The 54,025-nt window shown below is 69.2% G+C and carries 55 protein-coding genes and 1 tRNA gene (2 of these 56 only partly in view); 32 read left to right on the forward strand and 24 right to left on the reverse strand.

Translation table 11 applies throughout. The annotated features are described in order from the left end of the window. On the forward strand, window positions 1-438 hold the 3' portion of the coding sequence (locus ACFPUZ_RS10275) for a RidA family protein (protein WP_377001813.1). Its footprint begins 24 nt before the window's first position; 438 of the gene's 462 nt are visible here — the last part of the coding sequence; its start codon lies beyond the left edge, outside the window; its stop codon occupies window positions 436-438. Between the two features lie 66 nt (window positions 439-504). Next, entirely contained in the window at window positions 505-1,320 is an 816-nt protein-coding gene (locus ACFPUZ_RS10280) for an MBL fold metallo-hydrolase (protein WP_377001814.1), read from the forward strand. A gap of 63 nt (window positions 1,321-1,383) precedes the next feature. On the opposite strand, the gene glxR is transcribed toward ACFPUZ_RS10280, so the two are convergent. Together glxR and ACFPUZ_RS10290 are read right to left on the reverse strand one after the other, a co-directional pair. After that, window positions 1,384-2,067: a CRP-like cAMP-activated global transcriptional regulator GlxR gene (glxR, locus tag ACFPUZ_RS10285; protein ID WP_377001815.1), complete on the reverse strand. Its 684-nt coding sequence runs from the start codon at window positions 2,065-2,067 to the stop codon at window positions 1,384-1,386. Between the two features lie 155 nt (window positions 2,068-2,222). Beyond that, window positions 2,223-2,369: a hypothetical protein gene (locus ACFPUZ_RS10290; protein ID WP_377001816.1), complete on the reverse strand. Its 147-nt coding sequence runs from the start codon at window positions 2,367-2,369 to the stop codon at window positions 2,223-2,225. A gap of 32 nt (window positions 2,370-2,401) precedes the next feature. Here ACFPUZ_RS10290 and nth point away from each other — a divergent pair, with 32 nt between their 5' ends. The 4 genes from nth to ACFPUZ_RS10310 are packed head-to-tail and all read left to right on the forward strand — an operon-like array spanning window position 2,402 to window position 5,676. Then, entirely contained in the window at window positions 2,402-3,091 is a 690-nt protein-coding gene (gene nth / locus ACFPUZ_RS10295; RefSeq protein ID WP_377001817.1) for an endonuclease III, read from the forward strand. Further along, window positions 3,088-3,672 (forward strand): TlpA family protein disulfide reductase, encoded by a 585-nt coding sequence (locus ACFPUZ_RS10300; RefSeq protein WP_377001818.1) that lies wholly within the window; start codon window positions 3,088-3,090, stop codon window positions 3,670-3,672. The genes nth and ACFPUZ_RS10300 overlap by 4 nt, the downstream gene beginning before the upstream one ends. Beyond that, window positions 3,669-4,451 carry an NUDIX hydrolase gene (locus tag ACFPUZ_RS10305; RefSeq protein ID WP_377001819.1) on the forward strand — a complete coding sequence of 261 codons (783 nt, stop codon included), beginning with the start codon at window positions 3,669-3,671 and terminating at the stop codon, window positions 4,449-4,451. Before ACFPUZ_RS10300 ends, ACFPUZ_RS10305 begins: the two co-directional genes overlap by 4 nt. A 31-nt stretch (window positions 4,452-4,482) precedes the next feature. Then, the gene (locus ACFPUZ_RS10310; protein WP_377001820.1) at window positions 4,483-5,676 is read left to right on the forward strand and encodes a MarP family serine protease; all 1,194 of its coding nucleotides are present in this window, start codon (window positions 4,483-4,485) and stop codon (window positions 5,674-5,676) included. On the opposite strand, the gene ACFPUZ_RS10315 is transcribed toward ACFPUZ_RS10310, so the two are convergent. Both ACFPUZ_RS10315 and ACFPUZ_RS10320 read right to left on the reverse strand, forming a co-directional pair. Further along, entirely contained in the window at window positions 5,673-6,563 is an 891-nt protein-coding gene (locus tag ACFPUZ_RS10315; protein ID WP_377001821.1) for an alpha/beta fold hydrolase, read from the reverse strand. The two genes, ACFPUZ_RS10310 and ACFPUZ_RS10315, sit on opposite strands and share 4 nt — an antisense overlap. A 112-nt stretch (window positions 6,564-6,675) precedes the next feature. After that, a complete protein-coding gene (locus tag ACFPUZ_RS10320) occupies window positions 6,676-7,179 on the reverse strand; it encodes a phage holin family protein (protein ID WP_377001822.1) in 504 nt (167 codons plus the stop codon). 113 nt (window positions 7,180-7,292) lie between these two features. Here ACFPUZ_RS10320 and ACFPUZ_RS10325 point away from each other — a divergent pair, with 113 nt between their 5' ends. Further along, on the forward strand, window positions 7,293-7,985 hold the full coding sequence (locus tag ACFPUZ_RS10325; RefSeq protein WP_377001823.1) for a hypothetical protein: 693 nt from the start codon (window positions 7,293-7,295) through the stop codon (window positions 7,983-7,985). A 13-nt stretch (window positions 7,986-7,998) separates the two neighbouring features. On the opposite strand, the gene ACFPUZ_RS10330 is transcribed toward ACFPUZ_RS10325, so the two are convergent. Beyond that, complete coding sequence (locus ACFPUZ_RS10330; protein WP_377001824.1) at window positions 7,999-8,832, reverse strand: HAD family hydrolase; 834 nt, start codon at window positions 8,830-8,832, stop codon at window positions 7,999-8,001. Between the two features lie 458 nt (window positions 8,833-9,290). On the opposite strand from ACFPUZ_RS10330, the gene ssd reads away from it, so the two are divergent. The 7 genes from ssd to ACFPUZ_RS10365 are packed head-to-tail and all read left to right on the forward strand — an operon-like array spanning window position 9,291 to window position 13,570. Further along, on the forward strand, window positions 9,291-10,364 hold the full coding sequence (gene ssd / locus ACFPUZ_RS10335) for a septum site-determining protein Ssd (RefSeq protein ID WP_377001825.1): 1,074 nt from the start codon (window positions 9,291-9,293) through the stop codon (window positions 10,362-10,364). Further along, window positions 10,361-11,500: a TadA family conjugal transfer-associated ATPase gene (locus tag ACFPUZ_RS10340; protein ID WP_377001826.1), complete on the forward strand. Its 1,140-nt coding sequence runs from the start codon at window positions 10,361-10,363 to the stop codon at window positions 11,498-11,500. The genes ssd and ACFPUZ_RS10340 overlap by 4 nt, the downstream gene beginning before the upstream one ends. Beyond that, window positions 11,497-12,261, forward strand: coding sequence for a type II secretion system F family protein (locus ACFPUZ_RS10345; RefSeq protein ID WP_377001827.1), 765 nt, complete (start codon window positions 11,497-11,499; stop codon window positions 12,259-12,261). The genes ACFPUZ_RS10340 and ACFPUZ_RS10345 overlap by 4 nt, the downstream gene beginning before the upstream one ends. Continuing rightward, window positions 12,258-12,812, forward strand: a complete 555-nt coding sequence (locus tag ACFPUZ_RS10350; RefSeq protein ID WP_377001828.1) for a type II secretion system F family protein — start codon at window positions 12,258-12,260, stop codon at window positions 12,810-12,812. Before ACFPUZ_RS10345 ends, ACFPUZ_RS10350 begins: the two co-directional genes overlap by 4 nt. Before the next feature lie 10 nt (window positions 12,813-12,822). After that, entirely contained in the window at window positions 12,823-13,008 is a 186-nt protein-coding gene (locus tag ACFPUZ_RS10355; protein WP_377001829.1) for a DUF4244 domain-containing protein, read from the forward strand. Further along, the gene (locus ACFPUZ_RS10360) at window positions 13,005-13,277 is read left to right on the forward strand and encodes a hypothetical protein (protein WP_377001830.1); all 273 of its coding nucleotides are present in this window, start codon (window positions 13,005-13,007) and stop codon (window positions 13,275-13,277) included. The genes ACFPUZ_RS10355 and ACFPUZ_RS10360 overlap by 4 nt, the downstream gene beginning before the upstream one ends. Continuing rightward, complete coding sequence (locus ACFPUZ_RS10365; RefSeq protein ID WP_377001831.1) at window positions 13,277-13,570, forward strand: Rv3654c family TadE-like protein; 294 nt, start codon at window positions 13,277-13,279, stop codon at window positions 13,568-13,570. The genes ACFPUZ_RS10360 and ACFPUZ_RS10365 overlap by 1 nt, the downstream gene beginning before the upstream one ends. On the opposite strand, the gene ACFPUZ_RS10370 is transcribed toward ACFPUZ_RS10365, so the two are convergent. Next, a complete protein-coding gene (locus tag ACFPUZ_RS10370; RefSeq protein ID WP_377001832.1) occupies window positions 13,545-15,920 on the reverse strand; it encodes a DEAD/DEAH box helicase in 2,376 nt (791 codons plus the stop codon). The genes ACFPUZ_RS10365 and ACFPUZ_RS10370 overlap by 26 nt on opposite strands. Before the next feature lie 267 nt (window positions 15,921-16,187). On the opposite strand from ACFPUZ_RS10370, the gene ACFPUZ_RS10375 reads away from it, so the two are divergent. Next, window positions 16,188-16,391, forward strand: coding sequence for a cold-shock protein (locus ACFPUZ_RS10375; protein WP_040084711.1), 204 nt, complete (start codon window positions 16,188-16,190; stop codon window positions 16,389-16,391). Between the two features lie 154 nt (window positions 16,392-16,545). On the opposite strand, the gene ACFPUZ_RS10380 is transcribed toward ACFPUZ_RS10375, so the two are convergent. Then, complete coding sequence (locus tag ACFPUZ_RS10380; RefSeq protein ID WP_377001833.1) at window positions 16,546-17,145, reverse strand: DedA family protein; 600 nt, start codon at window positions 17,143-17,145, stop codon at window positions 16,546-16,548. Window positions 17,146-17,351: 206 nt separating this feature from the next. Between ACFPUZ_RS10380 and topA the strand changes: the two genes are divergently transcribed. From topA to ACFPUZ_RS10395, 3 genes are read left to right on the forward strand one after another with little or no spacing between them, the layout of a single operon-like run. Further along, window positions 17,352-20,312, forward strand: coding sequence for a type I DNA topoisomerase (topA, locus tag ACFPUZ_RS10385; RefSeq protein WP_377001834.1), 2,961 nt, complete (start codon window positions 17,352-17,354; stop codon window positions 20,310-20,312). Between the two features lie 9 nt (window positions 20,313-20,321). Beyond that, entirely contained in the window at window positions 20,322-20,945 is a 624-nt protein-coding gene (locus tag ACFPUZ_RS10390; RefSeq protein WP_377002259.1) for a lysoplasmalogenase family protein, read from the forward strand. Next, window positions 20,942-21,655 carry a lysoplasmalogenase family protein gene (locus ACFPUZ_RS10395; RefSeq protein ID WP_377001835.1) on the forward strand — a complete coding sequence of 238 codons (714 nt, stop codon included), beginning with the start codon at window positions 20,942-20,944 and terminating at the stop codon, window positions 21,653-21,655. Before ACFPUZ_RS10390 ends, ACFPUZ_RS10395 begins: the two co-directional genes overlap by 4 nt. 5 nt (window positions 21,656-21,660) lie before the next feature. On the opposite strand, the gene ACFPUZ_RS10400 is transcribed toward ACFPUZ_RS10395, so the two are convergent. The 3 genes from ACFPUZ_RS10400 to ACFPUZ_RS10410 all read right to left on the reverse strand — a co-directional run bounded on the left by ACFPUZ_RS10400 (window position 21,661) and on the right by ACFPUZ_RS10410 (window position 24,543). Next, the gene (locus ACFPUZ_RS10400; protein WP_377001836.1) at window positions 21,661-22,194 is read right to left on the reverse strand and encodes a hypothetical protein; all 534 of its coding nucleotides are present in this window, start codon (window positions 22,192-22,194) and stop codon (window positions 21,661-21,663) included. 155 nt (window positions 22,195-22,349) lie between these two features. Beyond that, window positions 22,350-23,015, reverse strand: a complete 666-nt coding sequence (locus ACFPUZ_RS10405; RefSeq protein WP_377001837.1) for a YczE/YyaS/YitT family protein — start codon at window positions 23,013-23,015, stop codon at window positions 22,350-22,352. A gap of 1 nt (window position 23,016) precedes the next feature. Next, window positions 23,017-24,543, reverse strand: coding sequence for an adenylate/guanylate cyclase domain-containing protein (locus ACFPUZ_RS10410; RefSeq protein WP_377001838.1), 1,527 nt, complete (start codon window positions 24,541-24,543; stop codon window positions 23,017-23,019). A gap of 71 nt (window positions 24,544-24,614) precedes the next feature. Between ACFPUZ_RS10410 and ACFPUZ_RS10415 the strand changes: the two genes are divergently transcribed. The 4 genes from ACFPUZ_RS10415 (at window position 24,615) to ACFPUZ_RS10430 (ending at window position 26,888) form a co-directional block, all read left to right on the forward strand. Continuing rightward, window positions 24,615-25,823: a DNA polymerase III subunit delta' gene (locus ACFPUZ_RS10415; RefSeq protein WP_377001839.1), complete on the forward strand. Its 1,209-nt coding sequence runs from the start codon at window positions 24,615-24,617 to the stop codon at window positions 25,821-25,823. A gap of 67 nt (window positions 25,824-25,890) precedes the next feature. After that, window positions 25,891-25,963, forward strand: a tRNA-Thr gene (locus tag ACFPUZ_RS10420). A gap of 84 nt (window positions 25,964-26,047) precedes the next feature. Further along, window positions 26,048-26,368, forward strand: a complete 321-nt coding sequence (locus tag ACFPUZ_RS10425; protein WP_377001840.1) for a hypothetical protein — start codon at window positions 26,048-26,050, stop codon at window positions 26,366-26,368. Between the two features lie 94 nt (window positions 26,369-26,462). After that, entirely contained in the window at window positions 26,463-26,888 is a 426-nt protein-coding gene (locus ACFPUZ_RS10430; protein ID WP_377001841.1) for a rhodanese-like domain-containing protein, read from the forward strand. Window positions 26,889-27,148: 260 nt separating this feature from the next. Here the strand turns inward: ACFPUZ_RS10430 and ACFPUZ_RS10435 are convergent, their stop codons facing one another. After that, the gene (locus tag ACFPUZ_RS10435) at window positions 27,149-28,798 is read right to left on the reverse strand and encodes an AMP-binding protein (protein ID WP_377001842.1); all 1,650 of its coding nucleotides are present in this window, start codon (window positions 28,796-28,798) and stop codon (window positions 27,149-27,151) included. Between the two features lie 104 nt (window positions 28,799-28,902). On the opposite strand from ACFPUZ_RS10435, the gene ACFPUZ_RS10440 reads away from it, so the two are divergent. Next, window positions 28,903-29,847, forward strand: coding sequence for an NAD-dependent epimerase/dehydratase family protein (locus ACFPUZ_RS10440; protein ID WP_377001843.1), 945 nt, complete (start codon window positions 28,903-28,905; stop codon window positions 29,845-29,847). On the opposite strand, the gene ACFPUZ_RS10445 is transcribed toward ACFPUZ_RS10440, so the two are convergent. The 8 genes from ACFPUZ_RS10445 to rfbB all read right to left on the reverse strand — a co-directional run bounded on the left by ACFPUZ_RS10445 (window position 29,792) and on the right by rfbB (window position 36,700). Beyond that, window positions 29,792-30,622 (reverse strand): cytochrome c biogenesis CcdA family protein, encoded by an 831-nt coding sequence (locus ACFPUZ_RS10445; RefSeq protein WP_377001844.1) that lies wholly within the window; start codon window positions 30,620-30,622, stop codon window positions 29,792-29,794. The two genes, ACFPUZ_RS10440 and ACFPUZ_RS10445, sit on opposite strands and share 56 nt — an antisense overlap. Window positions 30,623-30,721: 99 nt before the next feature. Continuing rightward, window positions 30,722-31,528, reverse strand: a complete 807-nt coding sequence (locus ACFPUZ_RS10450; protein WP_377002260.1) for a DsbA family protein — start codon at window positions 31,526-31,528, stop codon at window positions 30,722-30,724. Between the two features lie 69 nt (window positions 31,529-31,597). Then, on the reverse strand, window positions 31,598-31,948 hold the full coding sequence (locus ACFPUZ_RS10455; protein WP_377001845.1) for a DUF2304 domain-containing protein: 351 nt from the start codon (window positions 31,946-31,948) through the stop codon (window positions 31,598-31,600). Further along, window positions 31,949-32,674: a glycosyltransferase family 2 protein gene (locus ACFPUZ_RS10460; protein ID WP_377001846.1), complete on the reverse strand. Its 726-nt coding sequence runs from the start codon at window positions 32,672-32,674 to the stop codon at window positions 31,949-31,951. Between the two features lie 18 nt (window positions 32,675-32,692). Beyond that, window positions 32,693-33,508 carry a glycosyltransferase gene (locus ACFPUZ_RS10465; RefSeq protein WP_377001847.1) on the reverse strand — a complete coding sequence of 272 codons (816 nt, stop codon included), beginning with the start codon at window positions 33,506-33,508 and terminating at the stop codon, window positions 32,693-32,695. Between the two features lie 11 nt (window positions 33,509-33,519). Further along, window positions 33,520-34,386 (reverse strand): glucose-1-phosphate thymidylyltransferase RfbA, encoded by an 867-nt coding sequence (gene rfbA / locus ACFPUZ_RS10470; protein ID WP_377001848.1) that lies wholly within the window; start codon window positions 34,384-34,386, stop codon window positions 33,520-33,522. Next, the gene (gene rfbD / locus ACFPUZ_RS10475; protein ID WP_377001849.1) at window positions 34,383-35,699 is read right to left on the reverse strand and encodes a dTDP-4-dehydrorhamnose reductase; all 1,317 of its coding nucleotides are present in this window, start codon (window positions 35,697-35,699) and stop codon (window positions 34,383-34,385) included. The genes rfbA and rfbD overlap by 4 nt, the downstream gene beginning before the upstream one ends. Next, window positions 35,699-36,700: a dTDP-glucose 4,6-dehydratase gene (gene rfbB, locus ACFPUZ_RS10480; RefSeq protein ID WP_377001850.1), complete on the reverse strand. Its 1,002-nt coding sequence runs from the start codon at window positions 36,698-36,700 to the stop codon at window positions 35,699-35,701. Before rfbB ends, rfbD begins: the two co-directional genes overlap by 1 nt. A gap of 62 nt (window positions 36,701-36,762) precedes the next feature. On the opposite strand from rfbB, the gene ACFPUZ_RS10485 reads away from it, so the two are divergent. Then, on the forward strand, window positions 36,763-37,821 hold the full coding sequence (locus ACFPUZ_RS10485; protein ID WP_377001851.1) for a hypothetical protein: 1,059 nt from the start codon (window positions 36,763-36,765) through the stop codon (window positions 37,819-37,821). 94 nt (window positions 37,822-37,915) lie between these two features. Here ACFPUZ_RS10485 and ACFPUZ_RS10490 read toward each other — a convergent pair whose 3' ends face one another. The 4 genes from ACFPUZ_RS10490 to ACFPUZ_RS10505 form a co-directional block, all read right to left on the reverse strand. After that, entirely contained in the window at window positions 37,916-39,148 is a 1,233-nt protein-coding gene (locus ACFPUZ_RS10490; RefSeq protein WP_377001852.1) for a polysaccharide biosynthesis protein, read from the reverse strand. Continuing rightward, window positions 39,136-40,515: a M1 family metallopeptidase gene (locus ACFPUZ_RS10495; protein ID WP_377001853.1), complete on the reverse strand. Its 1,380-nt coding sequence runs from the start codon at window positions 40,513-40,515 to the stop codon at window positions 39,136-39,138. The genes ACFPUZ_RS10490 and ACFPUZ_RS10495 overlap by 13 nt, the downstream gene beginning before the upstream one ends. Further along, a complete protein-coding gene (locus tag ACFPUZ_RS10500; RefSeq protein WP_377001854.1) occupies window positions 40,512-42,509 on the reverse strand; it encodes a prolyl oligopeptidase family serine peptidase in 1,998 nt (665 codons plus the stop codon). The genes ACFPUZ_RS10495 and ACFPUZ_RS10500 overlap by 4 nt, the downstream gene beginning before the upstream one ends. Before the next feature lie 80 nt (window positions 42,510-42,589). Further along, window positions 42,590-43,690: an alpha/beta hydrolase gene (locus tag ACFPUZ_RS10505; protein ID WP_377001855.1), complete on the reverse strand. Its 1,101-nt coding sequence runs from the start codon at window positions 43,688-43,690 to the stop codon at window positions 42,590-42,592. Between the two features lie 538 nt (window positions 43,691-44,228). Between ACFPUZ_RS10505 and lpdA the strand changes: the two genes are divergently transcribed. Then, window positions 44,229-45,638 carry a dihydrolipoyl dehydrogenase gene (lpdA, locus tag ACFPUZ_RS10510; RefSeq protein ID WP_377001856.1) on the forward strand — a complete coding sequence of 470 codons (1,410 nt, stop codon included), beginning with the start codon at window positions 44,229-44,231 and terminating at the stop codon, window positions 45,636-45,638. A 61-nt stretch (window positions 45,639-45,699) separates the two neighbouring features. Next, on the forward strand, window positions 45,700-46,695 hold the full coding sequence (locus tag ACFPUZ_RS10515; protein WP_377001857.1) for a hypothetical protein: 996 nt from the start codon (window positions 45,700-45,702) through the stop codon (window positions 46,693-46,695). Here the strand turns inward: ACFPUZ_RS10515 and ramB are convergent. Beyond that, window positions 46,686-48,113, reverse strand: a complete 1,428-nt coding sequence (gene ramB / locus ACFPUZ_RS10520) for an acetate metabolism transcriptional regulator RamB (protein WP_377001858.1) — start codon at window positions 48,111-48,113, stop codon at window positions 46,686-46,688. The two genes, ACFPUZ_RS10515 and ramB, sit on opposite strands and share 10 nt — an antisense overlap. A gap of 410 nt (window positions 48,114-48,523) precedes the next feature. On the opposite strand from ramB, the gene ACFPUZ_RS10525 reads away from it, so the two are divergent. The 6 genes from ACFPUZ_RS10525 to ACFPUZ_RS10550 form a co-directional block, all read left to right on the forward strand. Further along, the gene (locus ACFPUZ_RS10525) at window positions 48,524-49,279 is read left to right on the forward strand and encodes a succinate dehydrogenase cytochrome b subunit (RefSeq protein ID WP_377001859.1); all 756 of its coding nucleotides are present in this window, start codon (window positions 48,524-48,526) and stop codon (window positions 49,277-49,279) included. Between the two features lie 25 nt (window positions 49,280-49,304). After that, window positions 49,305-51,314 (forward strand): fumarate reductase/succinate dehydrogenase flavoprotein subunit, encoded by a 2,010-nt coding sequence (locus tag ACFPUZ_RS10530; protein WP_377001860.1) that lies wholly within the window; start codon window positions 49,305-49,307, stop codon window positions 51,312-51,314. Then, window positions 51,314-52,063, forward strand: a complete 750-nt coding sequence (locus tag ACFPUZ_RS10535) for a succinate dehydrogenase/fumarate reductase iron-sulfur subunit (protein ID WP_377001861.1) — start codon at window positions 51,314-51,316, stop codon at window positions 52,061-52,063. The genes ACFPUZ_RS10530 and ACFPUZ_RS10535 overlap by 1 nt, the downstream gene beginning before the upstream one ends. A gap of 43 nt (window positions 52,064-52,106) precedes the next feature. Beyond that, window positions 52,107-52,484 carry a hypothetical protein gene (locus tag ACFPUZ_RS10540; protein ID WP_377001862.1) on the forward strand — a complete coding sequence of 126 codons (378 nt, stop codon included), beginning with the start codon at window positions 52,107-52,109 and terminating at the stop codon, window positions 52,482-52,484. A gap of 192 nt (window positions 52,485-52,676) precedes the next feature. After that, window positions 52,677-53,993, forward strand: coding sequence for a DUF445 domain-containing protein (locus tag ACFPUZ_RS10545; protein WP_377001863.1), 1,317 nt, complete (start codon window positions 52,677-52,679; stop codon window positions 53,991-53,993). A 24-nt stretch (window positions 53,994-54,017) separates the two neighbouring features. Then, on the forward strand, window positions 54,018-54,025 hold the 5' end (the start) of the coding sequence (locus ACFPUZ_RS10550) for a CGLAU_01105 family protein (protein WP_377001864.1). 655 nt of this gene lie beyond the right edge of the window; only the first 8 of its 663 coding nucleotides appear in the window; its start codon is at window positions 54,018-54,020; its stop codon lies beyond the right edge, outside the window.

A 54,025-nucleotide genomic window follows, 5' to 3' on the forward strand; every position in this document is an offset into this window, starting at 1 on the left:
TCCGAGCTGGGCATCGAGCTGCCCGCCGTCGCCGCGCCCGTCGCCGCCTACGTGCCCGCCATCCGCACCGGTAACCAGGTGTGGACCTCCGGCCAGCTGCCTTTCGTCGACGGCCAGCTCGCCGCCACCGGCAAGGTCGGCGCGGATGTCACGTCCGAGGAGGCCGCCCGTCTGGCCCGCTCCGCCGCCCTCAACGCCCTCGCCGCGGTGGATGCGCTCGTCGGCATCGACAAGGTGACCCGCGTGCTGCGCATCGTCGGCTTCGTCGCCTCCGCCGAGGGTTTCACCGCCCAGCCGGTCGTGGTCAACGGCGCCTCCGACCTCATGGGGGAGATCTTCGGGGAGGCCGGAGAGCACGCACGGTCCGCCGTGGGCGTCGCGGAACTGCCGCTGGGTTCCCCCGTGGAGATCGAGCTCATCGTCGAGGTCGCGGACTGATCCACCCCGGGTCTTTCTCCGGCATTCGGTTCGGCAGGCCGGGGCAAGCGGGCTAAGCTGGTGCGCATGGAGCATCCTGCCTACAGCCAGCTTCGACCGGTCTCTGAGTCCGTGTCCGTCGTCCTGTGCCCGAACCCGGGTTACGCCTCACTGGAGGGTACGAATTCCTGGGTCATCCGTGCTGAGGGGGACACCCACAGCATCGTCATCGATCCCGGCCCGGAGGACGAAGGCCACCTCAACGTCCTCGGCGCGAAGGCGGACAAGGTCGGCCTCGTCCTGCTCACCCACCACCATCCGGATCATGCGGACGGCGCCCACCGCTTCCGTCAGCTCACCGGCGCCCCCATCCGGGCCTTCGACCCGACCATGTGCGCCGGCGAGGGCACCCCGCTTGCCGACGGCGACATCATCTCCGTCGACGGCGTCACCCCGCAGGTCGAGGTCGTGCACACCCCCGGCCACACCGCGGATTCGCTGTGCTTCTTCATCTGGTCCGGCAGGCCGGGAGAGTCCACCCTCGAGGGCATCATCACCGGCGACACCATCGCCGGCCGCCACACGACGATGATCTCCGAGACCGACGGTGACCTGGGCCAGTACCTGGACACCCTGCGCCTGCTCGAGGAGCGCGGCCAGGGCGTCACCCTGCTCCCCGGCCACGGCCCCGAGGGGGAGGACGTGTCCGCCTTCGCCCGCAAGTACCTCGACCGCCGTGAGCACCGCCTGGAGCAGATCCGCGAGGTGCACGAGCGCCTGGGCGCGGACGTCGACCTCAAGACCCTCATCGACGAGATGTACGACGACGTCGACCCGGTCCTGCGCCACGCCGCCGAGCAGTCCACCCGCGTGGCCCTGCGCTACCTGGCTGCCCAGCAGTAACCCCCTCAACGACAGAACCCGCCGCACCCCCTGGGAGGGGCTGCGGCGGGTTCTGTGGATTCTCTAGCGGGCGCGCTTGGCCAGCGACTCGGTGTCCACGATGAGGACGGACTTGCCCTCGAGCCGGATCCAGCCGCGGTGGGCGAAGGTGGCCAGGGCCTTGTTCACGGTCTCACGGGAGGCGCCGACGAGCTGGGCGATCTCCTCCTGGGTGAGGTCGTGGTTGACGCGCAGCGCGCCGCCCTCCTGGGAACCGAAACGGTTCGCCAGCTGCAGGAGCGTCTTGGCCACGCGACCGGGGACATCGGTGAAGATGAGGTCGGCGAGGGAGGCGTTGGTGCGGCGCAGGCGGCGGGCCAGCACGCGGAGCAGCTGCTGGGCGATCTCCGGGTGGTCGGAGACCCACTGCTTGAGCATGTCCGAGTTCATCGTCGCGGCCTGCACCTCGGTGACGCACACGGCGGAGGAGGTGCGCGGGCCCGGGTCGAAGATGGACAGCTCGCCGAACATGTCGGAGGGGCCCATGACGGTGAGCAGATTCTCGCGGCCGTCGGAGGCGTGGCGGGCGAGCTTCACCTTGCCGGCGGTGATGATGTACAGGCGGTCGCCCGGCTCACCTTCCTCGAAGATGGTTGTTCCACGGGGGAAACGGACGGTCTCCATGTCCTTGATCAGGTTGTTCACGGCAACCGGATCAACCCCCTGAAAGATTCCGGCGCGGGACAGGATCTCCTGTACACCTTCCACTTGACGCTCCTCGGTCCTCTCGACGGCACGCCGGGAGGCCCCACGAAAACTGTGGCGGGGCCCTGTTGAGGGCACGGGTGTGTCTCTCGGCGCGGTGTGTTCCTCACCACCCTACCGTGGAATTGGTCACGTGCGAGGAGCCTCAGGGAAATTTGTCACATTTCTTCTGCCGCGGCGTCGGCGGCGGCGCTCCCCGCAGCAGCCGCAGGCGCCGACGGCAGGATCCACGACTCCAGCTTCTCCATCTGCATGGCGAAGAGGGCGAGGATGATCGGTGCTGCGACGACGAGAACGACGGTCATGAGTGTTCATCGTAGTGGCTAAGCTGTCCGGTATGCCGGTCAGATCCCCACGTTCCCACCCCGCCGCCCGCGGCACCGAGACTGACCTGGGCCGTACCCGCCGCGCCCGCCGCATCAACCGGCAACTGGCGGCGGAGTACCCGGACGCCCACTGCGAGCTCGACTTCGCCGACGCCTTCCAGCTCACGGTGGCCACGGTGCTCTCCGCCCAGACCACCGACGTCCGCGTCAACCAGGTCACCCCGGAGCTCTTCGAGCGTTTCCCCACCCCCGCGGCGCTGGCCGCCGCCGGCACCGCCGAGCTGGAGGAGATCCTCCGCCCGCTCGGCTTCTTCCGCGCCAAGGCGAAGAGCCTGCTGGGCCTGGGGGAGTCCCTGGTGGCCCGTTTCGGGGGACAGGTGCCCGAGGTTCTCGACGATCTGGTGTCACTGCCCGGGGTGGGCCGCAAGACCGCCCTCGTCGTGCGCGGCAACGCCTTCGGGCTGCCCGGGCTGGCGGTGGACACCCACGTCGCCCGGCTGGCGCAGCGGCTCCGGCTCAGCGAGTCAGCAGATGTGCGGCGGATCGAGGAGGATCTCACCGCGCTCATCGAGAAGAAGGAATGGACCATGTTCTCCCACCGGATGATCTTCCACGGGCGCCGCGTGTGCCATGCGCGCCGCCCCGCCTGCGCGGAGTGCGTCATCGCGCGGGACTGCCCCTCCCGGGAGGTGGCCGCATGAGTCGCCCGGCGCTGTGGAGCGTGCTCGTCGCGGTCCTGCTCACCCTCGCGGTGGGCGCAGGGGCCTTCGCCATGCTCCGCACCATCAACAACCCCGGCGAGCCGACGCCGACGGCGGGCCCGGAGGAGACGGTGACGGAGGGGGCGTCGATAAGCGGGCGACCGGACTGCCCCGCGAGCGGGGCCGGCGGAGTGGACCTCGACTGCCTCGGCGGCGCCGGCAGCGACGCCGCGCCGACGGGGATCACCGTGGTCAACGTGTGGGCCTGGTGGTGCGGGCCGTGCCGCGATGAGCTGCCCTTCTTCGATGAGCTGGCCGCCGCGCACCCGGAATACACCGTGGTGGGCGTGCACGCCGACCGCAATCCGGGCAACGGGGCGGCGCTGCTCGCTGAGCTGGGGATCTCCCTGCCCAGCTACCAGGATCTGGACAACCGTTTCGCCGGCACCCTCGGGCTGCCCGGGGTCATCCCGCTCACGGTGGTCTTCGACGGCGAGGAGCAGATCGCCCTGTTCCCGCGCACCTTCGCCTCGCTCGCGGAGCTGCAGGACGCCGTGGCGGGGGCGGTGGCCAGCCGATGAGGATGGATTTCGGTACCGACCGCCCCGGAGAGAACACGCGGCTTGCGCCGGAGCGCGCGCCGGGCTGGATGCGCCACCTGGTGAGCCGGGTGGAGGGCGCCAGCGAGCACCCGGACGTGCGCCGGGTGGACGCCCGCGGAAGGACGGGCCCGGTCCAACCGGGTCGCTCCGCGGCGGTGCTCATGCTTTTTTCCGGGGCCGACCACCTCCGCTCCGACCCGCCGCGCGACGCTGCCGTCCTGCTCACGCACCGCTCGCCGACGATGCGTTCGCACTCCGGGCAGATCGCCTTCCCCGGCGGGCGCATCGACACCACCGACCTCAACCCCGTCGACGCCGCGCTCCGCGAGGCCTGGGAGGAGACGGGACTCGACCGCAGCAGTGTCACCCCCGTCGCGGAGTTGGAACCGGTGCACATCCAGGCGTCCGGCTACCCCGTGCACCCAGTGCTCGGGCACTGGCACACCCCCGGCGAGGTCGGGGTGGCCAGCCCCGCGGAGGCCGACGACGTTTTCCCGGCCTACCTCGCGGACCTGGTGGACCCGCGCAACCGCCTCATGGTCGGCTGGTCCGGCTGGACGGGGCCCGCCTTCACCATCAACGACTACCTCGTGTGGGGTTTCACCGCGGGGCTGCTCTCCGCGCTGCTTCACCAGGGCGGCTGGGAGGAGGACTGGGACCGGGAGACCACCCTCGACCTGCAGGACACGCTGGCGAAATCGCGGAACAACGAGCCTCACTATTCCGAGCCGGGGAACCGGGTAAGATTCCTGCGATAACCGACGCACCACTGATTGGATCCCCTGCCCCGTGACCCCCGCCCTCTTCGTCGACGGTCTCATCCTGCTGGCCCTGCTCGCGGCGATCGTCATCGGTTGGCGGCAGGGTGCTTTCGCCTCCGTCCTCTCGACGGTGGGCGTGGTCGCAGGGCTCATCCTCGGCGCGGTTCTGGCGCCCCCGGTCATGCAGCTGACCGAATCGGTGGCGCTGCGTTTCCTGCTCGGCCTGGGCACGATCATCCTCCTCGTGGGCTTGGGCAACCTCATCGGCGGCATCCTGGGATCCTCGCTGCGGGAGCGGATGCGGATGCGCTCCTCCCAGACCATCGACTCGGCGATCGGGGCGCTGTTCACCACCGCGGCCACGCTCATCGTCATCTGGCTCATCTCGATTCCGCTGGCCACCGGCCTGACCGGCACGTTCAGCCAGGGCATCCGCGGTTCCGCGGTGCTCGGCTTCGTCGACCGCAGCACCCCGCCCGGGCTGGAGCAGCTGCCCGCCCGGATCACCGTGCTTCTCGACGAATCGGGCCTCCCGCCCATCTTCGCCCCCTTCGACGAACCACCCGCCCGGGAGGTCGCCGCCCCCAACATCCAGATCGAGGACCACGCCCTGGTCGAGCGGGTGCGCCCCTCGGTGGTGCACATCCAGGGTGACTCGGATCAGTGCTCCCGCCGCCTCATGGGCTCCGGATTCGTCACCGACACCGACTACGTGATCACCAATGCGCACGTCGTCGCCGGCACCCAGTCCGTGCGGCTGGACACCGTCCTCGGGGTCAAGGACGCTGAGGTCGTCTACTACAACCCGGGCGTGGACATCGCCGTCCTGCACTCCCCGGGCCTCAACCTCCCGGCGCTGAACTGGGCCGCGCATCCGGCGGGCTCGGGCGAGGACGCCATCGTCATGGGCTTCCCCGAGTCCGGCCCCTTCGAGGCCGCCCCCGCCCGCGTCCGCGAGCAGCTGCTCATCGCGGGGCCCGACATCTACGCCGCGGGTCGCGTCGAGCGTGACGCCTACACCGTCCGTGGGACCATCCGCCAGGGCAACTCCGGCGGGCCCCTGCTGGATACCGACGGCGCGGTGCTCGGAGTCGTCTTCGGCGCCAGCGTCGATCAGACCGACACCGGCTACGTCCTCACCGCCGCCGAGGTGCGCCGCCAGGTCGGCGACGTCACCGCCCTGCGCGCGCCGGTGGGAACGCAGGAGTGCGTGGCCCGTTAGAGGTGCCGCTCCGCGAACTCCGCGACCGCCTCCACGAAGGCCGGGGGATTCTCCAGGTGCGGCAGGTCCCGGGTGCGGGCCACGTGCCTTACGTTGAGATCCCCCGTCACCCGGGCCGCGGAACGGCGGCCCAGGTGCCGCCACACCGGCAGCGGGGGCTGCAGGAGCAGCGTGGGGGCCGACACCTGCGTATGCAGCCAGCGCGCCGAAACGGGCGCGGTGAGCAGGCGGTTGGTGCGCAGCCTCCAAGGGCGGGTGTTGCTGATCCGCCCCGCCCGCACGCGCAGCGCCACCTCCTCCCCGAACCCGGGCGAGTGCCGGAAGTCGGGGGTGGTGGAGGAGTGCAGGTGGCGTCGATAAGCTGCGGCGCCGAGCAGCGGCCACAGGGGCCGGGACAGGGTGCCCACGTGCCGCCAGGGGCGCGCCACGCTGGCCCGGCGCAGGTCGACCGGGTGCGCGGCGCTGACCGAGACGAGGCCCGTGACCATCTCCGGATAGTGGGAGGCCAGGGCCCAGGCGACCGTGCCGCCGGTGTCCGCTCCGACGATGAGGGCGGTGTCGTGGCCCAGCGCGCGGATGAGCCCTGCGATGTCACCGGCGGCCGTGCGCAGCGCATCGCCCGCGGTGGAGGGGGGCCGGTCGCTGAGGCCGTAGCCCCGGAAATCGACGGCCGCGACACGGAAACCACGGGCCGCCAGCGGGGCGATGACCCGGCGGAACTCGAACCAGCCGCCGAACGTCCCGTGGAGCAGCAGCACCAGCGGATCCTCCGGCCGGCCGGCGGTGGCCACGTGCAGACGGATCCCCCGCGTGTGCACGAGCTCATGGGAGAAGGGGCCGTCGAGTTCCACGACGGACGGCGGCAGCGGGCGACGACGCAGGAACATACGGGGACTCCTCTCCGGGACAGGGCTGCGGACGGGGCTGCGGACGGGGCTGCGGACGGGCAAAGAAAAATCCGCCCTCGCGGTGGGCGCGCGGGCGGAGGAGGGGAAGGAACTAGCTGTACAGGCCGCGGTTGCGGGCCTCGAGCTTCTGCGTGGCCTGCCCCGGGACCAGGTTCTTCAGCTCGGTGACCGAGTCGATGGTCTTCTGCGGGGCGCTGATCTTCTTCACCTTCTGCCAGCCGAAGAGCGCCAGCAGCGCGGCCAGCAGCAGCATGACCAGGAAGACGATGAGGAAGGAGGCCCAGCGCTCAAGCCAGGTGCTCAGCAGCTCCGCGGCGAAGAAAAAGAAGAAGAAGGAGGAGTAGAGCGCGATGACCCCGGCGACGCCGAACAGGCCGCCGCCGATGGCGCCCTTCTTCGCCTCGCCCGCCAGCTCGGTCTTGGCCAGCTCCAGCTCGGCGCGGAAAAGGGAGGACATCTGGGCGGTGGCGTTGGAGACCAGATCGCCGATGGAGCCCTCACCTGCGCGCGTCGTGTCAACGTCGCTCAGCGGAATCGAGCTGACCCGCGGAGTGAAGTCCTTCGGTCCGTCGGTGAAAAGTCCCTTGTTGCTCACGATGTGCCTTCCTGCTGCTTTGTCATAAGGGTCATGCGTCGTTGACTATTCCCGACCATGGTGCCACGGATTCACGGTGAATGTGCAACCCTTCCGCAGCTATCGTAGTGGATATGTCCGCGGCTGACCCCCTGCAACCTCTCCTTCGACTCGGCGACGTCGCCGCGCTCGCCGACTCCGCCCGGCAGGCCATCGCCGCCGTGCATCGGCGGCCGGTGTCTCTGCGCCGCGCGGAGGTCACCGGATCCGAGTCCGTGCTGCGGGGTGCCCGCACCTCCGCGCTTCTCGACGATCCCTCGATCCGCCTCGGCGATGAGCCCACGGGAGTACTCGGACTGTCGATCTCGGTGTCGAGCATGTTGGCGCCGGACTCACTGCAGTCCTCCGCGCGGGTCTTCGGGCGCGCCCCGCTGCAGATCCTGGCGCGCATGTCTGTCCTCGCCGGGGGTGGGGGGCGTCCGGAGGGGTCACCGGAGCGTCTGCAGAGGCTGGCGGCGCTGCTCACCGGGGACGCGCACGACGTGCTGCTACCCCAGGTCGTGCACGCGGAGATCCTGGCGCATGCGTTGCTCGGCGAGCACTCCGGGCTGGTGGCCCGGGCGGCCGGCCGGTTGGCGGCGGTGTCGACGGGCTTCGACCCCCGCGGGCTGGCCGTCCCCGAGACCTATCTGCTGCGGCACCGCACGGAGTACCTGGCGGCGGCGCAGGCCTGGGCGGAGGGTAGTGCGGTGGAGTTCCTCGAGCTGTCCCTGCGGTCGTGGATCGCCGGTGCAGAGGAAGCGGAGGCCATTGCCCGGGCGCTGTAGGCGCTTATTCGCTTTAGGCGCTGCCGCGGCGACCGCGCTGCGCCCACCAGATGCCGCCCGCCGCGGCGGCGGAGATGACGGCGACGATGGAGGCGCCGATGCTGATCTCGCGGGGTGAGGGCATCTGGAATAGGGGCACCGGGTCGCGGAAGGTGCGGATCTCCCACCCGTTCTCCAGCGCGGTCTTCTTCATGGCGCGGTCCGGGTTGACGGCGACGGGGTTGCCGACGGCCTGCAGCATGGGGATGTCCGTGGCGGAATCGGAGTAGGCGTAGCTCACCGTGAGGTCGTAGTTGTTCTGGGCGGCCAGGTCGGTGATGGCCTGCGCCTTGGCATCGCCCTTGCAGTAGAAGAGGATCTCGCCGGTGAAGTGGCCGTCCTCGACCTCGAGCTCGGTGGCGACGACCTGGTCGATGCCCAGCTCCTCCGCGATGAGATCCACCAGGTGGGAGGCTGAGGCCGAGATGATGATGACGTCATGGCCCGCGTTGCGGTGGAAGGAGATGAGTTCGCGGGCTTCCGCGTAGATGGCCGGGGTGACCACGTTGTGCATCGTCTCGGAGGCGATGGTGCGGACCTGTTCCACGGACCAGCCGGCCACCAGGGCGGCGAGCTGGTCGCGGGTGGAGTCCATCTGCTCGCTCGACTGCCCCGCGATCATGTACGTCGCTTTCGCCAGGGACATCTGCAGCGCCTCGGCGGTGGTGATGAGGCCGTTGTGCATGAACTCGCGGCCGAAGGCGAAGGCAGAGGAGGTGGCGATGATCGTTTTGTCCAGGTCGAAGAAGGCCGCCACGCGCGGATGCTGCGTGGGGGACTGCTCGCGAACAGAGGACCGGGGGCTCATGAGGACACAGTGTAGACCCCCTCCCTGTGAAAAGTAAGGGGCGTGTGGTGCGGGTGATACTGGTGGGACTGATGTGGTCAACGGATGGGCACTCCTGGGCACGGCTGGGCGGCATAGAATGCCTTTGCGATTGGACTGTCGTGCCGGTGTTGTCATGTGCGGAAAGATGTGCCATAATTTCCCTTGCAAGGCCCCGATATACAGTGTGGCCTGCCCCGGTTATCCCCCCCGATACCGGGTTACAGACGGCCCGCGCACACCCCCCCCGAGGCGCGGGCCGTCCCTTATTTTCCGGGTCCGCCGGGGCGCTCTCACTGTCTCCCGTCGGCGGAGTCTTGGCCAGCGTGGGACGCCAGCTGTCCACAGATTCGTGATGATCCGTCACTGATCTCCGGGGTTATCCACAGGGGGCCCGGCCGGCCCTTGTCCGGACCGCCCCCACCGGCGATGGTGGGGCCATGACCAGCACCTTCGTCCTCGTGGCCGTCAGCGACCCCGTCATCCACCCGGAGGCCACCCACGTTGCGGCGGCCACCGGCCACGACGTCATCGACACCATCGACCCCCGCGAGATCACCCGCCTGCTGCCCCGCGCCCACGCCGCGCTCGTCGACGCCGACATCGCCCGGCACATCGCCACCCTGCCGCGCCGGGCCGGCGTCCACGTGCTCGCCGCCGACCCCGGGCCGGTGGACTGGCAGGCCGCGATGCAGGCCCATGCCGAGAACGCCTGGGTCGTCCCCGCCCAGGCGCCGGAGCTGCTCGGGGCCCTGGGGCATGCGCGGGCTCCGGCCGATCCCGCCGCAGCCCCCGCGTCGGCGGCGGGCACCGTCATCGCCGTGTGCGGGGCCGCGGGTGGGGCGGGCGCCTCCACCCTGGCGGCGGCACTGGCCCGCGTGGCTACCCGCTCCCACCCGACCACCCTCCTCGATGCGGTCGACCACTCCGGGGGCCTCGACCTGCTTCTGGGCGTTGAGGAGACCCCCGGTATCCGCTGGCCTGAGCTCCGCCTGGGGGAGGGCACCGTCGACGCCGTCGACCTCCGGGCCGCCTTGCCCGTCACGCCGGACGGCATCACCTGCCTGTCCGCCGCCCGCAGCACCATCGCCGACCCCTTTTCGCTCACCCCGGAGCTGGTGCGCCCGGTACTGCAGGCCCTGCAGGACAGCGCGGGCGTGACCATCGTGGATACCCCATCCCACGGGCCGGTCGCCGATGCCGTGGCCGACTCCTGCGATCACGTGGTCCTGCTCATCCCCGCCGAAGTACGTGCCGCCGCCGCGGCCGCGGGGCTGGTCTCCGGCTTCGGGGCGCGGCGTTGCACGGTCGCCGGTGTCCTCCGCCACCGCAGCTGGTCCGGGCTGAGCCGCGCGGATGTGGAGAAGATCACCCGCTGCGAGATCCTCAGCACCCTGGGCACGGTGTCCCGGCTGTCGCGCAGCGTCGAACTCGGGGGACTCCCGCAGCGGCTGCCCGCCCCGCTGGCCACCACCGCCCGGCTGGTGCTGGAAAGCGCCGGGGTCGCGCTGTGAACGAGCTCTTCGAGAAGGTGCAACGCCGCCTGGTGGATACCCCGGCGACCGAGGAGGTCGCCGATCTCGCCCGCCTCATCCGGGAGGAGGCTGGCGTCATCTCCGATGTCGACGTCCTGGAACTTCTGCGCCGCCTGCGGCACGACTCCACCGGCATCGGCCCCCTCGAAACCCTGCTGAGCACGGAAGGGGTCACCGACATCGTGGTCAACGGCCCCACCGAGGTGTGGTTCGACCGGGGGTGCGGCCTGGAACGCTCCGACGTGAGCTTCCCCGACGACGCGGCCGTCCGGCAGCTGGCCACCCGGCTGGCCACCTCCTGCGGGCGCCGCCTCGACGACGCCCAGCCCTTCGCCGACGGCCGGCTCACCCGCGACGACGGCTCCCTCATCCGCCTCCACGCCCTGCTGTCCCCGCCATCGGCGCGCTCCACCTGCCTCAGCCTGCGGGTGCTGCGCCCGGCCACCACCACTCTCCACGAGCTCATCTCCCGCGGCACACTCAGCGAGGAGATCGCCGCGCTCCTGCGCGGAGTCATCCGACAGCGCCGGGCCTTCCTCGTGGTGGGCGGCACCGGCACGGGCAAGACCACCCTGCTCGCCGCCCTGCTGGCGGAGGTCAGTCCCCGGGAACGCATCCTGTGCATCGAGGACACCGCCGAGCTGCAGCCCCGCCACCCCCACGTGCTCAACCTGGTGGCCCGCGGCCACAACGTCGAGGGCTCCGGCGCGATCACCATGGCGGACCTGCTCAAACAGGCCCTGCGCATGCGACCCGACCGCATCGTCATCGGCGAGATCCGCGGCGCGGAGGTGGTGGATCTGCTGGCCGCCCTCAACACCGGCCACGAAGGCGGTGCCGGGACCATCCACGCCAACGCCCTCCACGAGGTGCCCGCCCGGATGGAAGCCCTGGCGGCGCTCGGCGGGCTGTCGCGCTCGGCCCTGCACTCGCAGCTGGCGGCGGCGATGGACGTGGTCATCGTCATGCGCCGCGGGGTCGACGGGGCCCGCCGGGTGCACCAGATCGGGCTGCTCCGGGGCATTCCCGTCGAGGTGCACCCGGTGTGGGACTCCGAGCGCGGCGCCCTCGACGGTTTCCGGGAGCTGCAGGCACAGCTGGGGGTCACCGCATGACCCCGCTCCTGCTGCTGGTGGCCCACCTCATCCTGCCCACCCCTTCCCCGCGGGGGCGGGTGTGCCCGGCGACGCCGGAGCCGCACCTGCTCGTGGTGCCCGCCCTCGGCCTCGGGCTGTTGCTCTTCCTGCTCCTCGGCAGCGCCGCGGTCACCACCGCGCTGCTGCTCATCGGGGGAACCGCCTGGTGGGTGGTCCGGGACATCCGGGAACGGGGGAGAAGAGGGAGCCGGGAGAAGCACACAGCCGGTTTCCTCGGGCTGCTGGACGGGGAATTGCGCGCCGGGCACACCATCGCCGTGGCGATGGACCACGCGACCGAGGCGCTGCCCGCCGATACCCCGCCCGAACTCGCGGCGGCCCTCGCGCAGGTGCGCACCCGGGTAGCACGCGGACTCTCCGGGGCGGGAGCCCTGCTCGCCGGGCCCGCGGAGCTGGCTTCCCTGGGCACGTTGTGGCAGCTCTCCGAGCGGCACGGCCTGCCGCTGGCCCCACTGGTGGAACAGGCGCGCCGACGGATCGACACCCGCCTGCGGCACCGCGCCGCCACCACGGCCACGCTGCAGGGCCCGCAGGCCACCGCGGTCATCCTCACCCTTCTGCCCCTGGCCGGGATGGCCATGGGTACGGCGATGGGGGCGGACCCCCTCGGCTTCCTCAGCGGCGGGGGACTGGGCGGGGTGCTGCTGGTCACGGGTACCGCTCTGGGTGCCGGGGGCTTCCTGTGGTCCCGGCACATCATCGGGAGGGCCGCGGCTTGATCCTGCTCCTCGTGGCCGCCGTCCTGCTCATTCCACCTCCCCGGCTCCTCCTGCGACTGCGTGACCTCGGGCCGAAGACGCCGCGGGACGGTCCGCGGCGCCACCGGGACCCCGATCCGCTGGCGGTGGCCGCCGACCTCGACCTCTACGCCGCATGTCTGCTGGCCGGACTCACGCCGGCCGCCGCGGCCGCGGCGCTCGTGGAGGCCGGGGCCGATACCACCACCCGGGAAGAGTGGCGCACCATCGCGGCGTTGCTCGCCCTCGGGGTCCCCGCCCAGCGCGCCTGGGCGGAGGTCGCCGGGCTGCCGGGGCTCGGGGAGCTGGCCACCCCGGCCATCGTCTCCGGCCGCTCCGGCGCCGCCCTGTCCACCGCCGCCGGCCGCATCGCCACCACCCTGCGTGATGATGCAGCCGCCCGGGCCACCGCCCGGGCCGAACGGGCGGGAGTGCTCATCGCGCTGCCGCTCACCCTCTGTTTCCTGCCCGCCTTCCTCATCCTGGGCCTGGCCCCCGTGGTCATCAGCCTGGGCACCCAACTACTCACCTAGGAGAATCATCATGTCCCTGCTCACCCATCTCACCACCACCCTCCGCGACGACAAGGGAATGTCGACGGTGGAGTACGCCATGGGCTCGCTCGCGGCCGCCGCCCTGGCCGCCGTTCTCTACGGCGTCATCAACGCCCAGGCCGTCGTCTCCGCGATCGAGGGCATCATCACCGAGGCCCTCAGCTCCGCACCGTGACCACCATCGAGACCGCCTTCGGCATCGGCAGCCTGGTCACGGTGTGCGGGATCATCGTGGCGGGAATCGCCACGATGTCCGCGCACCTGGTCGCCGTCGACACCGCCGGAGCTGCCGCCCGGGCGTATGCCATCGGGCTGAGCTACACCCCGCCCCGGGGCGAGATCCGCGTGAGCGAGCACGCGGGCCTGGCCACGGCGGAGGCGAGCGTGCCCTCCCCGCTGGGCACCCGGCGCCACGCGGCCGTCTTTCCCGTCGAGGTGCCCTGATGCCGACCATCGTCACCGCGGGGGCCGCCGCCGCCCTTTTCAGCCTGGGGCTGGTGGTCATCGCCGCGGCCGCCCAGGTCGACGCCCACCACCGGGCCCGGGTGGCGGCGGATCTCGCGGCCGTGGCCGGTGCCTTCGCCGTCTACCGGGGCGAGGACGGCTGCGCCGTCGCCGCTGAGGTGGCGGGGCGGAACGGGGCGTCGATAAGCGGGTGCGCGGTGCGGGGCGCCGATCTCAGCGTCGCCGCGCACGTGCGCGGAAGGGAGGTCACGGCGACGGCGGGCCCGGTATAGCGCCCGTCATGGTCACCAGGGCGCCGAGCAGTTTGAGCGCTCCGGCCTTGTCGAGGGGGTTGTTTCCGTTGCCGCACTTGGGGGACTGCACACAGGAGGGGCAGCCGGATTCGCAGGCGCACGAGCGCACGGCGTCGAAGGTGGCCGCGATCCACTCCGGGAAGCGGGCGAAACCCTCGTCGGCGAAGCCGGCCCCGCCGGGGTGGCCGTCGTAGACGAAGACGGTCGGCAGCATCGTGTCCGGGTGCAGCGCGGTGGAGACCCCGCCGATGTCCCAGCGGTCACACGTGGCGATGAGCGGCAGCAGTCCGATCGCCGCGTGCTCCGCCGCGTGCAGCGTGCCCGGGACCTCTCCGGCGGTGATCCCCATCGCCTCCAGCGCCAGCGGGTCGATGGTGTAGGCCACCGCGCGGGTGAGCAGGCGTTGTTCCGGCATGTCCAGGGGAACGTGGTCGGCGGTGGTGCCGTCGGGAAGCTTGACGATGTACCCCGTCACCCGATCCGTCACCTCCACCTCGACGTTGGCCACCCACAGGCCAGGGGAGTAGTTGAGCAGCTGCTCCGGCTCCCCGCGGAGGCGGATGTCGGTCTCGGAACGGGCGATCGTCGAGTGCTCCGGCTCCTCCGGGCGGGCCAGGGCGATGCGGTCGGCGAAGTCGAGCTCCTCGATGACGAAGCTCTCCCCCTGGTGCAGGTACACCGCGCCCGGGTGGACCTGCGCGGCGGCGCGGGCGGCGTCAATCGTTCCCAGCAGGCGCCCGTCGGACACGTCGACGATGAGCACCTCCTCGCCGCTGCCCCCGCGCAGCTGCACCGCAGCGTGGGCGGTCTCGGGGGTCAGCGGGGCATCGATGAGCGGGGTGGGGAACCAGCCGCGCGGGCGGCGGCGCAGGAGGCCGGCGGCCTCCAGCTCGGTGACCACGTCGTGGGCGCCCAGCGCCGCGACGTCCGCCTCCGACAGCGGCTTCTCGACGGCCGCGCAATAGACGTGCCCCCGCAGGACATAGGGGTTACGCGGATTGAACACCGCGCGTTCCACCGGACGCCCGAGCAGCGCCTCGGGGTGGTGGACGAGGTAGGTGTCCATCGGTTCGTCCCGCGCGACGAGCACCACCACCGACCCCTGTCCGCGGCGGCCCGCGCGGCCGGCCTGCTGCCAGAAGCTGGCCACCGTGCCGGGGAAGCCGGCGGTGACGACGGCGTCGAGGCCCCCGACGTCGATACCGAGCTCGAGGGCGTTCGTCGTGGCCACGCCGAGCAGGGTGCCGTCATCGAGCTGGCGTTCCAGGCGGCGGCGGTCCTCCGCCAGGTAGCCGGCGCGGTAGGCGGCGATGCGGCGGGCGAAGTCGGGGCGCCCCAGCGAGGACAGCTCCTCCATGGTGCGCAGGGAGACCAGCTCGGCGGAGCGGCGGGAACGGACGAAGGTGAGCGTCCGGGCGCCCTCCGCGACGAAGGCGGCCATGATGCCCGCGGCCTCCGTGGTGGCGGCCCGGCGGACCGGGGCCCCGTTCTCCCCCTCGACGCCCTCGAGGAAACCCGGCTCCCACAGCAGGACGGTGCGCGCGCCGGTGGGGGCGCCGTCCTCGGTGACGGCCACGACGGGGCGGCCGATGAGGGTGGTGGCGTGCGCGGCGGGATCGTTGGCCGTGGCGGAGGCGAGGATGACCGTCGGGCGGGAACCGTAGTGTTCCGCCAGCCGGAGCAGTCGGCGCAGGACCAGGGCGACGTGCGCGCCGAAGACCCCGCGGTAGGTGTGGCACTCGTCGACGACGATGTAGCGCAGCCGCCGCAGGAGCCGGGCCCAGCGGGCGTGGTGGGCGAGGATCGACAGGTGCAGCATGTCCGGGTTGGTGAACACGAAGCGGGTGGCGTCGCGGATGCCGCTGCGGGCCTCGAGGGGGGTGTCGCCGTCGTAGGGGGCCGGGTGGATGCCGCCCAGGCCCTCGACGGCGCGGGTGAGCGCGGTGACGGCCTGCAGCTGATCTGAGCCCAGCGCCTTCGTCGGGGTGAGGTAGAGGGCGCAGGCGGTGGGGTCGGCGGCGAGATCGCTGAGGATCGGCAGGAGGTAGCCGAGGGACTTGCCGGAGGAGGTGCCGGTGGCGACGACGACATCCGTTCCCGCGTGGGCGAGGTTCGCGGTCTCGGTCTGGTGGGTGAACAGCGTGGGGATGCCTTCGTCGGCCAAATACCCCCGCAGGCCGGGGTGCACCCATTCCGGCCAGGGGGCGTGGCGCGCCGGGCGGGCCTCCTGGACGGTGGAATACGTGCAGGTGGAGGCGGGGAAACGGCGGATAATCGCGGCGCTGAGCTCGGAGCCGAGGGAGGCTCCCGGAGAGTGCGGAATGGTCATTGTGATCACCCCTGTATGTGGGAGAACGAAGGGCTGTTTCCCGCCCGGAAATGTCGTCAGACTATCGCGCCGGGCTAATCCGTGACACACTGGGTGCCGGTCGCTGTTTCTGTGCGTTACGTTTACGTGCTCGCAAGGGATTTATACGCGAGCACCCGAATCACCGCTCCAGTCTGGGGGTGGTGGTCCATCGGGGGTTCGATACGACCCGGCTGTCGGCATATGTCGGCGCCGTACCACCTCCACATCAAGAAATAGGTTTAAAACATGGCACAGGGAACTGTGAAGTGGTTCAACGCTGAGAAGGGCTTCGGCTTCATCGCTCCGGCCGACGGCTCCGCGGATGTCTTCGTCCACTACTCCGAGATCCAGGGCTCCGGCTTCCGTACCCTCGAGGAGAACCAGCAGGTTGAGTTCGAGATCGGTGAGGGCGCCAAGGGCCCGCAGGCGCAGGCTGTTCGCCCGCTCTAAGCCTCACACCGAGCACTTCAAGAAAACTCTCGGCCCACCAGGTTCGACATAGTTTTCTCGCAGGACCGTCCACCCGTGTCACGGGAGGGCGGTCATTGTTGTTTCTGAGGTTGATTTCGGGGCCGGGTAGGGGCCGGGGCCGGGGCCGGACAGCCTAGCGGCGCCCTGCCCACCGCGCCTGCAGCCGCTGGATGACCATGCCCACCAGCCCGCCGAGCGCGATGCCGACGATGACGGCCAACAGGGGATAGTCCGAGAAGTACCAGCCACCCGCGTAGCCGATGAACACGGCCAGCAGTGCCCACAGCACCACCCCGATGGTGTCGTAGAGGAAGAACCACCGCCACGGGTAGCGGACGGACCCGAGCATGATCGTCATGAACCACCGGGCCCAGGGGATGAAGCGGGCGATGATGATGGTCGCGGCGGCGTTGCGCCGGATGTTCTCGCGCACCCACGCGATGGCCTGCCCGCGGGCGGTGTCCGCCGGGGTGCGTTCGACGATGCCGATGAGCCGGGTGCCCAGCAGGTAGCAGATGTTGTCGCCCACCACCGCGGCGAGCACGGCCACGCCGATGATCATCGCCAGATCGGGCACACCGCGTGCCCCGGACCAGCTGCCCGCCAGGGTGAGGACGGCCTCGCTGGGGATGGCGGGCAGGAGTGAATCGCTGATGACCAGGGCGGCGAGTACCGGGTAGAAGGCCGGCAGGGTGAGGAGGGTCTCCACCCACGTGATGATCTGCTCGGTCATTCCCGCCACGATAATCAGGGCCCCGGCGGAGCGGGCGCCGGAAAGGCTGGGAGGTTCCTGCGAATGGGTCTGCTCAGGAGGGCCATTAAATACTGTGTAACGTGTTGTGACAGGCCGGGTCTGGGCTAGAGTCTCCCGGAAGGACGGTTAGTTCCGTCAATATTGTGCAGCAGTGTCATCCAGCAGATGAGAGGGAAGATCTCCCAGTGGCAGAAGCGAAGGGATCAGGGAAGAAGACCCTGGTCATTGTGGAGTCGTCGACCAAGGCGAAGAAGATCCAGCCTTACCTGGGCAACGACTACATCGTCGAGGCCTCGGTCGGACACATCCGTGACCTCCCGCGCGGTGCCGCTGACGTGCCCACGAAGTACAAGAAGGAACCGTGGGCGCGCCTCGGCGTCGACACGGAGAACGGTTTCGCGCCCCTCTACGTCGTCAGCCCCGACAAGAAGAAGAAGGTCGCGGACCTCAAGGCGAAGCTCAAGCTGTGCGACGAGCTGCTGCTGGCCACAGACCCCGACCGTGAGGGCGAGGCCATCGCCTGGCACCTGCTCGAGGTGCTCAAGCCGACGGTGCCGGTGCGGCGCATGGTGTTCAACGAGATCACCAAGCCCGCCATCCTGGCCGCCGCGGAGAACACCCGCGAGCTCGACGAGAACCTCGTCGACGCCCAGGAGACCCGCCGCATCCTCGACCGTCTCTACGGTTACGAGGTGTCCCCGGTGCTGTGGAAGAAGGTCATGCCCCGCCTGTCCGCGGGTCGCGTGCAGTCGGTGGCCACCCGCGTCATCGTCGAGCGGGAGCGCGAGCGCATGGCGTTCATCTCCGCGGAGTACTGGGATCTCTCCGCCGACCTCGACACCGGCCGGGACGGCGATGACCCGGAGAACCCCCGCAACTTCCAGGCCAAGCTGGCCACCATCGACGGTCGACGCGTCGCCCAGGGACGTGACTTCGACGACCGAGGCCGTCTCAAGGGGGAGGCGGTGGTCGTCGGCAAGCAGCAGGCCGAGGCGCTGGCCGAGGCCCTGCAGGGCGTCGACATGCAGGTCTCCGGGGTGGAGGAGAAGCCCTACACCCGGCGCCCCTACGCGCCGTTCATGACCTCGACCCTCCAGCAGGAGGCCGGCCGCAAGCTGCACTACACCTCGGACCGGACGATGCGTATCGCGCAGCGTCTCTACGAGAACGGCCACATCACCTACATGCGTACTGACTCGACCTCGCTGTCCGAGCAAGGTCTGAGCGCCGCGCGCCAGCAGGCGAAGGAGCTCTACGGGGACTCCTTCGTCACGGACTCCCCGCGCCGCTACGACCGTAAGTCGAAGAACTCCCAGGAGGCGCACGAGGCGATCCGCCCCGCGGGTGAGCGCTTCGCCACCCCGGGTGAGCTGCACGGACAGCTCGACGCCGAGGAGTTCAAGCTCTACGAGCTCATCTGGCAGCGGACCGTCGCATCCCAGATGGCTGACGCGAAGGGCACCTCCCTCAAGGTGACCATCGCCGGCACCGCGCGCACCGGGGAGCGGATCGAGTTCTCCGCTACCGGCCGCACCATCACCTTCCCGGGCTTCCTGCGCGCCTACGTGGAGACCACCCGCCAGGCCGACGGTCGCGATGTCGCCGACAACGCGGAGAAGCGCCTGCCCAACCTCGCGGAGGGCGACGCCCTTACCGCGACGGAGATCACCGCGGACGGTCACTCCACCAACCCGCCGGCCCGCTACACCGAGGCCAGCCTGGTGAAGAAGATGGAGGACCTGGGGATCGGTCGTCCGTCGACGTACGCGTCGATCATCAAGACGATCCAGGACCGCGGCTACGTCGTCCCGCGCGGCAACGCGCTGGTGCCCAGCTGGGTGGCCTTCGCCGTCGTCGGGCTGCTGGAGAACAACTTCACCCCGCTCGTCGACTACGACTTCACCTCCTCCATGGAGGATGAGCTGGACAACATCGCCGCCGGTGAGGAGGACGGCACCCAGTGGCTGACCGGCTTCTACTTCGGTGACGCCGAGGCCGACGACAACACCGCCGAGTCCATCGCCCGCCACGGCGGCCTCAAGGCCCTCGTCGGCGAGAACCTCGAGCACATCGACGCCCGCGCCGTGAACTCCCTCCACCTCTACGACGACGAGGAGGGGCGACCCGTCTTCGTCCGCGTCGGCCGCTACGGCCCCTACATCGAGCGCAAGGTCGGCGAGCAGGACGGCGAGCCGCAGTACCAGCGCGCCAACCTCCCCGAGACGACCACCCCGGACGAGCTCAACCTCGAACTGGCGGAGAAGCTCTTCGCCACCCCGCAGGGCGGCCGTGAGCTGGGTGAGAACCCCGCCAACGGGCGCATGATCGTGGCCAAGGAAGGCCGCTACGGCCCCTACGTCACCGAGGTCGTGCGTGACGACGAGCGCGTCACCGCCGAAGCCGCCGCCGAGGAGATCGTCGCGCAGGAACGCGCCGCCGAGGACGCCCAGCGCGCCGCCGACGGGATGCGGGCGAAGAACTGGGGCACCAAGACCGCAGCCTCGCAGAAGGAGAAGCGCATCAGCGCTCTCGTCGAGGAGAACCTCAAGCCGGGCACCGCCTCGCTGTTCTCCTCGATGGAGCCCGCCAGCGTCACCCTCGAGGAGGCGCTCCAGCTGCTCAGCCTGCCGCGCGAGGTCGGCGTCGACCCGGCGGACAACGAGGTCATCACCGCCCAGAACGGCCGCTACGGCCCGTACCTGAAGAAGGGCACGGACTCCCGCTCCCTGGCCAGCGAGGACCAGATCTTCTCCATCACCCTCGACGAGGCCCGCCGCATCTACGCGGAGCCGAAGCGGCGCGGGCGGGCGGCCGCGCAGCCGCCGCTGAAGATGCTCGGGGACAATGACGTCTCCGGCAAGCCGATGTCCGTCAAGGACGGCCGTTTCGGCCCCTACGTCACCGACGGCACCACCAACGCCTCGCTGCGTAAGGGTGACAGCCCGGAGACGATCACCGACGCCCGCGCCAACGAGCTGCTCTCCGAGCGCCGCGCCAAGGAGGCGGCCGACGGCGGGACCCCGGCGAAGAAGACCACCCGGAAGGCCACGAAGAAGACGGCCAAGAAGACGGTGAAGAAGACCACCCGCAAGGCGCCCTCTCCGGGGACCAAGCGCGTGGTCAAGGCCGGTACCCGCAAGAAGTAGCCCGTGAGGATGCGGCTGCAGCGCCTGGCCTACTGGGTGGCCGGCGGCGCCTACGTCGCCTCCCGGGGCCTCGGTTCGCGCCGTCTCCTGCTGGCGTCGAAGCCGCTGGTGGTCCCCCTGCTTATCGACGCCCCCCTCACCTCCCGCCCCATCACCCACCTCGGGCTGGCCGGAGGGTGGATCGGTGACCTGCTGCTCATGCGCGAGGGCAGGCTCGCTGCGGGCGCGACGGCCTTCGCCGTGAATCAGGCCGCCTACCAGTGGGTGCTGTGGCGGGCAGGCGCACGGGTGCGCCCCCTGCCACTGGTGCTGCACGCGGTGCCGTTCACGGCGGCCGCCTGGTGGGGGCGGCGGCACCTGGGCCTCGTCCTGCTCTACGGCGGGATGGTGACGGCGACCTCCACGCTGGCGGCCGACCCGGTGCTGCGTGGTCGGGGAGTGGCGACGGGTGGGCATCTCTTCCTGCTCTCGGACTCGTTGATCCTGGCCCGGACGTTGTTGCCGTCGCGGGATACCGTGCTGGCGCGGGGGCTGGATGTGGCGGTGGCGGCCACCTACGTGGTGGCGCAACGGCTGCTCGTGGACGGACTGCGCGGCGGTGAATCCGGGGACCTGGCTACGCTGGGGCCATGACTTCCCCCGTGAATGAATTGGTCAGCCGGACCCGCGAAGGCGTGGAGGCGCTGCGAGCCTCGCTCGTCGCCGCCGCCCAGGAGCCGGAGCGCGTCGCCTATCTGACGGCCGGGGAGGTGGGCATCTGGTCCCGCCTGTTCGGGTGGCGGAAGCCCAACACTGCCGCCACCGTGGCGACGATGCCGCTGTTGGCGGCCACCGCCCTGCGCCATGATCCTTCCCCGGTGCTGCTCGCCGGGATGGCGGGAGGGCTGGTGGGGGATGTCGCGAAGCTGCGGGCCCCGGACCGGACCCCGGTGCTGGGGATGTTCGGCGTCGCGGCGCAGAACGCCGCCTATTCGGCGCAGCTCTACGACCGGGGCGCCCGCCCCTCTCCGACGCGCGTCGGCCTGCGTGCGGCCGCCTGGGCCACGGGTGTCGGCCTGGCCGTGTGGAAGAAGCCGACCCTCATCGCGCCGGCCGCCTTCGCGGGACTGTTCGTCGCCGCCACCTCGGTCCTCGCCGATGACCGCGCGATCCAGGACGGCCGGACCGTCCGCCAGGGTCTCGGGCACGGCGGGAACCTGCTCCTTGCCGCGGAGGGCGTCACCCTCCTGCGCGAGACTGTGCTCAGCGGGGACTCTCTCGGCCTGCGGGCGGTCGACGCCGGTGCGCGGGCTGCGCAGGTGATCGGCAACATGCTCCTCATCGACGGACTCACCCGGGATTAGCCTGCTCAGACGGCCACCGGGACCGGCGGGCCGGCGTGGACCCGGGTGGCGATGATCCCGTCCCGCGTCCACCCCGGGTGGACCGCATTGGCCAGTCCGTACTCGGCCGCCGATCGGGCCACGCTCAGGGCGACGTCCACGGTGGGGATCTCGCCGGGCCAGAAGGCCCACAGGGTGCCCTCCCGCATCTGGAAGGCCGACGCCCCCTCCGCCCGCAGATCCTCCATGGCCTCGTCGATGAACTCGGCGGAATGCTGGGGGCAGAACACCCCCGCCACCAGGGTGCGGCTGATGGTCCCGGAACGGGGCTCCTCGAGGCCGGCGAAGTAACGGCGACCGTCCGCACCCGAGAGGCACCACACCACATCACCCGGGACGATGCCGAGGTCGAGCGCGCCGTCGACGATGACGAAGTCCTCCCCGCGACGGCGGGCGCGCAACTTCCGCGGGCGCGGGATGGTGGAGGAGTCACGGGTGGGCTGGGGGCGGACGCTGACGGTCGTGGTGGAGGCGGTTTTTGTCTGCTTCTTCTTTGCCATGCCCCCACCCTCGCACCATTGTTCGACGCGGAAAAGGGGGCCGGCCCGGCCCTGTGGATAACTCCCCATTCAGGTGATGTGTCAGCAGAAATCTGTGGATAAGTGCCGGAAAGCGCGCACGTGCGCGGTTCACGGGGGCGTCGATAAGCGAAAAATCAGCGACGGAAACGCTCGAGAGGCGGCCCGAGCACGGGCTGGAGGCGTTTGACGAAGAAGCCGATGAGCAACGCCGCCGCCACGGTGCCCTCCCGGACACCGACCACCTGCCCGGCGAACGCCAGGCCCAGCGCCACGGCGGAGAGGACGAGGATGATGTCGAAGGCGATCTTGACGTAGCCGAAGACGAAGAGGCGCCGTTCGCCGAAGACGCGCGCCAGCTCCGTGGCGATGGTGAGCACGGTCGCCTCGCCGGCGAGCATGATCGACTTGCCTGCGATCTGGAAGATGATGCCCACCGCCAGCACCACGATGCCGAGGAGCACCAGCGCCCACTGCTGCCAGTAGGCCGTGTAGGTCACCCACGAGGTGGCCCACAGGGCGATGTCGTTGAGCACGCCGAACAGCAGTAGCACCGGGATCTGCAGCAGCTGCAGCGGGTGGAAACGGCGGCGCAGAATGAGGAACTGCAGGAGCACCAAGGAGCTGTTGACCAGGATCGACGCCATCCCCAGGCTGAGCGGGGAGATGATGCTCAACACATAGGGAGGGGAGGAGATGGTGGTGGTGCCGAGGTCGGAACGCACCGACAACGCGATGCCCAGAGCCATGATGACGAGCCCGACGAAGAGGAGGAACAGCCGCCGGGGAGCGAGCAGCGCCATGTCAGGAACGGTCCGCCATCGTGGCGCGGATCGGGCGGGCCAGCTGGGTCATCTCGCGGCGCCCGCGCAGCTCGACCGACTTCATCACGGTCCAGCGCGCCTGCTCCGCCTCGTTGGCGCTGCGCAGCGTGGCGGCGTTGGTGAGCACCCGGCCGTCGGTGTCCTTGGCCAGCTCGGTGAGGCGGGCGGCGGAGTTCACGGCGTCGCCGATGACGGTGTACTCGAAGCGGTCGGATCCACCGATGTGACCGGCGACGACATGCCCCGCGGCGACCCCGATGCCGGCCTGCAGCGCCATGCCCTTGAGCTCCTGGCGCAGTTCCCGCGCCGCGGTCAGCGCATGGGAGGTCGAATCCGGCAGCGAGATCGGGGCGCCGAAGACAGCGAGCGCGGCATCGCCCTGGAACTTGTTGATGATGCCCTTGTTGCGGTGCACCACCTCGACGACGTGCTCGAAGAACTGGTTGAGGGCCTCGACGACCTCCTCCGGCGTGTGGTTGACCGCGAAGGTGGTCGAGCCGATGACGTCGACGAACAGGACCGCGACCTTGCGGTCCTCGCCGCCGAGAGTGGGGCGTTCCTCGAGGGCCCGCTTGGCCACCTCCGCGCCGACGTAGCGGCCGAAGATGTCACGCACCCGCTGGCGTTCCTTCAGGCCGCGCATCATCTCGTTGAAGCCGGCCTGCAGGACGCCCATCTCCGAGCCGTCGTAGATGTCGACCTGCACGTTGGTGTCGCCGCGCCGCACCCGGTTGATGGCCTCCTGGAGCTCCAGGACCGGGTCGACGACACTCATGATGGCGAAGGTCGTGCCCACGAAACCCGTCACCAGGGCCGTGAGCGACAGCGCCACGATCCCCGGAATGAGCTCGCCCGCGTTGCCCATGAAGAAGTCCGCCCGCTGCCCGGCCGCCAGCAGCAGGATGCCCAGGACGGGCACCGCCGTGGTCATGATCCACGTCAGGCGCAGGCGCTGCGTGATAGGCGGTTCCAGGGTCGAATCCTCGAAACGGCGGGCCAGCGCGGAGGCCGCCACGGGCCGCACGAGACGCTCGGCCAGCAGGTAGGTGATGAGGACCACCACCATGCCCGCCAGGGCCGTAGCCAAGCCGATGACCAGCGCCAACCTGCCGCTTGCCGACGCCGCCGTCGCCACCGCGATCGCAATACCGATCACCCACACCGCCGCGCACACCACCGCCTGATACACCGGCAGGCGCATGACCAGGTTGCGCACCATGTTCGGGTCATGCGCCTCCGGATGCCGCTGCCAGTCGAGCACCGGCCGGAACAGCAGCAGCGTGGCCACCACGCCGACGATCACCGCGAAAGCGAGATACGTCAGGCCGATGACCTCCAGGTGCGGCACCTCCGAGGTGAAACTGCGCACCTCCGGCATGGGCACCAGGAAACGGATGAACGCCATGATCGCCAGCGCGCCGATGAGGTTGGCCGCGAGCACCAGGGCGGCATAGAGGGGCCACGAGGTGCCCCACAGCCACTTCAGGGCCCGCAACAGTCGACTCATGGTTCACTACTTTAACTGCCCCGACGCTCCCGCGGGGGCACCACATGGCCAGGGTGAATAGGGTGGGTGAGGTGAACAGCGTCGCCGAACGACTCTCCGACTCCCCGACCGTCCGGGACACCGTCCTGCAGGCCGCCTCCGCCGCCCGCGCCTTCGCCCGCGGGCAGGCCGGCCTCGGCAGCGCCATGGCGCACGCGTGGATCATCACCGGCCCGCCCGGCTCCGGTCGTTCCGTCGCCGCCGTGGCCTTCGCCGCGGCCCTCCAGTGCTCCGACCCCGACGAGGTCGGATGCGGGCGGTGCCGCGACTGCCGGGACGTCGTCGCCGGCGCCCACACCGACGTCCTCCACATCGTGCCCGCCGGGCTGTCCATCGGCATCGACGACATGCGGGACATGCGCAGCGAGGCCGCCAAGCTGCCCACCGTCGCCCCCTGGCGGATCATCATCATCGAGGACGCCGACCGCCTCACCGGCCCGGCTGCCGACGCCATCCTCAAGGTCGTCGAGGAACCGCCGGAGCGCACCGTCATCCTGCTCTGCGCCCCGTCCATCGACCCGGAGGACTTCTCCCCGACGCTGCGCTCCCGCTGCCGCCACCTCTACGTCCCCTATCCGTCGGTGGACAAGATTGTCGCCCTGCTTATCGACGACACCGGCGCCTCCCCCGAGAACGCCCGCCTCGCCGCCATCGCCTCCGGCCGCCACATCGGCCGCGCCCGCCGCCTGGTCAGCGACCCTGCCGCCCAACAGCGCCGCGCCGCCGCCCTCAACCTCGCCGAGATGGTCTTCCACCGCGACGAGGCCTTCAAGGCCGCCACCGGATTCCTCAAGAACGTGGACAAACAGGTCAAGGAGATGAGCGACGACGAGGACGCCACCGAGCTCACCACCCTCGAGCGCTCCCTGGGCAAGGGCGGTCGCGGCAAGGGCACCCAGAAGGCCATGGACGGATCCGCCGGCGCCCTCTCCGACCTGGAGAAAGCCCAGAAGACCCGCCGCAACCGCCGCAAGCGCGACTTCATCGACCTCGCCCTCGTCGACCTCACCGGCCTCTACCGCGACGCCCTCATGATCTCCACCGGCGCCGCCGTCGACCTCACCCACCCCGACTTCGAGGGCCTCTCCCGCGAACTCGCCGAGAAGGTCGGCATGCCCGGACTCGTCGAATGCCTCGACGCCGTCAGCGCCGCCCGTCACCACATCAGCGTCAACGTCACCCCGACCATCGCCGTCGACGGCATGCTCGGCCGCATCCGCCTCGCCTGCCAGGTGTCCTGAGCAGCGATTTCTCCGCGTGCGGGGCGTGCGCTAAAATGACGCATCGGTGCTGTTTCCGCAGTGCCACGCCGCCTTAGCTCAGTCGGTAGAGCGTCTCACTCGTAATGAGAAGGTCGCGAGTTCGATTCTCGCAGGCGGCTCCGCGAAGAAGGCCCTGACCAGCGTTGATGTTCCGCCGGTCGGGGCCTTCGCTGTCGAATGCACCGCGGGAGGTGGGCTCAAGAATGGCTGACATTGGACTCCACGATTTGGCCGACGACGAGGTACCCGTCGAGGCCGCCATGCTTCGCTACTCCGACGACCCGGCGTGGGCATACAGTGTCTCCGGTTCCATGTGCGGCGGGGAGTACGACGACGGCCGCGATGACCTGCTTGACCTGTTCGACCTCCGTCAGGTCACCCCCGTCCCCGACGACGTGGTGGAAGCAGTCCGCACACTGTTTACGGACCCGGAGATGTGGTCGGACGTCGAGATCGAGAAGGCGAACCGCGTCCTCGACAAGGTGAAGGCGCTCGGCAACCCCGCAGACACCGCGGGGCAGTGACATTCACTCCGCAACCGGCGCCCGCGGCGGCCGGGAAGGCAGGTTCCGGAGCGATCCTCACGCGAGGGCACCGGGGATCCCTTAGTCTCGGGGCATGAACACCACCCACCGCCGCCCCGGCGAGCCGCTGCCCGTCCCGGCGCAGGAACTGGTCGCGCGCGCCAACGCCCGCGTCCGCACGCTCAGCCTCGAGGAGGCCCGTGAGCTTGTCGACGACCCGGGCCACCTCTTCGTCGATATCCGCGACCCCCGCGAATGGGAGGCCCACGGCATCATTCCCGGGGCGTTCCGGGCACCGCGCGGCATGCTCGAGTTCTGGGTGGATCCGCAGAGTCCGTACTTCAAGCCGGCGCTCGACGACGGCCGCACGCTCGTGCTCTACTGCGGATCAGCCTGGCGTTCCGCGCTCTCGGCCGCCGCACTCCACGACATGGGGCGCACCGACGTCACGCACCTCGCGGGTGCGTTCAGCGCCTGGAACAAGGCGGGCCTGCCGACGGAGCAATACCCGGCGACGTAAATACGCCGCCCGGGCGGTTTAGAACATTCCGGTGACGGATGAGGCGTCGATAAGCTGTCCGGCGAGGGACATGAACGCCCAGTCCGGAAGGTGCAGGGTCTCGTTGATGAAGAGATTCCAGAAAAGGATGCTGGACACAGTGTTCTCCTGTGGTTGAGGGATACCGGCCGCCGAGCGGTGACCGGGGACGACATCATGTCGACCTCCCACACACTAGGCCCCGGCGCGGACACGACCCCGCCGGGAGTAGAACGCCTGCGCTAATCCTCCAGCCTGGGGAGGAAACGGGGCATGACCTTGCCCGTCGGGTTGCGGGGCAGTTCGTCGAGGAAGTGGACGTCGCGGGGGATGGAGTGCTCGGCGAGGTTGTCGCGGACGAAGGCGCGGACGTCGTCCTCCGTCAGTGCCTGACCGGCCAGGCTGTCGTCGCGGACGATCCAGGAGGCGACGCGGCGGAAGGTGTCGGGGTCTGCGACGCCGTGGGAGTAGACCTCGCTGACGCCGGGGAGGGCGTCGAGAATTTCGTCTACGGAGGAGGGGTGGACGTTTTCGCCGCCGACGATGATCATGTCGTCGATGCGCCCGAGGACACGGAGGTGGCCGTCCTCGTCGAGATAGCCGAGGTCGCCGATGCGGACGAGGTCGCCGGCGGTGTCGAGGGGGATGTCCGGGTTGGTGTAGCCGGTGAGGGTGGTGGAGTTGCGCAGGTGGATCTGGCCGACGGTGCCGGTGGGGACTTCCATGCCGTTATCGTCGAGAATGCGCAGGTCAGTGCCCAGGGCGACGGGGCCGGAGGTGGTGGGGTCGGCGGCGAGGTCCTCGGCGGAGGCCACCGACGCCAGGGTGAGTTCGGTGGAGCCGTAGACGTTGCACAGGATGGGGCCGAAGCGGTCGATGGTGTGCTCGACGAGGGTGGGGGTGAGCGCGTGGCCGGAGGAGACGATGAATTCGAGGTGGGAGGTGTCGTAGCGTTCGTTGTCCGGGACCTCGAGGATCTGCTTGAGGAAGATGGGGGAGGTCACCATCGCCTCGAGCTGGTGGGTGTCGATGTCGCGGAGGACCTGCTCGGCGTCGAAAATGCGGTGGCACACGATGGTGGCGCGGGCGGCCAGCGCGATGTTGACGGCGCTCCAGCCCCAGGTGTGGAAGATGGAGGCGTGCATCTGCACGCGGATGTCCGCCCGCCACGGCACCTTCTTCAGCATGCCCGCCAGCACCAGCGGCAGCTTCGGCTCCGGGCGCATGACGCCCTTGGGGATGCCGGTGGTGCCCGAGGACATGAGCACGATCGGTCCGTGCTTCGGCAGCGTGGGCAGCGCGATGTCGCCGCTCACCCAGGGGCGTTCGACGATGTCGCGCAGCGTGATGTGCTCGGGATGCTCGCGGGTCTGGTGGCCGATGATGACGTGGACACCCTGCTTCTCGACGACTCCCGGGTCCAGCCGGTCGAGGAACTCGTCGTCGATCACCAGGACGTTGATGCCGTTCTCCTCGATGCAGCCGCTGAGCTGCTCGGGGGAGGAGGCCACGTTGAGCAGGTAGATGCCGGCTCCGACGTAACCCTTGGCGGCCAGGGGGTAGAGGATGCCGCGGCCGTTGCGGGCCATGACGCCGAGGCGGACATCGGCAAGCTCGAGGCCGACGATGTGGCGGGCCAGGGTCTGGGAGTTCTCGCGCAGCTGGCGGTAGGTGAGCTCCCCGTCGTCGTCGATAATGGCGACCCGGTGCGGCGCGGCCAGGTTGCCCTGCTCGACCTCGCGGGCGGTGGTGAACCAGTAGCGGCCGAGGGCGGCCCCCTGGCCGAGTCCCCCGCGGGTGGAGAGGATGCCGGTGCGGAGCACGGCGGGCAGGAACTCCCCGAGGGCACGGGCGGTGATGGCGGGGTAGCGGAAGCGGGCGGCAAGGGACACGGGTGCGGACTCCTTCGGCGGTGTTCTGTACCACCATAGTTTCACACGGCTAAACACATTCCCTGATGTGCACCTGCTTCCGGGCAGGGCGTTAGAGTGGCGGTATGCACACTCTCGTCACCGGCGGCGCCGGTTTCATCGGCTCGCACCTGGTAGATCTGCTCATCGCCGAAGGGCACGACGTCGTGGTGGTGGACAACCTCTCCCACGGTCGCCTGGAGAACCTGGCGCAGGCGCAGGAGAGCGGGCGGCTGACCTTCCTGGAGGCGGATGTGCTCGAGGTGGATTTCGACGCGCTCGTGGAGAAGCACCGGCCCGAGGTGATCTTCCACCTGGCCGCGCAGATCGACGTCCGTGAGTCCGTCGCCGATCCGCTGCACGACGCGGAGACCAACATCCTGGCCACCATCCGCCTGGCCGACGCCGCGCGGAAGCACGGCGTGCGCAAGATCGTCCACACCTCCTCCGGCGGCTCGATCTACGGCACCCCGGACACCTTCCCGGTGGGGGAGGACACCCCCGTCGACCCGCATTCCCCCTACGCGGCCAGCAAGTACGCGGGTGAGGTGTACCTCAACACCTTCCGCCACCTCTACGGCCTCGACTGCTCCCACATCGCCCCCGCCAACGTCTACGGCCCGCGCCAGGATCCGCACGGCGAGGCCGGCGTGGTGGCCATCTTCGCGCAGCGCCTGCTCGCCGGCGAGCCGACCCGCGTGTTCGGCGACGGCGGCAACACCCGCGACTACGTCTTCGTCGGCGACGTCGTCCGCGCCTTCTGGCTCGCGTCCGGGGAGGCGGGTTCGGGGCTGCGCTTCAACATCGGCACCTCGGTGGAGACCTCCGACCGGCAGCTGCACACCCTGGTGGCCGAGGCCGTCGGCGCCCCGGACGACCCGGAGTACGCCCCCGCCCGCCTGGGCGACGTGCCGCGTTCCGCGCTCTCCTTCGAGCGGGCCCGCGAGGTCCTCGGCTGGGAGCCCCTCACCCCCATCACCGAGGGCGTGGCGCAGACCGTCGAGTACTTCCGGCGAGCCGCCACCCGCTGAGCACGGTGCCCGCCAGGGACACCCAGAACCAGAACGCGACGTCGCTGACCGTCCCGGTGACGCGCTGCGCCCACGCCTGGACCTCGTAGCTGGCGTCCATGCTGAGTAGGCCCGGCAGATTCGCCGTGCCGTGGGAGGCGATGAACAGCCAGCCGATGGCGATGAACAACCCACCCGAGACCAGCGCCCACACGGTGGTGCGCAACGGGCCGAGGCGCACCGCGCGCGGCCGCAGCCACGCCCTGGTGCCCAGCTCGAGGCGGTCCCACAGCAACGCCAGCACGAACAGCGGCAGGGCCATCCCCACCGCGTACATGCCCAGCACCAGCCCGCCGTAGAGCGGGGAACCGGTGACGGCCGCCGTGGTGAGCACCGCCCCGAGCAGCGGACCCGCGCAGAAACCGGCGAGTCCGTAGACCGTGCCCAGCGCGAACACCTGCGCCCGGCCCGTACCCCGCGCCCCGCCGCGCGCCCCCGGCAGGCGGAAACCCCCGCCCAGGGCCGTGAACACTCCGAGTCCGATGAGGACCCACCCGCCGAGCAGGATGAGCAGGCCGCGGTGCTCGGTGAGCAGCGCGCCGAGCGACCCGGCGCCCGCGCCCAGCGGCACCAGCACGGCGGCCATCCCGGCGAGGAAGAGGAGGGTGCGCCCCACCAGCGCGCTTAACGACGAAAAAGCGTAGGCGAAGAACGCCGGCAACAGCAGCGCCGAGCAGGGGCTGAGCAGGGAGAGAATCCCGGCGACGAGGGCGCCGAAGAGGCCGATGGTCGCCATGTCAGAAGGCCTGCCCCAGCAGGAAGCCCCCGAGGCCGGCGCTGAGGGTGGCGCAGGCCGCGAACACCCAGAAAGTCAGCGGCGGCCAGTCACCGCCTGTCACGAGACAGCGGGCACAGCGGGCACAGTGACGTCACCGCGGGCGACCTTGGCCAGCTCCTCCGCGATGACCTGCTGGAACACCTCGGAGGGCTGGGCGCCGGAGACGTAGCTCTCGCCGATGAAGAAACTCGGGGTGCCGTTGACGCCGATCGTCGCGCCATAACTCTTGGCTTCCGCGACGGCCGCATCGAAGGTGCCGTCGGTGGCGTCGGCGCGGAATCGCTCGAGATCGGGCACCCCGGCCTCCGTGGCGAAGCGGACGAAGTCCTCGATGGTGTGCTCCGGGTGGCCCGAGATGTCCTTCGTGGCGGAGTAGAGGGCGTGCTTGTACTCGCGGAACTTGCCCTGCGCGGCGGCGGCCCGGCCGGCCTTGGCGGCGTCCTCGGCCCGGGGGCCGTTGACGGGCAGGTCGTTCCACTCGAGGCGGACGAGGCCTCGGGCGACGTAGTCGTCGAGAAGCATCTGTTCCGTGGTGTTGGCGAAGCGGGAGCAGAAGGGGCACTCGAAGTCGGAGAATTCGGAGATGACCACCGGGGCGTCGAGCGCGCCGACGGCGAAGGGGTCATCGGCGGCGCGGCGGTGCACCTTGAGCACGTCGTCCGCGGAGGTGATCTCCGCACCGGGGCCGACGAGGGTGGCGTTGAAGCGGCCGTCCGCACCCGGGCGGGGCGCCGCGGTGTGCGTGCCCGGGGTGGCTTCGGCCGTCGCGGTCGGCGCGGTCGCCGTGGTCTCCTGCGCGACAACCGGCGCCTCCGCGCCGGGCACGCTCTGCCGCCCCAGCAGGTAGCCGATGATGAACGCCATCACCACGATGACGGCGACCAGCACCCAGGCGAGGGCCGGAATCCTGGCGGCGGGAGCACTGGACACGGGCTATCGCTCCTGGTCGGGCAGCACCGGGGACTGCAGCGCGACGGCCCGGGCCAGGCGGGCGTAGCGCAACTCCTGCTCACGGAAACGGATCCACGTGGACATGGTGGTGAACAGGAACGCGATGACCAGCAGGTAGAGCAGCAGATCGGTGCCGCGGTCGACCCCGATGAGGTTGGCCAGCACCGTGAGGTCATCCGGGCGCAGCACGGCCCACACCGCCGCGATGATAAACACCACGAAACCGAGCTTGACGCCGGCCTTGGCGCGCGCCTTGCGGCGGTGCGTGAGGAAGTAGAACGCCAGCACCAGCGTGGCGGCGAGCAGCAGGAACTGAACGATGGTCCCGATCATCTAGAGCCTCCTGGCCAGCAGTCCGTCGGCGAGGATGTTCACGCCGTTGATGAGCGACTGACCCTTGCTCATCGAATACTCCGTGTACAGGATGTCCACCGGTTCCTCGGCGACGCGCCAGCCGCGGTCGGCGATCATGCTCACCAGCTCCGAGGCGTGCGACATCCCGTTCATGCGGATGTTCATTTCATCCGCCACCTTCTTGTTGAACACGCGCAGACCGTTGTGTGCATCCGACAGCCCCAGCTTGCGCGTGGTGGGGGAGAGGAACACCACCGTCTTGAGCACGACGCGCTTGATCCACGGCACCTGGTCACCCTCCGCGCGGGGGCGCCCGAAGCGGGTGCCCACGATGATGTCCACGGGCTCCTCCCGCAACCGCCCCACCATGCGGACGACGTCCTTGACCTGGTGCTGGCCGTCGGCGTCGAAGGTGACGAAGTACTTCGCCCCCGGCTGCGCGCGGGCGTACTCGACACCCGTCTGGATGCCCGCGCCCTGCCCCAGGTTCACCGGATGGTTGACCAGGTGGGCGCCCCCGGCGTGGATGCGGGCAGCGGAGTCATCGGCGGAGCCGTCGTTGACGGCCACGATGTTCGGGAAGGTCTGGCGGGCGTTCTCGATGACCTCCTGGATGACCTGCCCCTCGTTGTAGCAGGGGATGATCAACCAGGTGTCCCGGAAATCGGGCTGGTCGGGGTGGGAGGATTCCATAATGTTCCTCATGCTAACCCCTGCGGGTGCTCAACGGTGGAACAACCTCGCGTACGCGGCGGTGAGCAGGCCGGTCGGTAGGAGTCGGTAGGCGGTCCGCACCACCAGATTGAGCACTGCCCGCGGCCGGGACACCAGACCATAAGAGACGAGGTTGCGCTGCATCTGCCGCTCCGCCGCGAACATCCCCTTACCTGTGCGCCGCTGGAATTGCGCCGGTGACGTGCGGAAATAGGTCAGCGGCTCCGGGAGGTTGTGGAAGCGGGCGCCGGTGGACAGCAGGCGGGCGTAGAGGTCGTAGTCCTCCATGTGGTGCACCGCGCGGTAGCCACCGGCGCGCTCCACTGCTTCCCGACGCAGCATGACCGAGGGATTGTTCACCGGTGAGTTGATCTTCGCGTAGCGGGCGATCTCCGCGTGCCTCTCCGGCAGGGAGCGCACCGCCACGACCTCGGCCGGGTCCGCGGTGAACTCGGCCAGCGCGGTGCCCAGCACGTCGGTGTCCGGGTGCGCCGCGAACCAGTCGAGCTGCCGCTCGAAACGGGTCGGGGCGGCGATGTCGTCGGCGTCGAGACGCGCGACCAGCTCGGCGTCGATGGTGGCCATCCCCGCCGCCGACGCCGGCCCGGCGCCCTGGTTGCGGGCCAGCACGACGGTGCGTGCCTCGCCATGCTTATCGACGAACCCGTCAATCACCGCCCGCAACTCCGGCCCGACCGGCCCGTCCTCGACGATGACGATCTCCTCTGCCCGACGGGTCTGGGCGGCCAAAGACTCCAGGGCGGCGGAGAGTTCCTCCGGCACGATGCGGTGGTAGACGGTGACGAGGGCGGCGAGCGTCGGCATGGGTTCAGATCCTAGCCTTCCCGCGCCGCGGCCAGCAGGTACTCCCCGTAGCCGGACTTGAGCAGCGGCTGTGCCAGCTTGCCCAGGGCGTCCGCGTCGATGAAGCCCTCCCGGAAGGCGGCGACCTCGGGGGAGCCGATCACCTGACCGGTACGTTTCTGGATGACCTCGACGTAGGAGCTGGCCTCGCTCATCGAATCGAAGGTGCCGGTGTCCAGCCACACGTCGCCGCGCTGCAGGCGCTGAACTTGCAGGTCACCGGCGCGCAGGTAGGCGTCGTTGACGGCGGTGATCTCCAGTTCCCCGCGCTCGCTGGGCCGGATGCCCTTCGCGATGTCCACCACCCGGTTGTCGTAGAAGTACAGCCCCACCACGGCGTAATTCGATTTCGGCCGGGTCGGCTTCTCCTCGATGCTCAGGGCGCGCCCGTCGGCGGAGAATTCGACGACGCCGTAGCGCTCCGGGTCGGAGACCTCGTAGGCGAAGACGGTGCCGCCGGCGGGGCGTCGGCAATCGGCCAGGGTGGTGGTGAAGTGGTAGCCGTCGAAGACGTTGTCGCCGAGCGCGAGGGCCACGTCGTCGTCGCCGATGAAGTCCTCACCGATGAGGAAGGCCTGCGCCAGCCCGTCGGGGGAGGGCTGGTGGGCGTAGTCGATCATGAGGCCCCACTGGGAGCCGTCGCCGAGGAGGCGTCGAAAAGCGGGCGAGTCCTCCGGCGTCGTGATGACCAGGATCTCCCGGATCCCCGCCTGAATGAGCGTGGACAGCGGGTAATAGATCATCGGCTTGTCGTAGATCGGCATGAGCTGCTTCGAAATGCCCTGCGTGATCGGATACAGCCGCGTCCCGGAACCGCCGGCGAGGATGATGCCCTTCATAGGAGATACAGTGCCAGACCGACCCGCCAGTTCTGCGGCACGAAACCGGTTGCCTCGATCTTCGCCGTGTCCAACGTGCTTCTCGACGGCCGCCTCGCGTGCGCCTTCCCCTCAAAGTACTGCTCGCTCGTCACCGGCTGCACCATGTCCGGATCGCGGTGCAGGCCGGTGTAGACGGCCATCGCGAGCTCGTCGAAACCAACCTCGTCGCCGGAGTTGCTCAGGTGGTAGATGCCGTACTCCGGCTGCGTGGTGAGCAGGTGCGCGATGCCCTTGGCCAGCTCGGAGGCGAAGGTGGGCCGCCCCTTCTGGTCGTGGACCACCTGCGGGCGGATGTCGCGTTCGGCCAGGCCCCGCATGGTGTCGACGAAGTTCTTCCCCTCGCCGACGACCCAGCTGGTACGCACGATGTAGTGCCGGGGTGCCGTACCCGCGGCCACCTCCCCGGCTGCTTTCGACGCCCCGTAGACGTTGAGTGGCGCGACCGGGTCATCCTCCCGGTACGCGCGTTCGGAGGCGCCGTCGAAGACGTAATCCGTCGACAGGTGCACGAGCGTGAGGTTGTTCTCCGCGGCGATGCGCGCCAGGTGCGCGGGGCCCTGCGCGTTGACGGCCCACGCCCGAGCTGGGTCGGTCTCGGCGTCATCGACGGCGGTGTAGGCGGCGCAGTTGATGATCGCCTGATACTGCCGCCAGTTCCGCTCCGGCGGAGCGGTGATGTCGAAGTCGGCGCTGGTGGTGAACTCGGCGTCGGGAAGCACCTTCCGCAACGCCCGGCCGACCTGTCCTCCCGAGCCGGTGACCAGGATCTTGCGCGGGGGCACCGGCTGCAGCTCGGTGCTGAGGTTGCGGTCCTTCTCCGAGAGGTTGCGCGGCGTCAGGGGCCAGTCGATGAGCTTGTGGGAGACGTTGACGTAGCCGGCGTCCGGGGACCAGTGGTCATTGACCAGGTAGAGGTAGGTCGTCGCGTCCTCCAGCACCTGGTAGCCATTGGCCACCCCGCGGGGCACGAACACCGCGGTGCCCGGGCCGATCTCCACCGTCTGCGTCTGCCCGTAGGTGGGTGAGCCCTCCCGCAGGTCGCACCAGCCGCCCTGCACCCGGCCGGTGCCCACGGTGATGAGCTTGTCCCAGGGCTCCGCATGCAGCCCGCGTGTGGTGCCCTTCTCCGAGTTGAAGGCGACATTCGCCTGCACCGGGCGGAAATCCGGCAGGCCTTCGGCGGTCATCCGGGCGCGCTGCCAGGACTCCTTGAACCAGCCGCGCTCGTCTACCAGGACCTTGAGTTCCAGAACCAGCAGTCCTTCGATCATCACTGACCCCTCTCCGCATAAGCCGCCTCGACCTGCTGTTTCGCCGGCCGCCACCAGTCCTCGTTGTGCCGGTACCAGTCGATGGTCTGCTCCAGGCCCGCGCGCATCCCGGTGTCGGTGTCGGTGTACTCGGGGGCCCATCCGAGCTCGGTGCGCAGTTTGGTCGAATCCATGGCGTAGCGCTGGTCGTGGCCGGGACGGTCAGCCACGTGCTCATAGCCCGGCGCGCCCATGAGCTCACAGATGAGCTCGATGACCTGCCGATTGTTCACGTGATCGTTGTCCGCGCCGATGTTGTAGGTCTCACCCGAGCGGCCGCGCTCGAGGATGAGGTGCACCGCCGCGTTGTGATCGTCGACGTGGATCCAGTCCCGCACCTGCTCGCCCGTGCCGTAGAGCTTCGGGGTCTGACCGGCGATGATGTTGGTGATCTGCCGCGGAATGAATTTCTCGATGTGCTGGTACGGCCCGTAGTTGTTCGAGCAGTTCGAAATCGTGGCGTCGATACCGAAGCTGCGCACCCACGCCCGCACCAGGTGATCCGAGCCCGCCTTCGTCGCCGAATACGGCGAGCTCGGCTCATAGGGCGTCGTCTCCGTGAATCGCGCCGGGTCGTTCAGGCCCAGGTCGCCGAACACCTCGTCCGTCGAGATGTGGTGCAGACGATTCCCGTGCCTCCGGATCGCCTCCAGAATGGTGAATGTCCCCACGACATTCGTATCGACGAAGGGCCGCGGGTCACGCAGAGAATTGTCATTGTGACTCTCCGCGGCGAAATGGACGGTGACGTCGGCGCGGGCGACCGCGGCGTCGATAAGCGGCGCATCACAGATGTCCCCCTCGAGGAACTCCACGTCCGTGCCCGCGAGATTCGCCCGGTTGCCAGCGTACGTCAACTTATCGACGACAATGATGTGGTCCTCCGGATACCGCTCCCGCGTCATGCGCACGAAATTCGCCCCGATGAACCCGGCGCCCCCGGTGACCAGCAGTGTTCTCATGACAGCCCACTATACGTCGGCCGCAGGGAACCTTTCGGCCGGTCCCGCGGTCTAAGTGGAGTATGACGACCCTGCATTCGCTCCCCGACCTCATTCACCGCTACTCCGTGCATCACCGCATCTCCCCGGACGACCCCCGGATCATGCAGGCCATCCTGCAGACGCACACGCTCGCAGGCCCGGGCTTCGTCGTCCCGGTGTCAGACCTGCGCTCCGAACAGTTCGCGCTTCTCGACGCCCGCTACCACCCGCGTTCACTCACCTACCGGGTACCCATGAGGGAGAGAGCACTTGCTCACCACTGGTCGCGGGCCGGATCGGTCCTGGCGGAGTGGTCGGCCCTCGACCTGCTCGGACTCCGCGAATTCTCCGCTGGTGCCGACGTCACCCTCTTGTGCTCCTCCAACCACCGGATGGCCACCGACAGCGACGCCGCCACGGTGCGCCGGCGGCGCGCGCACCACGACACGAGCCTGCTCTTCGTCGCCGAGCGCCCGGTGCTGGTCACCGACCGGATGCAGACCCTTTCTGCATGTCTCCGCTCCCTGCAGAAGAAGGAACACTCGTGGGACACCCTCGCGGCTCTCGACCTGGATCCGGTCACCGTGATGTCCGTCCAGCTCATCGATCGCTTCTGTCAGGTGTTCCGGGTGAGCCATGACGAGATCCGGCAGGGGCTGGCGAAACAGTTCTCCGCGCGGGAGTTGCGCACGCTGCTCGCGCTGAGCAACCCGCGTGCCGAATCCAAACCCGAGACCATCCTCCGCCTGGTCGCGGAGGAGGCGGTGCGCGACCTACCGGGCATCCGCCTGGAGACGCAGGTGCCGATCTACACGGACGGCAGCATCGGCGAATCCGGGGTCATCGACAAGGGGAAGACGATCCTCACCGTGTTCGACACGGCGGAACGGACGCACAAGGTGGGGTTCCAGCATGACGGGGAGCATCATCTCCAGCGCAGTCAGCGGGACAAGGATGCCGAGATCAGCGCAGACGTCATGGCTCTCGGCTGGAACCAGATCCGCACGTCCGCGGGAATGCTCCGCAAGACGGCCGAACTGAAGCAGCGGATACGGCGCGCGATGGTGGCGGCGATCTCCCGGGCCGACGGAGCAGCGTGATGGTGGCATGTCGTGTCGGAAGTGACGAGGGGTCGTCATGACGATCGCTCGCCAGGGCAACAAGAAGCAGCGACCTGGGCTTATAAAGTGACGATTACGTGTCAGAAGTGACAAGTGACGACGCCTCGTCACCCGCCGCCCGCTCGCCCCGCAGCGCCGCGGCATGCACCAGCCCACCAACGACCGGCCCGGCGACCAGCGCCAGGCAGACCCCGACCTCCAGCGACAGCGGCGCCAGCCAGAGGACGCCGAACGCCACCACGGACGCGGCGACCCAGCCTGCGACGTACGCCCGGTGCAGCTCGGACGCCAGGGTCGCGGCGCCCGTCACCATGAGCGAGCCGGTGCAGGCGGACGCGAACGTCAGCACCGCCAGCAGCAGCCCGGGCACGTACAGGTCGGGCTGGAACAACGTCGCCAGGATCCAGGGCCCGAGCAGCCACGCCAGCAGCGCCCCGACGACACCGACGCCGAGTACCGCCGCCACCGGCCCGAGCAGCGCCCGGTACAGCGCAGCACGCTGCTCGACGAAACGCACGATGAGCGCCGACTGGAAGCGCTGCAGCGGCACCAGAATAGGTGCGCGCGTGAGCGTCACGGCGTTGATGATGCCGGCGACAGTCACCAGTTCCCCCGCGCCGGGCTCATACGTCGACTGCACGAAGACCGGGAAGCCGGTGATGAGCGCGGCAGAGGCGCCTGTTGCGAGCATGGCGGAGCCGACGCGGCGGGTGAGGGCGGAGCGGGAGACGTCGATAAGCACGCCGCGGGGCACCCCCCGGAGCACGAACAACCAGCTCAGCGCACCGACCACGGTGATGAACAGGAACGCCGGCATGCCCCAGCCCAGCTGCCACGCCGCCAGGGCGAGCAGCAGGCGCACGCCGGAATCGAGTGCGACCAGGCCGGCGTAGCGCCGCCACAGGCCCAGGCCCGACAGGATGCCGGAGAGGACGGCCTGGAAGGCATACGTCAGCAGGCCGCAGGCGAGGAAGCCCGCGGCGATGCCGACCGGCGCCGAGCCGCGCAGCAGCACCGGCAGCCACAGCACACCGATCACCAGCGCCAGCACCAGCACGGCGCCGCCGATCCAGGCGCCGAGACGCCAGGGGCGGCCGTCGCCGGTGCGGCCGGTGTCGCGGGCGGCGGACACTCCCCGGGTGGTCTCCTGCATGATGCCGTCGAGGAAGCCGGTGGCGGCGAAGAACAGGCCCCAATAAGCCTGGAAGGCGGCGAAACCCTCCGTAGGAAGCGTCCACGACGCGAGGTAGATGACGACGAAGCCGGAGAGTGCGGCGAAGACGGTCGCCAGACTCAGGGCGCGCACGGGAACTCCGGCAGCGCCTCCCGGTGCAGCCATGCCTGCCACAGGGACTCCACGGCGGACTCGGGGACCCCGACGGCGCGGGCTTCGGCCAGCACCTCGCGCTTGAGGTCCACGGGCTCGACGACGGAGTGGCGGCCGGCGGCGACGTAGCGGCGGAGCATGCGGAAGAAGGCGTCGTCGCCGAGCAGCACGCGCAGGGCGTGCACGGTCAGGGCCCCGCGCTTGTACACGCGGTCGTCGAACATGTCGCGGGTGCCGGGGTCGGACAGCAGCAGATCCTGCGGCTTCGACAGCAGCTCGTCGTAGTGGTGGCGGGCCGACTCGGCGGCGGGGCGCCCGGCGGAGTGCTCGAACCACAGCCATTCGGCGTAGCAGGCGAAGCCCTCGTTGAGCCAGATGTCGTTCCACTGGGCCAGGCCGAGGGAGTTGCCGAACCACTGGTGGGAGAGCTCGTGCGCGATGAGGCGCTCCCACGCGTGGTCGCCCCGGATGTGGTTGGCGCCGAAGATGGACAGGCCCTGGGCCTCGAGGGGAATCTCCAGGTCATCCTCCGTGACCACGACGGAGTAGGAGTTGAAGGGGTACGGGCCGAACAGCTCGGTGTAGAGCGCTAGCATGCGGGCCTGGTCGGCGAATTCCTCGCGGGCCGAATCGCGCAGCGCGGGCGGCACCCAGGCGCGGACGGGCACGGCGTCGCCCTCGGCGGAGAGCAGGAGCGGCAGGTAGTCGCCGATCTGCACGGTGGCCAGGTAGGTGGCCATGGGGTTGCCCACCCGGTAGTGCCAGGTGGTGCGGGAGCCGGCGGGCTTCTTCGACAGCAGCGTGCCGTTGACGGCCACCACGTACGGGTTGTCGGCGGTGACGATGATCTCGTAGTGCGCCTTTTCGTCGGGGGTGTCGTCGCAGGGGAACCAGCTGGGGGCGCCGTTGGGCTGCGAGGCGACGAGCGCGCCGTTCTCCAGCTCCTCCCAGCCGAGGTTGCCCCACGGCGTGCGGACGGGGCGGGGGGTGCCGCCGTAGCGGATGCTCAGGGTGAATTCGGTGTCCACCGGCACTTCCCGTGCGAAGGTGAGGCGCAGTTTGCCGCCGGACTGGCGGAAGCGGGCGACCTGGACATCGACACCCGCGGAACCCTGCGCGCTCACCCGGGACACGCGCAGCGAGGGGGAGAGGTCGAGGGTCATGGTGGTGAGCGGCGTCCAGTTATCCAGACGCAGGGTGGCGGTGCCGTCGAGGCGGTTGGGGCCGACCCGGTAGCTGAGGTCCAGGTGGTAGGCGCGGACGTGGAAGCCGAGGTTGAAGTCGATGCCGGTGTAGTCGTCGCGGGTGCCGGGGACGGGGGTGGAGCGCAGCCTGTTTCTGGTCATGATGCCGAAGATGTTACCTGCTGGTTCAACCACTGGAAGATGAGCGCCTCCACCCGCGCGACCTGAGCGTTGTCGGCGGCTCCCGCGTGCCCTCCCTCCATGTTCTCGAAGTAGTCGATCGGCTGCCCGGCCGCGCGCAGGGCCTGCGCGAAGAGGCGGGCGTGCGCGGGGTGGACGCGGTCGTCCCGCGTCGAGGTGGTCACCAGGGCCGGGGGGTAGTGCTTATCGACGCCCGCCGTGATGTTGTGCAGCGGCGACCACCTCGCAATCGCGGCGCGTTCCACCGGATCCTCCGGGTCCCCGTACTCCGCCATCCACGAGGCTCCCGCCGACCAGGTGTGGTAACGCAGCATGTCGGTCAGCGGCACCTGGATGACGGCGGCGCCGAAGAGCTCCGGGTACTGCACCAGGGCGCCGGCGGTGAGCAGCCCGCCGTTGGAGCCGCCGCGCACGGCGATCTGCGAGGGGCGGGCGTAGCCGCGTTCCACCAGGTCGGCGAGGACGGCGGCGTGGTCCTCCCACACCTTGTGACGGTTGGTCTTGACCACCTGACTGTGCCATTCGGGGCCGAATTCCCCGCCGCCGCGCAGGTTGGGCTGGACGAAGTGGTGGCCCTGTTCCAGCCAGCCGATGCCGCGCACGGCGGAGTAGCCGGGGGTCAGCGACACCTCGAAGCCGCCGTAGCCGCCGACGAGCGTGGGCCGCGGGCCGCGGCTGAAGTCGCCGGTGATGAAGTAGGGGACGCGGGTGCCGTCGGCGGAGGTGACCCAGTGTTGGCGGGTGGTCAGGCCGGTGGCGTCGAAAAGCGCGGGGGAGCGGCGCACCACCTGGGGGGTGAGTTCCGAGCCGAGGTCGAGGCGGTAGAGGGTGGTGGGTTCGGTGAAGGAGGAGGTGGTCAGCCACACCTCGTTGCCGTCGAGGGGGCTGGTGGCCACGACGGAGGCGGTGACCAGCGGCGGGAGGTCCAGGTCGCGGCCGGGCTGGGTGGGGTCGTCGAGGGGGTGGGCGGTGAGGCGGGTGCTCACGTCGTCGAGAAGCGTGAGCAGCAGGTGATCGGCGGTGAAGGCGGTCGACTGCAGGGAGACGTGCGGCGTGGGCAGGAAGACGGGACGGATGTTGCGGGCCCCGTCGAGGAAGCGGCGCAGCTCGATGCAGCCCAGGCCGCCGGAGGGGATGCCGGCGAAGGCTTCGCGCGGGGCGAGGAAGAGCCATTCCCGGTGGATGATGGTGTCGCAGTCCTCGGGAATCTCGAGGACCTGGAGGGAGGCCGACGGGTCGAGCGGGGCGACGGACTGGCGGGTGCGGTAGAAGTCGAGGGCGCGGGAGACGACGATCCGCTCGTGGCCGGGGGTGGTGTCGGCCCAGGCGCCGACGGCGACGTCGGCGTGGCGGCCGGAGGTGTAGACGGGGGCGTCGAGAAGCGGGGTGCCGCGGCGCCACACCCGGACCTGGGCGGGGTAACCGGAGGCGGTGAGGGAGCCGGCGCCGGTGTCGGTGCCCACGAGCAGGGTGTCCAGGTCGAGCCAGCTGACGTCGGTCTTGGCCTCCGGGATCTCAAAGCCGCCCGGGACGAATTCGCCGCTGAGCAGGTCGAACTCGCGGACCGCGGTGGCGTCGGCGCCGCCGCGGGAGAGGCGGACCAGGGCCCGGTCGACGCCGGGGGTGCGCACGTGCGCGCCCTTCCACACCCAGTTCTCGTCCTCGGCGGCGGCGAGGGCGTCGACGTCGATGAGCACCTCCCACTCCGTGGCGTCCGAGAGGTAGGACTCGAGCGTGGTGCGCCGCCACACGCCGCGCACCTGGCGGGCGTCGCGCCAGAAGTTGTACAGGTGCTCGCCGCGCCGCAGGACGAAGGGGATGCGGTCATCGGTGTCGAGGGCCGCGCGGATCCGCTCCTGCAGCGGGGGGTTGAGAAGCCCGGCCTCGGTGGCGGCGGACCATTCCCGGGCCCAGGCCAGGGCCTCCGGGGCGTCGATGGACTCCAGAAAGCTCATGTCCCCAGGCTACGCGGGGTGCCCGGGGCACAAGAAAACACCGCCCACCAGGTAGTGGACGGTGCTGTCAGGGGTGGAGACTAGCGGCCGAGGGCCGGGCCCAGGGTGCGCCAGGAGGTCTGGACGTCTTCGATCCAGTACTGCCAGGAGTGGGTGCCGGTGGGACGCAGGTTCCAGTCGGCGCCGATGCCCAGGTTGTCGAGCTTGGCCTTGAGGTTGTGGGTGCAGACGTTGGTGGCGGCCTCGATGGCACCGCCCTCGACGATGAGAGTGGCAGCGCCGGCGGAAGCCTGGGCCGGGTTGACACCCTGCGCCACGTAGTGGCCCGGCATGTCGTACTGCCCGGCCAGGCCGGTGGCGTTGGAGATGTACAGCGCGGTGCCGCGCAGACCCTCGGCGTGGACGAGGGCGTCGTTGGCCAGGTTGTGCGGGGAACCCTGCGGGCCGAGCATGTTGACCACGTTGGCGCCGGCACGGTTGACGGTCAGCTCAGCGGACTTGTAGCCCAGCGGGGAGGCGGTCTCGGCGCAGCCGGAGAAGGAGCCGACGCCGTCGTAGAAGCCCGGGGCCTTCTCGGCGAGCAGCAGCGAGGAGGTGGCCGACATGGAGAAGCCGGCGATGGCGCGCTTGTCGTTGGCCTGCAGGTACGGCTCGATGCCGCCAGGCAGCTCGCGCAGCAGGAAGTCCTCCCACAGCTGCTTGCCCTCGAGGAAGCCCTTGCCGCCGTTGATCGGCTCGCGGTTGGCCCAGTTGATGTAGTAGGAGAACGCGCCCTCCTGCGGGATGACGACGTTGACTCCGCGGGAGTGGTAGAAGTCGATCAGATCCGGGTAGCGGGTGATCCAGTCCATGTTCTGCTCGGCGCCGCCGGCACCGTTGAGCAGGTAGAGGGTCGGGGCGTTGGCACCGGCGCGGATGACGGCCAGCGGGATCTCGCGGCCCATGGCGGTGGAGTACGCATTGACGTGCTCGACGCGGTTGTCGTCCTTGATCACCTGGCGCCAGGTGCGGGAGTTCTCGCCTGCGCGGCTCTTGTCCTGGACGGTGATCTTCGAGGCGGTGTGGCCGTGGGAGATCGCGGCGGGGGTGACCGGGGAGGCGCCAGCAACCGGAGTCGCGAGTGCGGAGGCACCGATGGCGAGGGCCGCGATCGGTGCGGCAATCGTGCGGAGGAACTTCATGGAGTGGCTTCCTTGATCGAGGTACTACCGGATTCTACGATGCGCGCCGGACAGCACTGACGGCATTCACAGAGGTACATCGTAGCGGTTGACGGGAATGTTATCGGCCCACCCCCGAAAGTGCTGGGCGCGGGGGTGACTGGACATGTGCGGCGTGTATCCCAAAGTTACCTGCGTTAAGGATGGTGGGCAAGTGCTTCATATGTCATAATGCCAGGCAGGTGGACGGCAGGTCCGTAACGTTTCGCGTTCCCGGTCCGCTAGTTCACACTGGAAGCCAGACTCATCCCCGCCTCCCAACGCAAAGGATCCCCCGCATGTCCATCTTCGAGCAGATCATCGTCGCCATCAACACCTTCCTCGGCCCGGGCCTCCACGCCATGTCCTCGGCCTCCTCCCAGGCCGCCCTGCTGGCCGGCCTGTTCTAACAGCCGTTTTCGCGCTTATCGACGCCCCGGTGACCACCGCGGCGTCGTTTTTCCTTTGGTGGGGGCACTCACCGGTGACACCGGCGGAACCGTCACCTATCCTGGTGGGCGTGACTGAACATTATGACGTTGTAGTTCTCGGCGCGGGCCCCGGTGGCTACGTCGCCGCCATCCGCGCAGCCCAGCTCGGCAAGAAGGTTGCGGTCGTCGAGAAGCAGTACTGGGGCGGAGTCTGCCTCAATGTGGGATGTATCCCCTCGAAGGCCCTGATCAAGAACGCCGAGGTCGCCCACATCTTCAACCATGAGAAGAAGGTGTTCGGCATCAACGGTGACGTCTCCTTCAACTACGAGGACGCCCACAAGCGTTCCCGCGGCGTCTCCGACAAGATCGTCGGCGGTGTCCACTACCTCATGAAGAAGAACAAGATCACCGAGATCGACGGCTTCGGCACTTTCAAGGACGCCAAGACCATCGAGGTGTCCGAGGGCAAGGACGCCGGCAAGGTCATCACCTTCGACGACTGCATCATCGCCACCGGCTCCGTGGTCAACAGCCTCCGCGGCGTCGAGTTCTCCGAGAACGTCGTCTCCTTCGAGGAGCAGATCCTCAACCCGGTCGCCCCGGAGAAGATGGTCATCGTCGGCGCCGGCGCCATCGGCATGGAGTTCGCCTACGTGCTGGCCAACTACGGCGTCGACATCACCGTCATCGAGTACATGGACCGCGTCCTGCCGAACGAGGACGAGGAGGTGTCCAAGGTCATCGCCAAGGCGTACAAGAAGCTGGGCGTCACCCTGCTTCCGGGCCACGCCACCACCGCCGTGCGCGACAACGGTGACTCCGTCGAGGTCGACTACCAGAAGAAGGGCTCGGACAAGACCGAGACCATCACCGCCGACCGCGTCCTGGTCTCCGTCGGTTTCCGCCCGCGCGTCGAGGGCTTCGGCCTGGAGAACACCGGCGTCGAGCTCACCGAGCGCGGTGCCATCGCCATCGACGACTTCATGCGCACCAACGTCGAGCACATCTACGCCATCGGTGACGTCACCGCCAAGCTGCAGCTGGCCCACGTCGCCGAGGCCCAGGGCATTGTCGCCGCCGAGACCATCGCCGGCGCCGAGACCCACGAGCTCGGTGACTACATGATGATGCCGCGCGCCACCTTCTGTAACCCGCAGGTCGCGTCCTTCGGCTACACCGAGGCGCAGGCCAAGGAGAAGTGGCCGGACCGCGAGATCAAGGTCGCCTCCTTCCCGTTCTCCGCGAACGGCAAGGCTGTCGGCCTGGCCGAGACCGACGGTTTCGCCAAGATCGTCGCCGACGCCGAGTTCGGCGAGCTGCTCGGCGGCCACGTCGTCGGCCCGAACGCCTCCGAGCTCATCAACGAGCTGGTCCTCGCGCAGAACTACGACCTCACCACCGAGGAAATCTCCCGCGCGGTCCACATCCACCCGACCCTGTCGGAGGCCGTCAAGGAAGCCGCCCACGGCATCTCCGGCCACATGATCAACTTCTAGTCCGACCACAGCGCAGGGGCCTCCTCGGAGGCCCCTTTCCTGTTCCCCGGGAGGGAGCCACATGACACCCATCGGGATCCTGGCCGACTCCGGCCAGCCCATCGCCGACGTCACCCGAATCCTGCGGTCCGTGCTTATCGACGCCCACCGGGACCACGACGCCCTCCGGGGCACCTGGCCGGGGCTCGGCACCGTGGAACTGCGGGAGGGCACCGTCCCCATGTCCCCTGCCGGTCAGGTGGAGCTCAACGAGCACGCCGGGCAGCTGCTGTCGCAGCACGGCTGGTCGCGGCTGGTCTACGTGACGGATCTGCCGCTCTCCGCGGGCGACCAGCCGGTGCTCAGCCAGCGGGCGGCCGACCACGAGGCCGCCCTGCTCTGCCTGCCGGCGCTCGGCGCCTGGCGGGTGCGGCGGCGGCTGCGCCGGGAGCTGGGTGAGCTGGTGGAGGGCGGGGAGCAGCAGACGCGCGTCCTGCACCACCCCGGGCTGACCCTGCGCATGGTGCTGGGCATGATCCGCAGCAACGGGCCCGGCCGCCTGTTGCCGGTGCTCTCCTCCGCGCTGGCCGCCATGGTGGCCACGGGTGGTTTCGGCATCTTCTACGGCTCCATCTGGCAGCTCGCGGAGGAACTGACCTGGGGGCGGCTGCTGCTCATCAGCGTCTTCGCCGTGGTGGCCTTCACCGCCTGGCTCATCGTGCACAACCGCCTGTGGCAGCGGCGGCACACGCAGGAGTCCCGCTGGCGGGAGAACGTGGACAACCTGGCGACCATCGGCACCATCGGCCTGACGGCGCTCATCCTGCACGCCGCGGTGTGGCTGGTGCTGCTGCTCGCCTCGGTCGTCGTCATCCCGCGGGCCTACCTCGAGGGCGAGCTGGAACGGGACGTCGGCATGCTGACGTACTGCTCCATCGCCTGGCTCAGCGCCTCCCTCGGGGCGATGGCCGGGGCGCTGGGCTCCAACTTCGACCGTGACGTGGAGATCCGCTCCGCCACCTACAACCTGCGCGAGCACGAGAGGCGTCGGCAGTCCTGGGCGGGACGTCAGTTGTAGGGCGCGACCGAGGAGCGGTGGGCGTCGATGGTGATCTCCTCGTGGATCGGCGGGAACGCCCGCTGCGCGCATTTCTCGCGCGGGCACACCCGGCAGCCGGCCCCGATGGGGGTGGCCCCGGAGAGGTCGTCGAGGTTGAGACCCTGCGCGTAGACGGTGCGGTCCGCGTGGCGGGCCTCGCAGCCCAGGCCGATGGCGAAGAGCTTCCCGGTGTCCCCGAAACGCCCCCGGTGATGGCGCACGGTGCGGGCGATCCACAGGTAGTTGCGGCCGTCCGGCATCTGGGCCAGCTGGCGCAGGATGGTGCCGGGGTTGGTGAACGTCTCGTAGATGTTCCACAGCGGGCAGGTGCCGCCGGAGTTGGCCAGGTGGAAGCCGGTCGCCGACTGCCGCTTGGACATGTTGCCGGCCCGGTCGACGCGGACGAAGGTGAAGGGGATGCCGCGCAGGTTGGGCCGCTGCAGCGTCGACAGGCGGGAGGCCACCGTCTCGTAGCCGACGCCGAAGACGTGGCAGAGGAAGTCGACGTCGTAGCCCGAGCGCTCGGCCTCCGAATGAATCCCCTGGTAGGGGAGCAGGACGGCGGCGGCGAAGTAGCTCGCGATGCCGCGGCGGGCGAGGTTGGCCGAGGCGTCCGAGGTGAAGCTCTCCGCCGAGATGAGCGCCTCGATGTCGTCCCCGGCCTCGAGGTAGGCCAGCTCCATGCCCATGCGGAAGGCGCGCTGGCCGGTGTTGAGGCGGCTGGCCAGCTGCAGGTGCCCGGTCCCGCGGTCGAGGGTGTGCAGGGTGCCGTCGAGATTCTCCGAGGTGGAGATCTCGATGCCGTGGCGTTCGCGCAGCCGCTCGGCCAGGGATTCCTCGGCGGTGCGGATGGAGAAGCGCTGGATGTCCAGGTCCGCGGAGATGGATTCGGCGCTGGTGTCCAGGTCGTCGAGGTAGTTCTGGCGGGCGTAGAAGAAGTCGCGGACCTCGTCGTGCGGCATGGACAGGGCCTGCGGGCCTGCGGCGTTGAGCGGTCCGGCGTGGCGGCGTGTGTCCGTGGCGATGGAGAGCTTGTCGCGGACGTTGCGGTAGCGCCGGTGCATGTCCACCATCGTCCGGGCGATGGCCGGGTGGTTGTAGACCAGTTCCGAAAGTTCCTGGAGCTCCACCGGGCTGGGGCAGAGCTCCTTGTCCAGGACGACGTCCTGGATCTCGGCCAGCAGCCGGGAGTCATCGTCCCGGGAGAAGAAGGTGGCGTCCACACCGAAGGCCTCGGTGATGCGCAGGAGGACGGGCACCGTCAGCGGGCGGACGTCATGCTCGATCTGGTTGACGTAGCTGGCTGAGAGCCCGAGGGTCGCGGCGAGCGACGCCTGGCTGAGATCGCGTTCGCGGCGCAGCTGACGCAGGCGCGAACCGACATAGGTCTTTCCCATGTCCGACATAGTAGCGTGACGGGACTCACTCATACGCAAGATTGCGAACTTTGCGTGGGAAGATGTTCGCGGAAGGTGAATGCACCCTCCCGAGGGGGGCCCGCGGGAGTGTTTAGCCGAAAGTTTGATATCTAACGGGGTGGGATGCGTCGGGTGCCGGTGAGGGCGTGATCAACCTCACAAGTTGCTGTGAATCTAAGTCCTGCCGGGCCGGGAGGGCGGTCGCCGACGGTCGGGACCATGGCTGGCGACGTTTTATGCACATTTGTTTCGTGGCAGCCTGAGGTTAGCCTGGCCTAAGGAGTCGCGTGGTGCGGGTGTGACAACGGGGGGAAGGGCGCGGCCGGGTTGCCCGAAAGTGGTCGCGACCGGGGGAGTCGCCGTAAAGTATGAGCGACACTGGAGGTGCCATGACTGTTAAGAACGCAGACCGGGACGCAATCGTCCACGGCAAAATCACTGAGAAGCCGCTGCGCGAGCGGCCGTCCTACCCGACCTGGGCCATCAAGCTCGTAATGGCCATCACTGGCCTGATCTTCGGACTCTATGTCCTGGTCCACATGGTCGGTAACCTGAAGATCTACATGCCGGACCATGACGGCGTCGTCGCCATCAACGAGTACGGCGAGTTCCTGCGCACCATGGGTGCCCCGATCTTCCCGCGCGAAGGGTTCCTGTGGATCTTCCGCATCGTGCTGCTGGTGGCCGTCGTGCTCCACATCCACGGTGCCTTCGCACTGCACGGCCGTTCCCGCGTCTCCCGCGGCAAGTTCGCCCGTACCAACCTGGTCGGTGGCCTGAACACCTTCTCCAGCCGGACGATGCTGATCACCGGCATCATTCTGCTGCTGTTCATCGTCTTCCACATCCTGGACCTGACCATGGGTGTCACCCCGGCTGCGCCGGAGGCCTTCGCCCACGGTGAGATCTACGCGAACCTCATCGCCAGCTTCTCCCGCTGGCCCGTCGCGATCTTCTACATCCTCGCCATGGTCGTCCTGTTCCTGCACCTGTCTCACGGCATCTGGCTGGCAGTCTCCGATCTCGGTATCACCGGCCTGCGCTGGCGCAAGGTCCTGCTCGTCGTCGCCTACCTGGTGCCGGCGATCGTCATGATCGGCAACATTTCGATGCCGCTGTCCATCGCTCTGGGCTGGCTCAGCTAGGTCCTGAAGGGAAGTTCTGAAAAATATGAGCAACACCGAAACCGCTTCTCGTCCTGAGTTCCGTCACCCCGCCTCCATCGTGGAGGGCGTCGTGCCGGGCACCGTCCTCGACAACGCGGAGCCGCAGGGCGTTCCGACCAAGGAAATGTGGGACTACCAGAAGGAGCACATGAACCTTGTGTCTCCCCTGAACCGCCGCAAGTTCCAGGTCCTCGTCGTCGGCACCGGCCTGTCCGGTGGCGCCGCTGCCGCCGCACTCGGCGAGCTGGGCTACGACGTCAAGGTCTTCACCTACCACGACGCCCCGCGCCGTGCGCACTCCATCGCCGCCCAGGGTGGCGTGAACTCCGCCCGCGGCAAGAAGGTCGACAACGACGGCGCCTACCGCCACGTCAAGGACACCGTCAAGGGCGGCGACTACCGCTGCCGCGAGTCCGACTGCTGGCGTCTGGCCATCGAGTCCGGCCGCGTCATCGACCACATGAACGCCATCGGCGCCCCCTTCGCCCGCGAGTACGGCGGCACCCTGGCCACCCGTTCCTTCGGTGGTGTGCAGGTCTCCCGCACCTACTACACCCGTGGTCAGACGGGCCAGCAGCTCCAGCTGTCCACCGCTTCTGCGCTCACCCGCCAGATCGGCCTGGGCAACGTGGAGATCTTCACCCACGCCGACGTCGTCGACCTCATCGTCACCAACAAGGACGGCAACAAGCGTTGCGAGGGCATCGTCACCCGCAACCTCATCACCGGTGAGCTGACCGCCCACACCGGCCACGCCGTCATCCTGGCGACCGGTGGCTACGGCAACGTGTACCACATGTCCACGCTGGCCAAGAACTCCAACGCAGGCGCCCTCATGCGCGCCTACGAGCAGGGTGCCTACTTCGCCTCCCCGGCCTTCATCCAGTTCCACCCGACCGGCCTGCCGGTCAACGCGACCTGGCAGTCGAAGACCATCCTCATGTCCGAGTCGCTGCGTAACGACGGCCGCATCTGGTCCCCCAAGGAGCCCAAGGACGACCGCGATCCGAACACGATCCCGGAGGACGAGCGCGACTACTTCCTGGAGCGCCGCTACCCGGCCTTCGGCAACCTGGTCCCGCGCGACGTCGCCTCCCGTGCGATCTCCCAGCAGATCAACGCCGGCCTCGGCGTCGGACCGCTGCTGAACTCGGCCTTCCTCGACTTCCGCGACGCCATCGAGCGCCTCGGCAAGGACACCATCCGCGAGCGTTACTCCAACCTCTTCGAGATGTACGAGGACGCCATCGGTGAGGATCCCTACACCACCCCGATGCGTATCGCCCCGACCTGCCACTTCACCATGGGTGGCCTGTGGACCGACTTCAACGAGATGACCTCCATCAACGGCCTCTTCGCCGCCGGTGAGGCCTCCTGGACCTACCATGGTGCGAACCGTCTGGGCGCCAACTCGCTGCTGTCCGCGTCGGTCGACGGCTGGTTCACCCTGCCGTTCACCATCCCGAACTACCTGGCCAACCACCTCGGCGAGGACGTTCTGCCGGCTGACTCCCCGGAGGCCGCCGAGGCCGTCGAGCGCGCCCAGGCACGCATCGACCGCCTGCTCAACATCAAGGGCCCGAACCCGCACGGTGCCGAGTACTACCACCGCCAGCTCGGCGAGCTGCTGTACTTCGCCTGCGGCGTCTCCCGTAACGTCCCGGACCTGCAGGACGCGATCGTCAAGATCCGCGCCATCCGCGAGGACTTCTGGACCAACGTCCAGATCCCGGGCGAGCAGAACTACATGAACCAGGCCCTCGAGTACGCGGCGCGCGTCGCCGACTACATCGACCTGGGCGAGCTCATGTGCGTCGACGCTCTCGACCGCGATGAGTCCTGTGGTGCCCACTTCCGTGACGACCACCTGTCCGAGGACGGCGAGGCCGAGCGCGACGATGAGAACTGGTGCTTCGTCTCCGCGTGGGAGCCGGCCGGCGAGGGCAAGTTCATCCGCCACGCTGACCCGCTCTACTTCGAATCGATCCCGCTGCAGACAAGGAACTACAAGTAATGAAGCTGACACTTGAGATCTGGCGTCAGGCCGGACCGACCCACGAGGGCGCCTTCGAGACCGTCGAGGTCCCGGACGCCGTGCCGCAGATGTCGGTGCTGGAGCTGCTCGATCACGTGAACAACCGCCTGATCGAGGCGAACAAGGAACCCTACATGTTCGCCTCGGACTGCCGCGAAGGCATCTGTGGCACCTGTGGCCTCCTGGTCAACGGCCGCCCGCACGGCCCGGGGCAGAACACCCCGGCCTGCCAGCAGCGTCTGACCGGCTACAACGACGGTGACGTGCTCAAGCTGGAGCCGCTGCGCTCCGCCGCCTTCCCGGTCATCAAGGACATGGTCGTCGACCGTTCCTCCCTGGACCGTGTCATGGAGAAGGGTGGCTACGTCTCCATCAATGCCGGTACCGCACCGGACGCCGACACCCTGCACCTCAACCACGAGACCGCGGAGTTCGCGCTCGATCACGCCGCCTGCATCGGCTGTGGCGCCTGCGTCGCGGCCTGCCCGAACGGTGCTGCGCACCTGTTCACCGGCGCGAAGCTGGTCCACCTCTCCCTCATGCCGCTGGGCAAGGAGGAGCGCGGCAAGCGCGCCCGTCAGATGGTCGACGAGCTCGAGACCAACTTCGGTCACTGCAGCCTCTTCGGTGAGTGCGCCGACGTCTGCCCGGCGGGTATCCCGCTGACCGCCGTCGCCGCCGTCACCAAGGAGCGCGCACGTGCCGCCTTCCGCGGCAAGGACGACTAAGCTCGGGGTCACCCGAGTCACGAGAGACGAAAGCGAGTAAGCAATGGCTTCCCACAACTTTGCGGTCGCCGATCAGGCTTCCGAGAGCTTCCCGGACTACGCTCCGCAGCTCCACGACTCCTACATCGACGGCTACGACCCGGTGTCCCTGGGTGCGCCGCACTCCTCCCTGGAGCGCGCCTCCACCTGGATCGGCATGGGCCTGGTGCTCACCTCCCTGGCGGGCTTCGGCATCATGATCTGGATGGCCGCGACCCTCCTCTGGGGTCAGGGCGTCACCGTCGCCGAGTACGACACCACGATGTACATCATCATCGGTGCCGTCATCGCGGCCGTCTGCCTGGTCGCAGGCTTCGGCCTCATCCACCGCGGTCGTCGTTTCTACCGCGAGTACCGCGACACCACCGGTCGTCGGAACTAACGTTTTCAGCTGACGTCTTTCGGCCCGACAGGCCCGTCCCCTTCGTGGGGGCGGGCCTTCGTCGTTGCCGCCCCCGTAGTCTTGGGGTGTGCGCCGGAACATCATCATCGTCCTCATCACGCTGATCACCATTCTCACGTCGATCAACATCCTCATGCTCGCGTTCGAGCTGCTGTGAGGATAATGGGCGACATGGGAAAGCACAGCCAGCTCGAGCTTATCGACGCCCGCACGGTCCCCGGCCCCAGCCCGGAGGTCGAGGCGCAGCGTCGGCGGACGCTGCGGAACCACAAGATCTTCGTCACCGGGCTGCTCGTCGTCGCGGCGGTCATCTTCCTGGCGTGCAGCTGGTGGCAGAACCAGCCGGGCGGGGCCCCGGTGTGGGTGGGCTACGTCCGGGCGGGCGCGGAGGCCGGCATGGTGGGTGGCCTGGCGGACTGGTTCGCGGTCACCGCCCTGTTCCGCCACCCGATGCGCATCCCGATCCCGCACACGGCGCTCATCCCGAAGAAGAAGGACCAGCTCGGCCAGGCGCTGTCGGAGTTCGTGGGGGAGAACTTCCTCAACGCGGAGTTGATCACGGAGAAGGTGTCCGCGGCGAACATCCCGGAGAAGCTCGGTTCCTGGCTCGCCCGTCCCGCCAACGCCGAGAAGGTCTCCCGGGAGGCGGGTCGGCTCACCGCCAACGCCATCCGGGCCTTCGACCCGCGGGACGCGGAGATGCTCATTCAGTCCCAGCTCATCGACCGCTTCACCGAGCCGCAGTGGGGGCCGCCCGCGGGTCGCCTGCTGGCGGACCTCCTCGCCGACGGGCGGACCGAGCCCGTGGTGCAGGAGGTGGTGACGTGGGCGCACCGGAAGGTCCTGGGGATGGAGGAGACGGTGGTCAGCCTCATCGACGAGCGGATGCCGCAGTGGGCGCCGAAGTTCGCGAAGGATCTCGTCGGGGCCCGCGTCTACAAGGAGCTGGTGGGCTTCACGGCGGCGGTGGCCAATGACCCGGAGCATGAGGCCCGCTACGCCATCCGGCGTTTCCTCGGGGAGCTGGCGGAGGATCTGCAGCACGATCCGACGATGATCGCCCGCATCGAGGGCATGAAGCACGACCTGCTCGGTTCGACGCCGGTGCGGGGGGCGGCGGCCGCCATCTGGGCGAACGCCTCGGTCTCCCTCATCGAGGCCGCCGAGGATGAGACCTCGCTCCTGCGGACCAAGATCACCGACCTGTGCATCACGTGGGGCACCAACATCCAGACCGACCCGCAGCTGCGGGCCAGCCTCGACCGCCGCATCACCGGGGCCGCGGCCTTCCTGGCGGACAATTATGCGGGGGAAGTTACGGACATCATCTCGGAGACCGTGGAGCGGTGGGACGCGGCCGAGGCCAGCGACAAGATCGAACTGATGGTGGGCAAGGACCTCCAGTTCATCCGCCTCAACGGAACAATTGTTGGTGCGCTCGCGGGCATTGCTATTTACACTGTGAATCACCTGCTCTTCGGAGCGTGACCGCCACAGGAAAGGGATAGTGCCATGACCAA

The organism is Corynebacterium nasicanis (assembly GCF_042658165.1).
GTDB lineage: Bacteria > Actinomycetota > Actinomycetes > Mycobacteriales > Mycobacteriaceae > Corynebacterium > Corynebacterium nasicanis.

Bases quoted from the DNA above. Each gene is read 5' to 3' on its own strand.
- ssd (WP_377001825.1), top strand. From the start codon at position 9,291: ATGACCAGCACCTTCGTCCTCGTGGCCGTCAGCGACCCCGTCATCCAC.
- ACFPUZ_RS10535 (WP_377001861.1), top strand. From the start codon at position 51,314: ATGAAGCTGACACTTGAGATCTGGCGTCAGGCCGGACCGACCCACGAG.
- ACFPUZ_RS10515 (WP_377001857.1), top strand. From the start codon at position 45,700: ATGACACCCATCGGGATCCTGGCCGACTCCGGCCAGCCCATCGCCGAC.
- ACFPUZ_RS10445 (WP_377001844.1), bottom strand. From the start codon at position 30,622: ATGGCGACCATCGGCCTCTTCGGCGCCCTCGTCGCCGGGATTCTCTCC.
- ACFPUZ_RS10425 (WP_377001840.1), top strand. From the start codon at position 26,048: ATGGCTGACATTGGACTCCACGATTTGGCCGACGACGAGGTACCCGTC.
- ACFPUZ_RS10460 (WP_377001846.1), bottom strand. From the start codon at position 32,674: ATGAGGAACATTATGGAATCCTCCCACCCCGACCAGCCCGATTTCCGG.
- ACFPUZ_RS10495 (WP_377001853.1), bottom strand. From the start codon at position 40,515: ATGACCAGAAACAGGCTGCGCTCCACCCCCGTCCCCGGCACCCGCGAC.
- rfbB (WP_377001850.1), bottom strand. From the start codon at position 36,700: ATGAGAACACTGCTGGTCACCGGGGGCGCCGGGTTCATCGGGGCGAAT.
- ACFPUZ_RS10305 (WP_377001819.1), top strand. From the start codon at position 3,669: ATGAGGATGGATTTCGGTACCGACCGCCCCGGAGAGAACACGCGGCTT.
- ACFPUZ_RS10365 (WP_377001831.1), top strand. From the start codon at position 13,277: ATGCCGACCATCGTCACCGCGGGGGCCGCCGCCGCCCTTTTCAGCCTG.
- ACFPUZ_RS10525 (WP_377001859.1), top strand. From the start codon at position 48,524: ATGACTGTTAAGAACGCAGACCGGGACGCAATCGTCCACGGCAAAATC.
- ACFPUZ_RS10430 (WP_377001841.1), top strand. From the start codon at position 26,463: ATGAACACCACCCACCGCCGCCCCGGCGAGCCGCTGCCCGTCCCGGCG.
- nth (WP_377001817.1), top strand. From the start codon at position 2,402: ATGCCGGTCAGATCCCCACGTTCCCACCCCGCCGCCCGCGGCACCGAG.
- ACFPUZ_RS10450 (WP_377002260.1), bottom strand. From the start codon at position 31,528: ATGGCGTTCATCATCGGCTACCTGCTGGGGCGGCAGAGCGTGCCCGGC.
- ACFPUZ_RS10505 (WP_377001855.1), bottom strand. From the start codon at position 43,690: ATGAAGTTCCTCCGCACGATTGCCGCACCGATCGCGGCCCTCGCCATC.
- ACFPUZ_RS10300 (WP_377001818.1), top strand. From the start codon at position 3,088: ATGAGTCGCCCGGCGCTGTGGAGCGTGCTCGTCGCGGTCCTGCTCACC.
- ACFPUZ_RS10500 (WP_377001854.1), bottom strand. From the start codon at position 42,509: ATGAGCTTTCTGGAGTCCATCGACGCCCCGGAGGCCCTGGCCTGGGCC.
- ACFPUZ_RS10465 (WP_377001847.1), bottom strand. From the start codon at position 33,508: ATGCCGACGCTCGCCGCCCTCGTCACCGTCTACCACCGCATCGTGCCG.
- ACFPUZ_RS10380 (WP_377001833.1), bottom strand. From the start codon at position 17,145: ATGACCGAGCAGATCATCACGTGGGTGGAGACCCTCCTCACCCTGCCG.
- ACFPUZ_RS10405 (WP_377001837.1), bottom strand. From the start codon at position 23,015: ATGGCGCTGCTCGCTCCCCGGCGGCTGTTCCTCCTCTTCGTCGGGCTC.
- ACFPUZ_RS10370 (WP_377001832.1), bottom strand. From the start codon at position 15,920: ATGACCATTCCGCACTCTCCGGGAGCCTCCCTCGGCTCCGAGCTCAGC.
- ACFPUZ_RS10290 (WP_377001816.1), bottom strand. From the start codon at position 2,369: ATGACCGTCGTTCTCGTCGTCGCAGCACCGATCATCCTCGCCCTCTTC.
- ACFPUZ_RS10530 (WP_377001860.1), top strand. From the start codon at position 49,305: ATGAGCAACACCGAAACCGCTTCTCGTCCTGAGTTCCGTCACCCCGCC.
- ACFPUZ_RS10455 (WP_377001845.1), bottom strand. From the start codon at position 31,948: ATGATCGGGACCATCGTTCAGTTCCTGCTGCTCGCCGCCACGCTGGTG.
- ACFPUZ_RS10375 (WP_040084711.1), top strand. From the start codon at position 16,188: ATGGCACAGGGAACTGTGAAGTGGTTCAACGCTGAGAAGGGCTTCGGC.
- ACFPUZ_RS10545 (WP_377001863.1), top strand. From the start codon at position 52,677: ATGGGAAAGCACAGCCAGCTCGAGCTTATCGACGCCCGCACGGTCCCC.
- ACFPUZ_RS10410 (WP_377001838.1), bottom strand. From the start codon at position 24,543: ATGAGTCGACTGTTGCGGGCCCTGAAGTGGCTGTGGGGCACCTCGTGG.
- ACFPUZ_RS10395 (WP_377001835.1), top strand. From the start codon at position 20,942: ATGACTTCCCCCGTGAATGAATTGGTCAGCCGGACCCGCGAAGGCGTG.
- ramB (WP_377001858.1), bottom strand. From the start codon at position 48,113: ATGGGAAAGACCTATGTCGGTTCGCGCCTGCGTCAGCTGCGCCGCGAA.
- ACFPUZ_RS10280 (WP_377001814.1), top strand. From the start codon at position 505: ATGGAGCATCCTGCCTACAGCCAGCTTCGACCGGTCTCTGAGTCCGTG.
- ACFPUZ_RS10440 (WP_377001843.1), top strand. From the start codon at position 28,903: ATGCACACTCTCGTCACCGGCGGCGCCGGTTTCATCGGCTCGCACCTG.
- ACFPUZ_RS10325 (WP_377001823.1), top strand. From the start codon at position 7,293: ATGTCCGCGGCTGACCCCCTGCAACCTCTCCTTCGACTCGGCGACGTC.
- ACFPUZ_RS10355 (WP_377001829.1), top strand. From the start codon at position 12,823: ATGTCCCTGCTCACCCATCTCACCACCACCCTCCGCGACGACAAGGGA.
- ACFPUZ_RS10390 (WP_377002259.1), top strand. From the start codon at position 20,322: ATGCGGCTGCAGCGCCTGGCCTACTGGGTGGCCGGCGGCGCCTACGTC.
- ACFPUZ_RS10540 (WP_377001862.1), top strand. From the start codon at position 52,107: ATGGCTTCCCACAACTTTGCGGTCGCCGATCAGGCTTCCGAGAGCTTC.
- ACFPUZ_RS10345 (WP_377001827.1), top strand. From the start codon at position 11,497: ATGACCCCGCTCCTGCTGCTGGTGGCCCACCTCATCCTGCCCACCCCT.
- ACFPUZ_RS10315 (WP_377001821.1), bottom strand. From the start codon at position 6,563: ATGTTCCTGCGTCGTCGCCCGCTGCCGCCGTCCGTCGTGGAACTCGAC.
- rfbA (WP_377001848.1), bottom strand. From the start codon at position 34,386: ATGAAGGGCATCATCCTCGCCGGCGGTTCCGGGACGCGGCTGTATCCG.
- ACFPUZ_RS10330 (WP_377001824.1), bottom strand. From the start codon at position 8,832: ATGAGCCCCCGGTCCTCTGTTCGCGAGCAGTCCCCCACGCAGCATCCG.
- rfbD (WP_377001849.1), bottom strand. From the start codon at position 35,699: ATGATCGAAGGACTGCTGGTTCTGGAACTCAAGGTCCTGGTAGACGAG.
- ACFPUZ_RS10400 (WP_377001836.1), bottom strand. From the start codon at position 22,194: ATGGCAAAGAAGAAGCAGACAAAAACCGCCTCCACCACGACCGTCAGC.
- ACFPUZ_RS10485 (WP_377001851.1), top strand. From the start codon at position 36,763: ATGACGACCCTGCATTCGCTCCCCGACCTCATTCACCGCTACTCCGTG.